The 42,007-nt window shown below is 47.4% G+C and carries 36 protein-coding genes and 1 tRNA gene (1 of these 37 running past the window's edge); 5 read left to right on the forward strand and 32 right to left on the reverse strand.

The annotated features are described in order from the left end of the window. From C5O23_RS05285 to C5O23_RS05350, 14 genes are all read right to left on the reverse strand, one after another. Positions 1–1,143, reverse strand: the 5' portion of a protein-coding gene (locus C5O23_RS05285) for a pectinesterase (RefSeq protein WP_107031907.1). It extends 1,356 nt beyond the left edge of the window; only the first 1,143 of its 2,499 coding nucleotides appear in the window; the start codon lies at positions 1,141–1,143; the stop codon falls past the left edge of the window. Between the two features lie 163 nt (positions 1,144–1,306). Beyond that, complete coding sequence (locus C5O23_RS05290; protein ID WP_107031908.1) at positions 1,307–2,509, reverse strand: saccharopine dehydrogenase family protein; 1,203 nt, start codon at positions 2,507–2,509, stop codon at positions 1,307–1,309. A gap of 52 nt (positions 2,510–2,561) precedes the next feature. Beyond that, complete coding sequence (locus C5O23_RS05295; protein ID WP_107031909.1) at positions 2,562–3,305, reverse strand: Bax inhibitor-1/YccA family protein; 744 nt, start codon at positions 3,303–3,305, stop codon at positions 2,562–2,564. Positions 3,306–3,355: 50 nt separating this feature from the next. After that, the gene (argS, locus tag C5O23_RS05300) at positions 3,356–5,143 is read right to left on the reverse strand and encodes an arginine--tRNA ligase (protein ID WP_107031910.1); all 1,788 of its coding nucleotides are present in this window, start codon (positions 5,141–5,143) and stop codon (positions 3,356–3,358) included. 121 nt (positions 5,144–5,264) lie between these two features. Continuing rightward, a complete protein-coding gene (locus C5O23_RS14430; protein WP_170068192.1) occupies positions 5,265–6,554 on the reverse strand; it encodes an NAD(P)/FAD-dependent oxidoreductase in 1,290 nt (429 codons plus the stop codon). Positions 6,555–6,646: 92 nt separating this feature from the next. Further along, a complete protein-coding gene (locus C5O23_RS05310) occupies positions 6,647–7,306 on the reverse strand; it encodes a cell division ATP-binding protein FtsE (protein WP_107031911.1) in 660 nt (219 codons plus the stop codon). 18 nt (positions 7,307–7,324) lie between these two features. Continuing rightward, complete coding sequence (recQ, locus tag C5O23_RS05315; RefSeq protein WP_107031912.1) at positions 7,325–9,499, reverse strand: DNA helicase RecQ; 2,175 nt, start codon at positions 9,497–9,499, stop codon at positions 7,325–7,327. A gap of 138 nt (positions 9,500–9,637) precedes the next feature. Next, on the reverse strand, positions 9,638–10,912 hold the full coding sequence (gene clpX, locus C5O23_RS05320) for an ATP-dependent Clp protease ATP-binding subunit ClpX (protein ID WP_107031913.1): 1,275 nt from the start codon (positions 10,910–10,912) through the stop codon (positions 9,638–9,640). 22 nt (positions 10,913–10,934) lie between these two features. Beyond that, positions 10,935–11,621: an ATP-dependent Clp endopeptidase proteolytic subunit ClpP gene (clpP, locus tag C5O23_RS05325; protein ID WP_107031914.1), complete on the reverse strand. Its 687-nt coding sequence runs from the start codon at positions 11,619–11,621 to the stop codon at positions 10,935–10,937. 111 nt (positions 11,622–11,732) lie between these two features. After that, entirely contained in the window at positions 11,733–13,070 is a 1,338-nt protein-coding gene (locus C5O23_RS05330; protein ID WP_107031915.1) for a CotH kinase family protein, read from the reverse strand. Positions 13,071–13,316: 246 nt separating this feature from the next. After that, a complete protein-coding gene (locus tag C5O23_RS05335) occupies positions 13,317–13,850 on the reverse strand; it encodes an RNA methyltransferase (RefSeq protein ID WP_107031916.1) in 534 nt (177 codons plus the stop codon). A 240-nt stretch (positions 13,851–14,090) separates the two neighbouring features. Then, positions 14,091–14,351 (reverse strand): 50S ribosomal protein L27, encoded by a 261-nt coding sequence (rpmA, locus tag C5O23_RS05340; protein ID WP_107031917.1) that lies wholly within the window; start codon positions 14,349–14,351, stop codon positions 14,091–14,093. Positions 14,352–14,373: 22 nt separating this feature from the next. After that, on the reverse strand, positions 14,374–14,694 hold the full coding sequence (gene rplU / locus C5O23_RS05345; RefSeq protein ID WP_107031918.1) for a 50S ribosomal protein L21: 321 nt from the start codon (positions 14,692–14,694) through the stop codon (positions 14,374–14,376). Positions 14,695–15,036: 342 nt separating this feature from the next. Further along, on the reverse strand, positions 15,037–16,437 hold the full coding sequence (locus tag C5O23_RS05350) for an FN3 associated domain-containing protein (RefSeq protein ID WP_107031919.1): 1,401 nt from the start codon (positions 16,435–16,437) through the stop codon (positions 15,037–15,039). A 390-nt stretch (positions 16,438–16,827) separates the two neighbouring features. On the opposite strand from C5O23_RS05350, the gene C5O23_RS05355 reads away from it, so the two are divergent. The 4 genes from C5O23_RS05355 to C5O23_RS05370 all read left to right on the forward strand — a co-directional run bounded on the left by C5O23_RS05355 (position 16,828) and on the right by C5O23_RS05370 (position 21,137). Beyond that, complete coding sequence (locus tag C5O23_RS05355) at positions 16,828–17,820, forward strand: GSCFA domain-containing protein (RefSeq protein WP_107031920.1); 993 nt, start codon at positions 16,828–16,830, stop codon at positions 17,818–17,820. Further along, positions 17,820–20,297, forward strand: a complete 2,478-nt coding sequence (locus C5O23_RS05360) for a bifunctional UDP-N-acetylmuramoyl-tripeptide:D-alanyl-D-alanine ligase/alanine racemase (protein ID WP_107031921.1) — start codon at positions 17,820–17,822, stop codon at positions 20,295–20,297. Before C5O23_RS05355 ends, C5O23_RS05360 begins: the two co-directional genes overlap by 1 nt. Before the next feature lie 77 nt (positions 20,298–20,374). Next, on the forward strand, positions 20,375–20,950 hold the full coding sequence (locus C5O23_RS05365) for a zeta toxin family protein (RefSeq protein WP_107031922.1): 576 nt from the start codon (positions 20,375–20,377) through the stop codon (positions 20,948–20,950). Next, positions 20,928–21,137 (forward strand): hypothetical protein, encoded by a 210-nt coding sequence (locus tag C5O23_RS05370; RefSeq protein ID WP_107031923.1) that lies wholly within the window; start codon positions 20,928–20,930, stop codon positions 21,135–21,137. Before C5O23_RS05365 ends, C5O23_RS05370 begins: the two co-directional genes overlap by 23 nt. A gap of 180 nt (positions 21,138–21,317) precedes the next feature. Here the strand turns inward: C5O23_RS05370 and C5O23_RS05375 are convergent, their stop codons facing one another. Next, on the reverse strand, positions 21,318–21,731 hold the full coding sequence (locus C5O23_RS05375) for a MerR family transcriptional regulator (RefSeq protein ID WP_107031924.1): 414 nt from the start codon (positions 21,729–21,731) through the stop codon (positions 21,318–21,320). Between the two features lie 482 nt (positions 21,732–22,213). Between C5O23_RS05375 and C5O23_RS05380 the strand changes: the two genes are divergently transcribed. Further along, positions 22,214–22,738, forward strand: a complete 525-nt coding sequence (locus tag C5O23_RS05380) for a hypothetical protein (RefSeq protein WP_107031925.1) — start codon at positions 22,214–22,216, stop codon at positions 22,736–22,738. Positions 22,739–22,815: 77 nt separating this feature from the next. On the opposite strand, the gene C5O23_RS05385 is transcribed toward C5O23_RS05380, so the two are convergent. From C5O23_RS05385 to C5O23_RS05475, 17 genes are all read right to left on the reverse strand, one after another. Beyond that, positions 22,816–23,454, reverse strand: a complete 639-nt coding sequence (locus tag C5O23_RS05385; protein ID WP_107031926.1) for an energy transducer TonB family protein — start codon at positions 23,452–23,454, stop codon at positions 22,816–22,818. Between the two features lie 105 nt (positions 23,455–23,559). Continuing rightward, positions 23,560–24,147 (reverse strand): Crp/Fnr family transcriptional regulator, encoded by a 588-nt coding sequence (locus C5O23_RS05390; protein ID WP_107031927.1) that lies wholly within the window; start codon positions 24,145–24,147, stop codon positions 23,560–23,562. Between the two features lie 228 nt (positions 24,148–24,375). Beyond that, positions 24,376–24,621 carry a hypothetical protein gene (locus C5O23_RS05395; protein WP_153062492.1) on the reverse strand — a complete coding sequence of 82 codons (246 nt, stop codon included), beginning with the start codon at positions 24,619–24,621 and terminating at the stop codon, positions 24,376–24,378. Between the two features lie 238 nt (positions 24,622–24,859). Then, positions 24,860–24,950: transfer RNA gene (locus C5O23_RS05400), tRNA-Ser, on the reverse strand. Between the two features lie 569 nt (positions 24,951–25,519). After that, the gene (locus C5O23_RS05405) at positions 25,520–26,116 is read right to left on the reverse strand and encodes a DUF6549 family protein (protein WP_107031929.1); all 597 of its coding nucleotides are present in this window, start codon (positions 26,114–26,116) and stop codon (positions 25,520–25,522) included. Then, on the reverse strand, positions 26,113–26,763 hold the full coding sequence (locus C5O23_RS05410) for an N-acetylmuramoyl-L-alanine amidase (protein ID WP_107031930.1): 651 nt from the start codon (positions 26,761–26,763) through the stop codon (positions 26,113–26,115). Before C5O23_RS05410 ends, C5O23_RS05405 begins: the two co-directional genes overlap by 4 nt. Continuing rightward, positions 26,763–27,359 (reverse strand): hypothetical protein, encoded by a 597-nt coding sequence (locus tag C5O23_RS05415; protein ID WP_107031931.1) that lies wholly within the window; start codon positions 27,357–27,359, stop codon positions 26,763–26,765. The genes C5O23_RS05410 and C5O23_RS05415 overlap by 1 nt, the downstream gene beginning before the upstream one ends. Further along, complete coding sequence (locus tag C5O23_RS05420; RefSeq protein ID WP_240597687.1) at positions 27,356–27,742, reverse strand: hypothetical protein; 387 nt, start codon at positions 27,740–27,742, stop codon at positions 27,356–27,358. The genes C5O23_RS05415 and C5O23_RS05420 overlap by 4 nt, the downstream gene beginning before the upstream one ends. Then, on the reverse strand, positions 27,739–28,167 hold the full coding sequence (locus tag C5O23_RS05425; RefSeq protein WP_107031933.1) for a hypothetical protein: 429 nt from the start codon (positions 28,165–28,167) through the stop codon (positions 27,739–27,741). Before C5O23_RS05425 ends, C5O23_RS05420 begins: the two co-directional genes overlap by 4 nt. After that, entirely contained in the window at positions 28,130–29,287 is a 1,158-nt protein-coding gene (locus C5O23_RS05430; RefSeq protein ID WP_107031934.1) for a reverse transcriptase/maturase family protein, read from the reverse strand. The genes C5O23_RS05425 and C5O23_RS05430 overlap by 38 nt, the downstream gene beginning before the upstream one ends. A gap of 331 nt (positions 29,288–29,618) precedes the next feature. Beyond that, positions 29,619–30,980: a hypothetical protein gene (locus C5O23_RS05440; protein WP_107031936.1), complete on the reverse strand. Its 1,362-nt coding sequence runs from the start codon at positions 30,978–30,980 to the stop codon at positions 29,619–29,621. Positions 30,981–31,378: 398 nt separating this feature from the next. Then, complete coding sequence (locus tag C5O23_RS05450; RefSeq protein ID WP_107031937.1) at positions 31,379–31,615, reverse strand: hypothetical protein; 237 nt, start codon at positions 31,613–31,615, stop codon at positions 31,379–31,381. After that, on the reverse strand, positions 31,612–32,082 hold the full coding sequence (locus C5O23_RS05455) for a hypothetical protein (protein ID WP_107031938.1): 471 nt from the start codon (positions 32,080–32,082) through the stop codon (positions 31,612–31,614). The genes C5O23_RS05450 and C5O23_RS05455 overlap by 4 nt, the downstream gene beginning before the upstream one ends. Before the next feature lie 4 nt (positions 32,083–32,086). Beyond that, the gene (locus C5O23_RS05460; protein WP_107031939.1) at positions 32,087–37,480 is read right to left on the reverse strand and encodes a LamG domain-containing protein; all 5,394 of its coding nucleotides are present in this window, start codon (positions 37,478–37,480) and stop codon (positions 32,087–32,089) included. Then, entirely contained in the window at positions 37,462–38,652 is a 1,191-nt protein-coding gene (locus C5O23_RS05465; RefSeq protein ID WP_240597689.1) for a LamG domain-containing protein, read from the reverse strand. The genes C5O23_RS05460 and C5O23_RS05465 overlap by 19 nt, the downstream gene beginning before the upstream one ends. 1 nt (position 38,653) lies before the next feature. Next, on the reverse strand, positions 38,654–39,160 hold the full coding sequence (locus C5O23_RS05470; RefSeq protein ID WP_107031940.1) for a hypothetical protein: 507 nt from the start codon (positions 39,158–39,160) through the stop codon (positions 38,654–38,656). 4 nt (positions 39,161–39,164) lie between these two features. Continuing rightward, complete coding sequence (locus tag C5O23_RS05475; protein ID WP_107031941.1) at positions 39,165–41,870, reverse strand: coiled-coil domain-containing protein; 2,706 nt, start codon at positions 41,868–41,870, stop codon at positions 39,165–39,167. Between the last annotated feature and the right edge of the window lie 137 nt (positions 41,871–42,007).

A 42,007-nucleotide genomic window follows, 5' to 3' on the forward strand; every position in this document is an offset into this window, starting at 1 on the left:
TTCTGACTGGCCGAGAGGGTCCCAGCCGTCGGTGCCGCCGAGCAGATTCAGAATGTTGTAGACGGTTTTTCCGCCTGATGAGATTTTGTAGGCGCGTAGGAGCGGAGTGTCACTGATGTCAGCGCTGAGTTCTGGACGTCTGGCGTCAATTGTGATTGCTGTGCCGTTGAGTGTGATGCCGCTCTGATAGCAGCGGACGGGTGAGCTGTCACGTGTCCACTGAATGTTTACGGGCGAGTCTGAAGTCCAGCGGGTGTCGATCATTGACACCATGCCGGGTACTTTGGTGAGATATTGTGAGCCACGGACTTTGGTGTGGATGTCGCAGTTGAGAAATATGGCACCTGTGGAAGCGGTGGAGTAGAAAGGTTTGCCGCTGAAAAATGTGAAACGGCAGTCGAGGTAGACAGCTGAGCCTGAGAGGGCATCGTCGGTGCACTCGAAGTAACAGTCTTTGTAGAGTGAGCGCCGTGCTCCGGATAGAGGGCAGAGATTGAGGCGGCTGATGAAGCGGCAGTTGCGCGCAAAGAGCCGGTCGGTGTTCTCGCATATTCCGACCTGGGCCTGGACGATGGCATCGCGGCGTTTCGGCCGGTTAAGCGAAGGATTGCGCGGGTAGATGAGATCAACGTTGCAGTAGTTGCCGAAAGTTATGTTTTCGGCTGTCAGACAGAGGCCTTTGAAGTGGAGCATGGTGTAGTTGCCGAGAGCGCCCTGGGTCTGGCCGCGGTTGACAGCGAAGACAATGTCGGCCGGGTCTTCTGAGAGTCCTATGAGTGAAAGTGTGTCACAACTGATTTCTGCGGCATAAGGAATGGCTCCGGAGTTTTTGGGATTGCGTCTGACGGCAGGGTCATCGGGGTCATCAAGCCAGTAAACTCCCGGTGTCACAAGCAGCGTTGCGTTGCCGGATGAGTTTTTGCTGATGGCTTTAAGAGCTTTGAGTGCATCGGTAAAAATGTAGGGCGATGAAGTTGCGCCGGTTTCGGCTGTCAGCAGAAAAGTGCCGGGGCCTAAACGGAAGGCGTGTCGGTCTGCGGTGACTGTCTGTGTGGCGGGGTCGAGAGTATATCCGTCATTGGGGCGGCCATGAATTGACGGAGCGGTTACGATGGTGCCTGCGAGCAGCAGATGTTTAAGCATGGCGGATTGGATTTTCGGTAGTGATGGAGTGGCGATTGTGTCATCTCATGACGACGCTGCGGGAGAGGACTATGAAATTGTAAACCCCGGACAGGGTGATAAACGTTGGTTTTTCGCCGGTGTCCGGGGTTTATGATGCAGGTTCAGGTCTTGACAGGCTTGATTATTCGTTTACTTCAAGGTTGAGGTTGAATTCCTCGTTCCAGGGAAGACCGTCTTTGGCAAGTTCTGCGAGGAATGGATCGGGATCGAACTCTTCAACGTTGTTGACACCCGGTTTTACCCATTTCCCTGTGAGGAACATCATTGCGCCGACCATTGCGGGAACGCCGGTTGTGTAGCTGACAGCCTGCATGCCGGTTTCCTTGTAAGCGGCTTCGTGAGAGCAGTTGTTCCAGATGTAATAGGTGAGATGCTTGCCTTCCTTGTCAAGACCTTCGATGCGGCAGCCGATCGAGGTTTCGCCGTGGTAGTTCTCGCCGAGATCCTGTGGGTTGGGGAGGACGGCTTTGAGGAACTGCAGGGGCACGATCTTCTGTCCGTTGTAGTCTACTTCGTCGATGCGGGCCATGCCGATGTTCTGAATCACACGGAGGTGTGTGAGATATTCCTGACCGAATGTCATCCAGAAGCGCGCACGCTTGATTGAGGGATAGTTCTTGACGAGCGATTCGAGCTCTTCGTGGTAGAGAAGATAGCTTTCGCGCTCTCCGATGTTGGGATAGGTGAGTGTCTTGTGGATTTCAAGCGGGCCGGTGGTCACCCATTTGCCGTCCTGATAGTAGCGGCCGTTCTGAGTGATCTCACGGATGTTGATTTCGGGGTTGAAGTTTGTGGCGAAAGCTTTGCCGTGATCACCGCCGTTGCAGTCGACAATGTCGAGATACTGCATGTCAGAGAAGTAGTGTTTTGCGGCGTAGGCTGTGAATACGCCGGACACACCTGGATCGAATCCGCAGCCGAGGATTGCGGTGAGGCCGGCTTCTTCGAAGCGCTGTTTGTAGGCCCACTGCCATGAGTATTCGAAATGGGCCACGTCCTTGGGTTCATAGTTTGCGGTGTCAAGGTAGTTGACTTTGCAGATGAGACAGGCATCCATGATGGTGAGATCCTGATAGGGAAGGGCCACGTTGATGACGAGTTCGGGTTTGTGGCGGTTGAAAAGCTCAACGAGCTGGGGCACGCTGTCGGCATCGACAACGTCTGAGCTGATGTTGGGCTTTCCGATGGCCTCTACAATGGCGTCACACTTGCTGCGGGTGCGGGAAGCGATGACTATTTCTGTGAAAACTTCGGGGTGCTGGGCACACTTGTGAGCCACGACGGTTCCGACACCGCCGGCTCCGATGATTACGACTTTTGCCATTATTGTATATTAAGGTATATGATTTCAGTGATAAGAGTCTGTTTACACGCTATCAGTCGCGCTGGCTTCCGAAGAAGCGGAGCAGATAGAGGAAGAGGTTGATGAAGTCGAGATAGAGACTCAGCGCGCCGATGGTGGCGAGATGGCTGATATAGGCCGGAGGCGTTGTGAGAGCCATACGCTTGATTTTCTGAGTGTCCCATGCAGTGAGACCGATGAAGATCAGGACGCCTGCGATGGAGATTATCCAGTCAAGCTGGGTGCTTCTGGTGAAAATATTGACCAAAGAAGCGATGATCAGACCCATAAGTGCGTACATCAGGAAGTTGCCCCAGCTTGTGAGATCTTTGGTGGTAAAATAGCCATAGACACTCATGGCTCCGAAGGTTCCGGCGCAGATGAAGAATGTCTTGGCGATTGATGTCATGGTATAGACCAAGAAGATCGGGGCAAGAGCCAGGCCGTTGATCGCGGCAAAGACATAGAAAAGCAGGTTGGCCGTTGCTGACGAGATGCGGGTCAGACGGGTCGAGAGATATATCACGATGCCTACTTCTGCGATCAGAAGGCCCCAGAAGAAGATGCGGTGGCCAGACATAAAGCTGAGATAGGCGGATGAGGTAGCGCAGAAAAGAGAGACGAACGCAGTCACAAGCAGTCCGAGGAACATTTTGAAATAGACGCGCTTCATTACTGACGAAGTTGTCTGGACGGCCTGCTGCTGAGAGTTGTGGTAGCTGTTGTAATTGTCGCCTCCGCCGAAGTAGGGGGGAGGTGTCTGCTGGTTGTAATTCATATCAGTTAATAGGAGTTGGTTATCGTTTTTATTTATAAAACAAATTTGACTTACATACGTTCAGGTACGTTGATGCCAAGGAGGTTCATGCCTGACTTGATGACGCGGGCGGTCTGGCGGCTGAGTTCAAGACGCAGCGAGCGCACAGCGCTGTCTGTTTCCTTGAGGATGGAGCAGTCGTGATAGAACTGGTTGTAGCTCTTGACAAGGTCATAGACATAGTTGGCGATCAGTGCCGGGCTGTAGGTCTGGCCTGCGGCCTGGACTGTGGCGGGGAAGTCGGCGAGGGCCTGGATAAGGGCTATTTCTTTTTCGCCGGGTACTACTGCCGAGTAGTCGCTGATGACCATGCCTTCGTCAGCGGCTTTGCGGAGCACGGAGCAGATGCGCGCGTAAGTGTATTGGATGAACGGACCTGTGTTGCCGTTGAAGTCAATTGATTCTTTGGGGTTGAAGGTCATGTTTTTGCGCGGGTCTACCTTGAGAAGGAAGTATTTCAGTGCTCCGAGTCCTACGGTTTCCGAAATGCTGTCGATCTCTTCCGGGCTGAGGCCGTCGAGTTTGCCGAGCTCGGCTGATACGGTGCGGGCGGTGGAGACCATGTCGTCCATGAGGTCATCGGCATCGACTACAGTGCCTTCGCGTGATTTCATCTTGCCTTCAGGCAGTTCGACCATGCCGTAAGAGAAGTGTACGAGGTCTTTGCCCCACTTGAAGCCGAGGCGGTCAAGAAGGATTGAGAGCACCTGGAAGTGATAGTTCTGCTCGTTGCCTACGACATAGATCATCTTGTCAATGGGATAGTCGCGGTAACGCAGTTTGGCGGTGCCGATGTCCTGGGTCATGTAGACAGAAGTGCCGTCACTGCGGAGAAGCAGTTTGTGGTCGAGTCCTTCACCGGTAAGGTCGGCCCATACAGAGCCGTCTTCCTTGCGGTACATTTTACCTGCTTCGAGGCCTTCGAGAACTTTCTCCTTGCCTTCGAGGTATGTTTCGCTCTCATAATAGATTTTGTCGAAGTTGACACCCATGCGCTTGTAGGTCTCATCGAATCCGGCGTAGACCCAGGAGTTCATCATTTCCCAAAGCGAACGGATTTCAGGATCTTTGTTTTCCCATTTCACGAGCATTTCGCGGGCTTCTTTCATGAGCGGAGATGCTGCTTCGGCTTCTTCTTTGCTCATGCCTTTCTCTTCAAGTTCCTTGAGCTCGGCTTTGTAGTGCTTGTCAAAGAGTACATAGAAGTCACCTATAAGATGGTCGCCTTTCTTGCCGGTGGATTCCGGAGTGGCACCTTCGCCCCACTTTTTCCATGCGAGCATGGATTTGCAGATGTGGATGCCGCGGTCATTGACAATGTTGGTCTTTATGACGCGGTTGCCGCAGGCTTTCAGGATTTCGGCAAGGCTGAATCCAAGCAGGTTGTTGCGTACGTGGCCAAGATGGAGAGGCTTGTTTGTGTTTGGCGATGAGTACTCTACCATTACAAGAGGCGAGCTTTCATCAGCAGCTGTAAGTCCGAAGTCAGTGGTGCCGGCTATGTGTCCGAGCACTGAATTCCAGAACTGCGGTGCAACGGTTATGTTAAGGAAGCCTTTGACCACGTTGAACTTCTCGACCGCAGGTTCGTTGGCCTGAAGCCATTCGCCGATTTCCATACCTACCGCTTCAGGCGATTTGCGGGCGGCTTTCACCCAGGGGAAAACGACAACGGTGATATTGCCCTCGAATTCTTTTCGGGTGGCTTGAGGCACGATGTTTTCGGCGGGAGTTTCAACGCCATACAGATTTTTGACCGCGTTGCTGACGGCCAAAGCTATGATACTATCGATCGACATTTTTATTGTGATAATTTTGTCGGTTTTGAATTGATAATTTTTAACAAGTCGCGAGTGCGTGTCTGCGATGAGACCGAACACTCTCTGAATATACAAAATTACAATAAAAATACGATATATCCTAACCTTTGTCCCACATACGGCCACGTTTAGGGTATTTTGAACCTGCAAGAAGCAGTCGGAGGGCTGTGTTGTAGCTGAAATAAGCCCAGAACCAGCTGACGAGCACGCTGATTTTGTTGCGCATCCCCATGAGTGAGATGAGGTGGATGAACATCCATGCAAGCCAGGCGATGAAGCCGTCGAGATGGAGTCTGCGCATGTCGACAACCGCACGGTTTCGGCCGATGGTGGCCATTGATCCTTTGTCGTTGTAAGAAAATTCCCGGTTCCATTTTCCGGAGTTGAGGCTGCGGGCGAGGAAGCGGCCTTGCTGTATGGCCACCTGGGCAAGCTGCGGGAGTCCTGCGGGATATTCTTCGGTGGTCATGAGGTTGACATCGCCGATGGCGAATATATCATCAAGGCCGGTCACACGGCAGAAACGGTCGGTGGGAAAGCGGCCGCCGCGTCCCTGCCGGAAATCCGTGCCTTCGAATTCGAGCGGACGCCCGGTGACTCCTGCAGTCCAGATGACCATTTCGGAGTATAGGGTCGATCCATCGTCAAAGGTGAGCAGGTTGTCGGCATAGCTTTTCATCTGTCGGCCTAAGTGGATATCCACCAGTAACGATTTCAGATCTTTGAGTGCTGTTTCTGACGACTCGGCGCTCATGGAGGCCAGAAGTTTGTCGCGCCCTTCATACAGGCTGACGGTCATGTCTCCCGGCGGAATGTCGGGGTAGTCGCGTCGGAGTATGTAGCGTTTAAGTTCTCCGATGGCTCCAGCCATCTCTACTCCGGCAGGCCCGCCTCCTATGACAACGAATGTCAGCATGCGCCGGCGTTTTTCGCGGTCAGGTTCTATCGAAGCGCGTTCGCAGCGGTAGAGGATCTCATTGCGTATGCGGATTGCCTGGTCGTTGGATTTCAGTGTGTAGACCTCGTCTTTAAGGGCGTCATTGCCGAAGAAGTTGTTTGTGGTGCCGAATGCAATGACAAGCTTGTCATATGGGATTGATCCGTGGTCAGTGATGACGCAATGCCGGCTGACGTCTACGCTTCGGGCACTTTCCATGTGAAATTTCACTCTTCCGGATGCTTTTTTGACGAGTTCGCGTCTGAAAGGGAAGCTGATGCTCGACGGGTCAATTTCAGACGAGGCCACCTGATAGAAAAGCGGCGGGAAGGAGTGATAGTTGTGGCGGTCGACAAGGGTGATGTCAAATTTGTCTTTGTCGATGTGTTTTGCAAAATTCAGCCCGGCAAAACCTCCGCCGAGCACTACTATGCGGGTCTTTGATGAATTCATTCAGGCAAAAAATATAACAGTGTAACATGAACGTTGACACTGTTATAACATTTTTGCGGGTTTTAAGTTTTGAATCGGAGAGAGGTGCCCTACTATGAGATGGTGTGGTTCTCGCACTTGATGACTCGTCCGGGGAACTGATCGACGAAACTGAGATTGTGTGTGGCCATTATCACGGTAGTTCCCTGACGGGCTATATCGTGAAGACGGTTGACAATGGCTTCGCCGGTGGCCGGGTCGAGATTGCCTGTAGGTTCATCCGCGAGAATTATGCGCGGATGGTTGAGGAGGGCGCGGGCTATGACTATGCGCTGCTGCTCGCCTCCTGACAGCTCATGAGGATTCTTATAACTCTTGTTGAGCATCCCGACACCTCTCAGCACCTCTTCAATGCGGGCTTCGATATCAGATTTGTCTTTCCAGCCGGTGGCCTCAAGCACAAATTTAAGATTGGCATAGGCGCTGCGGTCGGTCAGCAACTGGAAGTCCTGAAAGACGATGCCTATCTGACGGCGCAGAAAGGGAATGTCGCGACGGCGTATGGTGTTCAGGTCGTAATCAAGAACACGGGCTTCGCCTCCGGCTATTGGAATGTCGGCATAGAGAGATTTCAGCAGGCTGGATTTGCCGCTGCCCACTTTGCCTATCAGATAGACGAATTCACCTTCGCCCACTGACAGATTGACGTGGCGGAGCGCGATAAGATCCTGGCGGTGGAGTTCTACGTCGCGATAGTCGATGACCTTATTCATTGTTTGCGGTATTGAAAATCAGTTGCCCATTTCAGAGAGGAATTTGATGCGCATGAGGCGGATCTCGTCTTCTGTATAGTCTTCACCGAATTCTTTGTAGGCTTCGTTGAGGTCATCTGTCTGGCATTCCTTAAAGAAGTCAAACAGTTCTTCCTGCGAATCCTCGTCCATTATATCATTTATATAATAGGAGATATTGATTTTTGTGCCTGAGTAGACTATTACTTCAATTCTGTCAAGCAGTTCGTTGAATTCAAGGCCTTTGGCTCTGGCTATTTCAGGCAGAGGTATTTTGCGGTCGATTGACTGGATGATGAAGAGTTTGGTCGAGTTGCGGCTCGGAACGCTACGTACACGCAGGTCTTCCGGACGTTCGATCTCATTGTCTTCGACATGACGCTTGATTACCTTCACGAAGTCGGCGCCATAGCGTTTTGCTTTACCTGCGCCTACGCCGGGAATGTTCTGAAGTTCTTCGAGTGAAATCGGGTAGGTGGTGGCCATTGCTTCGAGCGATGGATCCTGGAAAATCACATATGGGGGCAGTCCGAGTTGCTTGGCAATTTTCTTGCGCAGGTCTTTCAAGATGCTGTAAAGTTCGTCATCGGCGGCAAATGACGCTCCGCTTTTGATCATTTCCGGTTCGGCGTCTTCGCTGAAATCAGAGTCTTCGATCACTTTGAATGATTCGGGTTTCGAAAGGAATTTTTTGCCTTTCGGGGTGATGCGGAGAAGTCCGTAGTTCTCTATGTCGCGGTCGAGATATCCGGCCAGGATTGCCTGACGGATCACGGCGCTAATAAGTTTTTCATCAGCTCCCTGCTCGCAGCCGAACACGTCGAGCTGGTCGTGCTGATATGATGTGACATCAGCAGTAGTGTGGCCGAGGAGCACATCGGTGACATGATCGGCTTTGAATTTTTCTTTCAGTGCTATTACGGTTTCGAGCACAGCACATAAATCGTCTTTAGCTTCCACTTTTTTCTTTGGATTAATGCAATTGTCGCAGTTCTGGCAGTTGTCGACCGTGAACTCCTCTCCGAAATAGAAGAGCAGTGAGCGACGACGGCAACTGCTTGCCTCAGCGTAGCTCTGGGTTTCCAGCAGGAGCTGGCGGCCGATTTCCTGTTCGGCCAATGGCTTGCCCTGCATGAATTTTTCCATCTTCTGCAGGTCTTTGGCGGCATAGAAGGTTATGCACTGGCCTTCTCCTCCGTCACGGCCGGCGCGGCCGGTTTCCTGATAGTAGCCTTCGAGCGACTTGGGCATGTCATAATGAATAACAAATCTCACATCTGGCTTGTCAATACCCATTCCGAATGCGATCGTGGCAACTATGACATCGACTTTTTCCATCAGAAACGCGTCCTGATTGGTGCTTCGGGTCGCACCGTCCATTCCGGCGTGATAGGGGAGTGCCTTGATGTCGTTCACTGCGAGCATCTCGGCGAGTTCCTCAACCTTCTTGCGGCTCAGGCAATAGATGATGCCTGATTTGCCGGGGTTGTTTTTGATGAATTTTATAATGTCTTTGTCAATGTTGTTGGTCTTTGGCCTGACCTCATAATAGAGGTTCGATCGGTTGAACGACGATTTGAACACTTTGGCATTCTGCATTCCGAGGTTTTTCTGGATGTCATGCTGAACCTTTGGGGTTGCGGTGGCAGTCAGTGCGATCATCGGGCGGACGTTGATCTCGTTGATGATCGGGCGGATGCGGCGATATTCCGGGCGGAAGTCGTGACCCCATTCGGAAATGCAGTGTGCCTCGTCGACTGCGTAGAATGAAATCGGCACAGTCTTCAGAAATTCGATGTTCTCTTCTTTGGTCAGCGACTCCGGTGCCACATAGAGCAGTTTTGTGCGTCCGGCAGTAATGTCGGATTTCACAAGGTCAATCGCTGCGCGGTTGAGCGAGGAGTTTAGGAAGTGGGCCACAGTGTCGGCCGAACTGAAATTGCGCATTGCATCAACCTGATTTTTCATCAGGGCTATCAGTGGAGAGATCACTATGGCTGTGCCTTCCATCATAAGGGCCGGCAGCTGGTAGCAGAGCGATTTGCCTCCTCCGGTAGGCATGAGGACGAAAACGTCGTTGCCTTCAAGGAGACTTGTCATTATGGCTTCCTGGTTGCCTTTGAATGTGTCAAATCCGAAATGCTCTTTAAGTGCTTCGTGAAGTCGTTGATTCATGGGATTCCGTTCAGGTTGGGGAGGAGTGAGTATGAAATGTGAGAGAACTGAGGGGAGAACTTCCCGGCTGTGCCGGGAAGCCGGGAAGAGATGATAAAGTTTATGATTGGTGGAGACCGGTGTATCCGATACGTCCTTTTAGCCGATGTAGGCTTTTTGGATTTTCTCTTCGGCGAAGGCGCGGTCGATAACCAGTTCTTTAATGTCGGTAGAGGGGGTTTCATACATCGGATCGATCATGATTGTCTCTACGATTGTGCGCAGACCACGTGCGCCAAGCTTGTATTCGATTGCCTTGTCGACAATGAATTCAAGTGTCTCAGGTGCGAAGATGAGTTTGACTCCGTCCATGGCAAACAGTTTTTCATACTGCTTGGTGATGGCGTTTTTAGGCTCTGTGAGTACTCTGAGAAGTGCTTCGCGGTCAAGCGGATCGAGATGGACAAGTACCGGCAGACGTCCGATGATTTCGGGGATCAGACCGAATGACTTGAGGTCCTGGGGGGCTATGTATTGCAGATAATTGTCAGAGTTGATTTTCGAGCGTGTCGATCCTCCGGTGAAGCCTACCACATGGGTGTTCAGGCGGTGGGCTATTTTTCGTTCGATACCGTCAAATGCTCCTCCGCAGATGAATAGGATGTTTTTAGTATCGACGGCAATCATCTTTTGCTCAGGGTGTTTGCGGCCTCCGTTCGGCGGTACATTGACTACGGAGCCTTCAAGTAGTTTGAGGAGGCCTTGCTGTACACCTTCGCCAGACACGTCGCGAGTGATTGACGGGTTGTCGCCTTTGCGGGCGATTTTGTCGATCTCGTCAATGAAAACTATGCCTCGTTCTGCTTTTGCCACATCATAATCGGCGGCTTGCAGCAGTCTGACGAGCAGGCTTTCGATGTCTTCTCCGACGTAGCCGGCTTCGGTCAGCACCGTGGCGTCGACAATGGCGAATGGTACGTCAAGCTGTCGGGCTATGGTCTTGGCAAGCAAGGTTTTGCCTGTGCCTGTGGGTCCGACCATGATGATGTTGCTTTTCTCGATGTCTACATCGTCTTTGTCCTGCGCAAGACGCTTGTAATGATTGTAGACGGCTACCGAGAGATATTTCTTGGCGTCGTCCTGCCCGATGACATATTGATCGAGAAATGCGCGTATTTCAGCCGGAGTCGGAAGTTCTTTTGTCTCCGGCTCAATGGCGGCTTTGGATTTTTTCCCTTTCGCTTTGTCGGGCCGGATAGAAGGATTCTCTTCGTAATAATCTTTCAGGAGGCCCTCAATCTGGTCAACGCATTCGCTGCATATATAGGTGTCGCCAAACGGACTCGGCACGAGAATGTTGGTGTAGGATGGTTCCTTGCCGCAAAAAGAGCATTTGACTCCGTTATCAGAGGTGTTGTTGTTTTTTTTTGCCATTCTGTGTCTATAGCGGGGTGGTTTATTTGTGGTCGGGGAGGAGGACGCGGTCTATCATGCCATATTCTTTGGCTTCGTCGGCAGTCATCCAGTAGTCGCGGTCGGCGTCAGCTTCGATGCGTTCGAGCGGCATTCCGGAGTGGTCGGCGATGATCTTGTAGAGTTCGGCTTTGTATTTGAGGATTTCGCGGGCGGTGATTTCGATGTCTGATGCCTGGCCCTGGACACCTCCGAGGGGCTGATGGATCATGACGCGCGAATGCGGAAGGGCCATGCGCTTGCCTTGAGCTCCTGCAACAAGAAGTACAGCCGCCATTGATGCTGCCATGCCGATGCAGATTGTGGAGACATCGCTCTTGATGTGTTGCATGGTGTCATAAAGGCCAAGTCCTGCGATCACTGATCCGCCTGGTGAGTTAAGGTAGATTGAGATGTCTTTTCCGGGGTCTACTGAGTCAAGGTAAAGAAGCTGTCCCTGGACTACTGTGGCTGTATAGTCGTTTACGTCAGTGCTGAGGAATATGATGCGATCCATCATCAGACGTGAGAACACATCCATTTGTGCCACATTGAGCTGGCGTTCTTCAATGATGGTCGGAGAGATATAGGAGGAGGTGATTTGAGAAGCTGCCGAGGCGGCATATTGATCGAGCGCGAGCCCATTCATGCCGAGATGGTGCACTGCAAAATTTCTAAAATCCTTATTCATAGTTGTGTAACTTGTTTCGAATAGTTTGTTAATGTAAAGTTACGAAAAAATCTGTTTTCTGCAAAATTATTGCTTCGATTTCATTTGTTTTGTCTTTTGTCTGTCTTGGGTTTATTGGCGGCCCAGAATTATTTTCAGGGTTTTTGATCCCTGACGGGCTATGTATATTCCCGGCTCGAAGCCTGTCGCTGATCCGATTGATTCCGGTTCTGCTAATAAACGTCCTTGAATGTCATATAGTTTGAATGGCTTTGACGGATCAAGGGCTTTAGGCTGTTGGTCGAAGTCAATGTCTGCTATCGCGCTCTGAGTTGCTATGGATTCAATTTCGATTTTGTCGGCATTGGGCATGTTGATGGTGAGGGTTTTGCCTTTATAGCTGCCCGTGGTGTGTGTGGTGCCTTTGGTTATGGTGACTTTCCAGCCGTCCACTGTCGTTTCGCTGTCCTGGTGGTTTCCTTCTATCCGGAGCTGGCGCCCAGCAAAGAATTTTCCGTCAAAATCGCGGTTATTGAGCGTGATCCCGTTGATTGTCAGTTTGATGTCGTCGGTGCGCCCGGCGTCGATGGTCAGGGTGCGAGGGGTTCCAAGCCGAAAGTATTCGCTTAGGTGTGTGTAGAAGAATGGTGTGCGAGCGGCGATCCATGAGCGCATTTTCTGTACTTCCTGTGAGTGGTTGGGCCACCATTCGTTGAAGAGCTTGCGATGATTGGCATATTCAGTCTTGATCATGGAGTACATTTTGTCGAGCTCCTTTACGGTGCCACGGTAGTTCATGAAATCGCCCATGTACACAGCGCAGCGGTCTATGAACATGTCATGAAACTCCGGGGTTTCCATCAGGGTGCGGAACAGGCGGGTGTGTTCCGGTTTGTTTGCCCATGCGCGGTCGGGGTCGAAATTATTGTCATATAGCCAGTTGAAGGTTTTATAGTTGTATGGAGCATCGTATAGGCCGAGGCCGAAATCGGTGTCTTTGGCGATCCATCTCCAGCGGCCTCCTTCGGAACGCGGGCGCCAGTTGACTATATTGTTGCCGGGGAAGTCTTTGTTGTCATAGAAGAGGTTCATTATCATTAGATTTGCGAATTCGCCGCAGTCCATCAGAGTGTTGAATTCGTCAAATGTGTGGCCGTCTTCATTGAAGAATTTTTTTAAGTTGTTGAAGTTGTCCCATGTCCCTTCTTTGAGTTCGCCCCAGTTTTCGAACATGTCTATGTCTTCTTCGCCGTTGTAAAAGGTGTAGATGTGGTCTTCATTGGTGCGGGAGCGGATGTTGAGCATGTCTTTATATTCTCCGTTTATGAAAAAGGCTGTCGGGAGCCAGGGTTGCCAGTCGAGATCGCAGTTTGTCCCCATTACGCGCTGGATCAGAGCGTCGCGGAAATAGGTGTAGTCGAAGTCGTTGCCGGAGTTGCGCATTTCGATTGATTTCTTTTGTAGGGTCATTTTTGTTGCAGATGCTATAGTCGTGAAGGTCTATGGCTGATTGTCCTGAGTTGTATAGTTCTACCCAGGAGTCAGGAAATTCGTTGAGGTCATCCATGATGCAGTCAATGTTTGATTGCATCAGTTCGTTGATTTACAACTGGGCGTTGGCTTCGGTTGTGGAGAGGAGCAGTAGAGCGATTGGAAGAGAGCGAGAGAATTTCATTTAAGTTGATGAGAGTGTTGATGATTGAGGTTGCAGATGAATCAAAGGGTGTTGAGATGTGAGAAGAAGTGCCATATGGCGATTCCTCCTGATACTGACACGTTGAGCGAGTGTTTGGTGCCGCGCTGTGGTATTTCAAGGCATATATCGCACTGGTTTACCACGGCTTGGTCTACGCCTTCAACTTCGTGGCCAAGAATGAGGGCGTATCTGCGTCCTTTCTGGGGCGTAAATTCCTGAAGTTCGATGCTTCCTTTGACTTGTTCGAGGCAGCAAAGGGTATAGCCTTCACGTTGTAGGTGTGTGATGCAGTCTTCTGTTGTATGGAAATATCGCCAGTTTACAGAGTTTTCGGCTCCAAGTGCGGTTTTATGAATTTCGGGAGATGGCGGGCAGGCGCTGATGCCGCAGAGCATGAGTGTTTCCACTGCGAAGGCATCGCATGTGCGGAATATTGAACCGATGTTATTCAGGCTTCTTACGTTGTCCAGGACCACCGTGAGCGTCATCTTGGGCTGACGGCGAAAATGTTCGAGGTCTACTCGGTTGAGGTCGCGGATGCTTTTCTTTTCCATTTGTGCTGGTTTGGTGGGGTGGTTATATGCGCGGAATTGTCTACGCATTTGAAGCAAAGTTAAATAAATTTCTGAAATTTTACGCTATGAGCATCCTTAAAATCGAGATGTGAGGCAAAGGAGGCGCCGCTCTGTTGTTGGTTTATTTGTCGAACCGACTTCAAAATAGAGCCGGGCTGCAGATTCCAATCTGCAGCCCGGCTGTCTTTTCAGTGTTTAATCAGTCCTTGACTGAGGCTATTATGCTTCAGCCGGCTGGACGTTGATGAATTTGCGGCCTTCCTTGCCTTCAGTGAAGACAACTACACCGTCGATCAGAGCGAAAAGAGTGTGGTCCTTGCCCATACCTACGTTGAGGCCGGGGTGGTGAACTGTGCCACGCTGACGCTTGATGATGTTGCCGGCTTTGCAATGCTGACCACCGAAAATCTTTACTCCGAGTCGTTTGCTTTCTGACTCACGGCCGTTCTTAGAACTACCAACACCTTTTTTATGTGCCATTTCTTTTAGAGATTTTAGTGGGTTAAGCTACAACTTCTTTAATTAACACTTTGGTGAAGCACTGACGGTGACCGTTTTTGCGGCGATAGCCTTTGCGGCGTTTCTTCTTGAAAACGATGACCTTTTCACCTTTTACGAGCGGGGTGAGAACCTCGCATACAACCTTTGCGCCGTCCACTATGGGAGCGCCAACTTTAACTGAGTCTTCGGACTGAGCGAGGAGAACACGGTCGAATTCAACCTTGTCGCCTTCTTTGACTGCTTCGCCGAGATAATGAACATACAGGAACTTTTCAGGCTCTGCCTTGAACTGCTGTCCCTGGATTTCTACGATAGCGTACATCTGTTATTAATTGGTTTACAGGTTATTCCGGCGGGCGAGGATGCTGGAGTTGTCTTTTGCATCGCTGCTTAATCGAGCCCGCTACGGCTAAATCGGCCACAAAGTTACGAAAAATAATCTGAAAATGATAATTTTGTTGAAAATATTTTTTAGGATTTATGTTAAAAAGCTTCAAAAAACTTCATATATAGTTTGGCCCAATAAGCAAATGTGATTCGGAGCCCTATGTGGGTGAAATCGGAATGTGTGGCGATGAAAATACAAGAAAGTGAAAGGCGCAGCAGGGAGTCCGATGGTTCCGATACTGCGCCTTTGACAATTGCTGTCAGAGTAGAGAGGAGATCAGCGAATAATTATCTTTTCGGTTTTCCCATTGTGTTTGCGGATGTAAAATCCGGGAGCAAGAGGGGCGTGAACTTGGAGCCCCTGCATGTTGAAATATTCCGGCTTCTTTTGAGTGTTGTCAGCTTCAGTAAGAGTAATGGATGTGGGGATACCTGGAATATTGACAGTTGCTACTGAACTTGGCGAGTGACCGGCTTTCACTGCTATGTAGCGTATTGAAAGCGGGGAGCCTTTGTAGATCAACGGACGTATGTCGAGATCGTAGGTTTTGCCTTTGTGCTCTTCTTCTTCACTGTTGTTGTCTGTGAGTGCCGAAATTTCGCTTTTGGGAATAATCGGATTCTGCCCATCAAGAGTATAGTATATTTTTACATCGGCGTCTTTAGGCTCAAAATCAATATATGTGCCGACGGAATATCCTTCTGCTGCCGGAGGGGTGAAGTGGTTGTATTCTGCTGAAGTGGGGGGTATCTGGGTTTCTTTGACTTCTACTTTTATGGCGTCGGTAAAGCGTTCGTTGGCGCCATGATCGCGTATGAGCCAGAGGTATTTCTTGTTGCCGGTATAATTTATTTCAAGATCGCCGGAATTGTAGTTTTTGAGGATGACTGTCTCCGGGTCATAATATATATCGTCATTGAATAGTGTTTCTTCATCGCTGAAAACATACATCAGATGGCCTTTGCTGTAATCGTTGCTCTCGTCAAAAGTTTTTACGTGTATTTTAATGTTGTAGGTGCTATCGGTCTTTTTGATTTCCATTACCTTGAGGTCGTAGATCTCTTTGCGGTACAGCTGCATTCGGTGCAGACCGTCTGTTTCCGGTGCATATGTGTTGAGTATATACTCTCCGCTTTCTTCTTTGAACCATAGGCCGTAACAATTGGCTTTGGCTCCTTCTAAATAGAAGGACGTCGCGCATGTGTGAGATTCCGGGTCAATATCGACAGTGGTATAGTAATGGTAACGGCGTGGCTTTATGGCAAGCGGGCCGGTTTTTATGCCATCAGTGTAATAATATGTCAGATAATCGTTTGAAAATAATGGTCTGAATGTCCATGGGTAATCAACATGTAGTTCCGGAGAACCGCAGTCGCATGTTTTCTGAAGTTCGGTATAAAAAATAGAGTATTCTCCAACAGAATGTTTGTCCGGCAGGCTGATGATTCCGTTGCCGCTGCGTGTGATTGCGGTGGTTTTTATACCGCTTGGACTATTCATTTCGTTTGCGGCTGCAATGTTAAGATCTTCGGCTACCAAGAGATAGACACATCGGTCAATAATCATGTCGTTGTTCGTTACAAGTCGATAAGTGCTCTCAGCCTGCATGGGCTGAAAAGTAAGAAAGGAGACGCCGAAAGTAGCAGCGATAGCCTTGATTAAGGAGAAATGTTTCATGATTAATTTATGAAAGGTCTGCGTAGATTAGAGTGAAAAATTGATGATCAACTATTCTACTGACGCATAATAAGGTGGATTGCTCAAAACTACATATATTTTGAGAAATGGCCAAGCCGTGAGTTTATATTTAATTAAAATTAACATAAATATTGCGTATTTGTGGCTAAAGTATAATTTGCAAGAAGATTACCGGTTGCTTTCATAGTCGCTTATGGCATTTAATTTGTGAGGGGTGTTAAATGAAAGGATCAGATTATTGATTTTTTTTAACCTGGTTCTTGAAGATTATTAGTAATTTTGTCAACCGCATCAATTCTTCAGATAGGGCTATCGGTAACTTCTGCAATAAATTTTGCAGTGTGTTTGGTAGCAAAAAAGAAAAGATAAATGGAATTTCGAACAGTCATACGTCCGCTCTGCCGTCAAGGCCTTGTGGAACATGGTAGCCCCATGCTCTTGCTTGGCTCTTGTTTCACGGATAATATAGGCAAATGCCTCAGAGATGACCTTTTTGATGTCGAGGTTAATCCTTTCGGTCCGGTATATAATCCGATGTCTGTCTTGAGATCATTGGAAATTCTGAGAGACTGTCAGCCAATCAGAGAAGAGGAACTTATTGAAGTGGAGGGGCTATACCGCAGCTTTTTGTTTCACTCCCGATATTCAGCTGTTGACAGCGCGCAGGCTGCAGATATGATGGCAGCTTCGGTGCTGTCCGGCCATGAAACTTTGAAATGCGCTTCGGTTGTATTTCTGACTTTGGGTACTACCAGGGTATTCAGGCATCTCGCATCAGATCGGATTGTGGCCAATTGTCACAAACAGCCTGCAAAGGAATTCGAATCTAGGTGTCTCGGATTTGATGAAACGGTTGCGGTTCTTGCTGAGTGCATTGAGCTGATCCGCGGATTTAACCCCTCGGCAAGAATCGTTTTTACAATTAGTCCTCTGCGCTATCTCGAATCAGGCGCTCATGGAAATCAACTGATCAAGTCGACTTTGCTTCTGGCCGTGGATGAAGTGGTGAAAGTTTTTGGCGAAGATGTGGCAAGTTATTTCCCTGCCTATGAGATAATGATGGACGATTTGCGTGATTACAGGTTCTATGCGGAGGATATGAAGCATCCATCGTCACAGGCAGTCGAATATATATATGAAATTTTTCGCGCATCATACTTCTCTCCTGAAACTGAAAAGGTCGCGGCTGAAGCCCGCGCTCTGACCCGTCGGCTTTCCCATCGCATTGTGGCTTCCTCTACTGAGGCTGGAGCTAATGAGATCGCGGCAAGACAGAGGGCCATTCGTGCAATTACTGAACGTTATCCAAAACTCACCGACGCTATCAGGCGTTATAATGACAAGAATACATTATTTAAATAATGGACTATTCAATCTCTGAAATAGCAAAAATAATAGGGTCAGATTCATTATTGCCTGCCCCTGATTCCAAGATATCACGACTGTTGACAGACAGCCGTTCGCTGACATATCCGTCAGACACATTGTTTTTTGCCCTTGAAACATCTTCTGGTGACGGACACCGCTATGTCAAGTCGCTCTATGACCGCGGAGTGCGTAGTTTTGTGGTTTCAGGCTCATTTTCATGCTCGGATGATCTTCAGGATGCTAATATCCTTTATGTTGAGTCTCCGTTAGCTGCGTTGCAGACTCTGGCCGCGAATCATCGCCGGCGTTACAATGTGCCTCTGATTGCCATTACAGGCAGTCGAGGAAAAACCACTGTGAAAGAATGGCTCAACCAATTGCTTCAGGCCGATATTGAAATCGTAAGAAGCCCACGCAGCTACAACTCGCAGATAGGTGTGCCTTTGTCGGTCTGGCAGCTTGACAAAGACTCCGCTATGGGGATATTTGAAGCCGGAATCTCGCAACCGGGTGAAATGGCGAAGCTTAAGGAGATACTTAAACCTGAAATCGGCATCTTCACCAATATCGGTCCGGCTCACAGTGCCGGTTTTGAGTCGATAGAGCAGAAGTGTCGGGAGAAGGCTCTGCTTCTTGACGGATGCAGGTGTGTCATCTATAATGCGGATGATCCTTTGATTTCAGGCTGTGTGAAAGCTGTACCTGAAATGATAGGGTGGTCACGGACTGATCCTGAGGCTCCGCTGTATATCTGCGATGTTGTCAGAGGAAATGGCCGGACCGAATTTCGCTATATATATAAAGGTGGTCAGAGCGCCGTGCTGGAAATTCCGTTTGAGGGAGAGCATGAACTTGAGAATGCGATTCATTGTCTTGCTGTGATGCTTCTGCTTGGCATAAATCAGGAAACTATACGCCGGCGGATGGAATCACTTACGCTCGTTGGCACACGCCTTGAAGTCATCGAGGGTGTCAATGGCTGTCTGCTTGTCCATGACAACTACACCAGCGATTTCAATTCTCTTGCTCCGGCGCTTGATTTCATGAAACGGAGAATTACTCCAGATTGTAAGGCTATGGTGATTGTCAGTGATCTGATGCACGACGCCGATACCGATCTGGAGGACCTTTACCGCCGTATGGCCGAGTTGCTGGCTATTGCAGGTGTGAGCCGGGTGATCGGGATCGGCCCTGAGCTGATGGCCCACAAGGGTTGCTTCGGCCCGGAGTCTGAATTTTTTGCCTCTACAGAAGAGTTTCTACATAAAAAATCTACGTCTGATTTCCGAGGGGAGTTGATTTTGATAAAGGGAGCCCCTGAATTTGGATTCGGACGCATCTGCGAACTTCTTGAAGCCCGGCAGCATGAAACGGTGCTGGAAATCAATCTTGATGCCGTGGTATCGAATTTCAATGCCTTCCGCTCGCGTATCAAGCCTACCACAGCTATCGCCTGCATGATCAAGGCGTCGGGATACGGCGCTGGCCCACATGAACTTGCGCGCACCTTGCAGGCTCAGGGGGCATCATATCTTGCCGTGGCCGTCCATGACGAAGGTGCAGACCTGCGTCGTGCAGGAATCACAATGCCTATTCTGGTATTGAATCCGACGGTTGAGAATTTCCATGCCTTGTTTGCCGATCGTCTGGAGCCTGAGATATACAGCTTTGACTTCCTGCGTGCATTGATCCGCGAAGCCGGCCGCTATGGCATTACGGACTATCCGGTCCATATCAAGATTGATTCCGGCATGCACCGTCTCGGATTCCTTAAAGAGGATCTCTCTGAACTGATCGAGCTGCTCAGGAGCCAGGATAGAGTAGTTCCACGCTCGATATTCTCGCATCTCTGTGCCGCGGATGATCCGATGGAGGATGACTATACGCAGCAGCAGTTCGATTATTTTGATGAATGTTGCCGGATGCTCCTTTCGGCATTCCCTGAACGGAAAATACTGCGGCATATTCTGAACTCTACAGGCATCACACGTTTCCCTGATCATCAGCTTGATATGGTGCGTCTCGGAATCGGGCTCTATGGAGTCAAGACTATGCATGACGGTTCGCAGGATGATCTGCGTCCGGTCTCTTCACTCAACACTGTGATTATCTCACTGAAAAACTGGCCTGAAGGAACCACAATCGGCTACAACCGCCGTGGAACGTTAAAGCGGCAGTCGGTGATTGCCACCATTCCGGTAGGTTATGCCGATGGCATTAACCGTCACCTCGGCTATGGCAATACATCGGTGATGGTCAATGGAGTCAAATGTCCCACAATCGGGAGCATCTGCATGGACGCCTGTATGATTGATGTCACGGATGTGGCTGATGTCAAAGTCGGAGACCGTGTGGAGATATTCGGCGAAAATATTCCGGTCGACGATCTTGCCGAAGTCCTCGGCACAATACCCTATGAAGTCCTGACCTCCGTGTCGCAGCGTGTCAAGCGCGTCTACTACAGAGAGTGAAAAAGCACCTCGGCAAACGGAAGTCATCTATATATAAAACACACGAATCACACCCTCTTAAACCAAAACAACTAATTATGAAATCGCCAAGTTTGTACATCATCGCCGGTTGCAATGGGGCTGGGAAGACCACAGCTTCATTCACCCTTTTGCCTGACGTCCTTGACTGTCAACAATTTGTAAATGCCGATGAGATTGCCAAAGGCCTTTCTCCTTTCCATCCGGAAAGTGTGAGCATGGAGGCCGGACGTATCATGCTCGGCCGAATAGAAGAGTTGTTGCATAAAGGAATCACCTTTGCGATAGAGACCACGCTGGCCACACGCAGTTACCATGCCCTGGTCTCCAAAGCCCATAAACTGGGCTACTTTGTCCATCTGCTTTACATCTGGCTGTCATCACCGCAGCTGGCAATCAAACGTGTTGCCCAGCGAGTCAGTGAAGGAGGCCATAATATACCCACCGATGTTATCGTGCGCCGCTATCATCATGGCATAGACAATCTGTTCAACCTGTTTATGCCTATCGTCGACAGTTGGACCATTATAGATAACACTCGCTGTCGCCCGCGTGTAGTGGCGAATGACACACTGACTTTAGCCCCGGAAATATATGAACGAATCAAAAACGATGGAAAGACGCAGGAAGACTGACAATAACATATCCGAAAAATTAGCCCGCGGAATGGAAGTTGCGGTCGAAAAGTGTCTTTTAGACAAGGTGGTCAAAGGGCAGACCGTTGTCTACGCTCACGATGACGGCACGGTCTACACAATGTCGGCCAAAGATGCGCTTGACCATTTCCTTGCAGAAGCCGTAAAAGAAATTTCGAGAAATTAGATGGCCATTCAGGCTATCGCCCTATCGCCAGAACAAACAGAGCCTCTGCCGGATTATTTTTTGATCCGGCAGAGGCTGTTGTTGTGATTGCAGAACCCTGCATCTTTAAAATGAATGCAAGTCGGAAAATGAAACATAGGTTGAGGCCGTAAGCTGACGGTTCTGGCCGGATGTATATCATCAATTAATGGAGTGGTCTGCTTTGATCCACTTTTCGATGGCCTTGATTCTTGCTTCGGCATGGAGATTGCCATTAATCATTTTGGCAACTTCGCTCAAAAGGTTCAGCGCGTCATCGGCCGACTTACACACATAGTCGTTCCGGGGCGGACACTTGCGGTAGACCTCCAGCTCCTTCCTGGCGTATTCAAGCGAATAACCCTTGTCGCGGAGCAAATGTTTTATGAGTTTGCACACCTCGACATTCTCCGGTGAGTATCGGCGCTGACCCGACGGAGTCCTGTGCGGCTCCAGCTGATCGAACGTATCTTCCCAGAAGCGCAAAGTGCTTGCCGGAATGTTCAGCATCGCAACAACCTCGCGGATGCGGTAGTAGGTTTTTGTTGCCGATATCTCGGCCGATTTTGTTATCATGAAATAAAACAGATAAAATTTCGATGTGCAGTCTTAAAGTCGCAACAGACCGTCATCGAGGATGCAAAATATCTTCATGTGTTCACTCCGTTGCGACGAGAAATGGTTTCACGACTCAAGGATAGGGAATTCAATCTAATTATCCAAATTTTCTTGCAATAAAACTTTAGTTTTTATGTCTTTGCACTCTAACAGAGCCGAGAGCCACTTAACCCACACGGGATAGGTGGCTCTTGATTTTTATTACTAAGTATATAGAGAAGATCTTTTATTCATACCACATAAAAGGCGCGACACGAAAACCCTTGGCGCTGTTAAGGACATCGATTACGACTATGAGGGCCCTCTTTTGTAAAGAGTTCGGCGCGGCATACTTCGATAGCGTTGGGATAACTCATAGTACAAAGTTAAGGCGCTCATAATTAGTTGGAAAAGACGTGGAATTTGACTAACTTTGCAACATAAAATTATAGAAATAGAATATGAAACATCTCCTTACTGTCATAGCATTGCTTGTTATAATGGGAAGCTGCAAAAAAACAAACTCCAATCAAGATGTTTGCAATATGGGGTATTATTGCGCAAACGATACTGATATGGTTGAAGTAGTTGAAGTAGAGCCTGAACTAATACCTGTTCCTCTTGATACGGCAGTATTAAAAGGCTCTTGGAAACTTGTGCAGTATCACTCTCCATATTTCAATATGCAACCAACAGATAGATTTGATTATGTAATCAATTTTTCAGGCAATTCTATCGAAATGCAGTTTGTTGCCAATGAATTGTTATCTGAATATAGATTACAGGGCGATTCTCTCCGTCTTGGAAATGGGTTGATGACGCAATCCCGTGGAGGTGATGCACCTTTGGAGAAGGCAATCTACGAATTATTGATGAATAGAAATCTTACTATCCAATGTACCAAGTCCCCAGAATTATATATATGTTTAATGGCGAAGGACGAAATAAATGGCAATACCTTCGCTGATTTTCGGGAAATTAAATAGTCGCTATTCGTCGTCCTCCATGTCGAGCAGATTGCGGTGGGCGTTCTCGATAGCGTGAGTCTTTTTAGGCGTTCCATTCATTTGTTTTCACCGCCTCTAATAAATATCACTCCCGGCTCTTTGAAAGTGATTGGAAGATAATAGGTGAAGCTTTTCTTTAAGTGGAGAATATAGTATTTTACGCGGAAATTGGGCAACGCATTCACAAGTCTTAACGCCTCTTGATTGACGGCCTCGTTCTTGCTCGGTTGGCGAAAAATCGACGGATTGCTGATTGAGCCGTCAGGATGAACGGTAAATTTCACCAATACTCGTTCGCTACCCTTGAATCCTTCAGGAATACGGATGTTTTCGTCAAGCCATTCTTTGAGTTTTCCGTTGCCTCCGGGAAACTCGCAGCGAGTGTCAAGGTTTACCAAGACTTTTTGCGCTTCCGTTTTTATTTGTGAAAGAGTTTCGGGCGATACGGTCAGAAACATAGCGCGATTTCCATACTCGTCGTTTTTTACCTCCACCTTTTGAATGGCGTCAGCTTCTACCAGACCGGGGTGTGCCCCCGGAATCCATTCATCATTGAAATAGAAAAATTCGGTTTTGTCGTTCCGAGTAAGAGGGAATTGAATTTCGCGTACAACGGTATCGTTCACACAGTAATTCTGTGCTAACGCAATGCACGTCTGAACGAGAATCAAGGAAATTACAAATAATTTCTTCATATAACACAATGTTTTTATTAAAATGCAGTGGATGGTGTGAACGCTATCCGACCGCAAAGTTAATAAGGGCAAATGGATTTGGTCTTAACAAATGTATAGACCGCCTTATTTTTTGATGTTCGTGCTTGAAGTTTTTGCCAATTCTCGTCTGATACGGCTTAAATGGTTGGGAGTAATCAACAGGAAAGAAGATAAATCTTTCAATGTAACAGTCTCGACAATTTGGGGATATTGTTCACACAATTCCACATAACGCTGACGTGGCGACTTGCGGTAGAGATTGAGCAACCGCATGAATACCACATTGAACAGTGCCTTATATTCATCAAGCAGAGAAGGGGAAAGATAATCCTTAAAATTTTTTAACGGCACACGCATTATATCGCAATCAGCGCCGGCGATAATTGAGAATTGAGAGGATTCTCCGCGTAAAGACGAATGAAAATCTGTAATGAGTTGACCAGGGAAAGCGAAATTAACTACTGCCTCATCTCCCGAATCTTTGAGGGTTGTAATTTTGAAATAGCCCGAAACTACAAGGGCGGCATAGCGTGCGGTTGAACCTTGCTGTACAAAACATTCTCCTTTCTGATAATGGCATAGCGTTCCATTCTCACGGCAAAAATCAATGGCTACCGTAAGATCTAATAAATCAATATATGAATTTATTGCTGTCCGGTAAAACTTTGACATGATAGGAAATGGACTATTTTTATCTCATACAGCATGAAACAGACTCGTATAGATGTCTTTTAAGGGCTTTTTGATGCTTAATGCTACCAATTTCACATCGCCTCAAATGACAAGCCCTTTTTCGTAAAACAGGTGTAACTTATTATATTTGTAGAGAATATATGATTTTGTCTTTTTTTACCGGACAGCAATAATATGAATTAAACTGTGCCATAAGGAATTACAAAGTTAGGTAAAAATTTTAATTTCCTTGGGATCTTGTGTCGCATTCATATCTTTCAGCAGGTCTAATTTAATAGACTCAATTTTGCCTTGCCATATGAAAACAAGGGATGCTAATTGCCGATTCTTTTGGCCCGGAGACCCAGAAAGGATGTCTGTAAGTTCTTCTTCGCTTATGCGGAAGCCCAGAGCAAGTTCCGCCTTCTTGCGATTGTTGGTGATTCGGAACATGAGTGTGTTGTTCTTAGACATTTTGACGTAAAATTTATAGGTAAACATGTGGTTAAAATAACAGTAATAATGTTGAATAATGTTGCTAAATTTGTTTCGTCTCATATGTTCTTGGGTGAAACATAGCTGAAACATTTTGCTCCAAAATTACCCTGAATGTCCCCCGATTTAGCAAGGATGACAACAATTGGCTTGCCGATAAACGCAAAAATAAACCCTGAAAAATCAGCAAATACGCTATTGATTTTCAGGGTTTTATTGGCGGAGTGAGCGAGATTCGAACTCGCGATACGCTTTTGACGTATACACGCTTTCCAGGCGTGCCTCTTCAGCCACTCGAGCATCACTCCTCTGAGTTAGTTCTATTTCTTTTGCGGCCTCTGCGATATGCAGTGGCGTGGGCTTTGACGGGTGCAAAGATAGACAGAATTTTCGTATTTTGCAAATTTTTTTGAATCTCCTTTAAATACCGGATTTTGAATACAGGCACTCGCATACGTATAGTTTGATCCAAATGTGGAAGGTAAGGATATTGGCAAAAAATAAACCGCCTGACTATAGAGATTTGCAGGCGGTTTGTTGTACCTCGGAGGGGAATCGAACCCCTATCTGAAAATTAGGAAACTTCCATCCTAACCTTGATTTTCAACCAGATATGAGGTGTTTTCAAAATTCTGTAGAATTATTGTAGAATAATTGCATTTTTGCCTCCCTTTTGGGAGAGATCCCAACCACTATAGAGAGGCTGGGATCCCTAAATGCAACACCGATCAAAAGCAGATCGGTTCCGCAAAATTAGTAAATAAAATCCAAATACCAAAATTCACCATGTAAAATCTATCTTACCAACGAAAAAGCCGTGCGACACCTCACGGCAAACACGGCTCCAATTATTCTAAGAAAGCATTTATTATGAGAATTACTTTTTCTTTTTCAGCTCTATGTATTCGGTACAGATGATCTTTGTGTGTGGGTTGCTGGAGGAGATCTCCTGGCGGATAGCTTTAGTTCCCCATTTGATAAACCAGAATTTGTGAGGTACACGGTGGATAAACTGGTATAAGGTATCAACGGAGGAAACATTGAGATCCAGGCTGTCTTTATGTAACGTGCCCTCAACTTGTACCCAGGGATCCCTCCACTCTATCCTTTTGAGAGAATCCAGGATGCCATCTTTATACACAATGCTATCCCTTACTATGGTCTGGATCTCTACCTTTGTCTGGGTTTCGGTCTTGCTGGCTGCTTGCAGTCGTTTGACTTGCAACCCCAGATCCTTTGCTCTCTGGCAAATATCCTGGTAGTTTTTCTCCAGCTCACACTTTTTCAGCTCCAGCATTTGAACGGAGGCAGCGGAGCGATCCGCTATATCCATATATGTAACTACCTCCTCCATTAGAGCATCATTGTTACCCTGGAGGCGATCGTTTTCTTTTGAGAGATTCCGATTCGTGCCCCATAAGGATAGGACTATAAGGCATAGCCCTCCGATTATCGTATATACCCATCCTTTCATTTCGCTCCAGGTTTAAGATAGTTTATTATGCCCTCAACATGGAGCTGGGTGATCGCCCCCTTGCCCTCATCAGAGAGGAGAAACGCCACATCAGCTTTGTTGTCTTGAAAGAGCGATTCTGTAAGAACCGCTGGGCACTTGGTTTTCATCAGAATGTAGAAACGAGCCTCAAAGTCGGGATCTCCATCAGAGTAATCCGTTCTGATCGGCTTTTGGTTGGCACCATACGCACCTTTGGTTTTGAGCACTGGGAAAATCTCCTTATAATCTGTTAGAGCAACCTCCGCAGCATCATAGAGAGCAGTTGCCAGCAGATCCGCTTTTGTCTGCCCAGGGCTGGTGTAGGCACACCATCCGCCAGCAGCCATCCAGGAGCCATTGCCAGCAGCGTTGCAGTGTATCGAAACCACGATAACATTGTTTGCTCCCAGCTTGCCACACCATTCATTTACTCTCCTGGCACGTTCAGCCAGGCTCACATCTGTAAGTTCGGGCACCAGCTTTTCAGCATCATACCCCTTTGCTTTGAGGGCATCCACAACCCTACCAGCTATCTCACGAGCATAGGCATACTCACGGAGCGACTGATCGGGGGAGCACTTGCCTGGGGTGTTGTTTCCGTGCCCATTGTCAATTAAAATTTTCATCACTGATTCATTTTATGGTAAAAATCCAGTTTTATTCTCTCATATACAGCAGCCACATTGGTATATGCTCTGCTGTTGTTAATGTTTTCGGCATAGACCTCCAGCTCTACAACCTCTGCAACCCACGTTACCCACTCTGGAGAGGTGTAGCTGGTTAAGCGTTTGCCTCTGTAGGTGTAGTAGTCGAAACGGCTGTTACGATCCTCATGTAGGTTAAGGATCAGAGTGTGGATCTTATTGCGTGTGGCATCACGATCGACTATGTGGTTTTCCTCCCTAACTTTCTTAATGATCCTACAGACCTTTTCCACAGCGTAATCAAAGTACACCCCAGAGGTGTTTTTGATCCGCAACTGTGTTTCTGGTCGCAACCCCTCCGATATGTCGGTTAGTTGCTCATTCTGTTTCCTGGTTTCATCCAGGAGGTTTGTCATTATAGTTTTGTTGTCGGAGATCATTCCGTTGATCGTGGCTTTGAACCATTTGAAACACGCAACCATTAGCCCAGCCGATAAGATCAGAAAGAATGCAGCCGTTATAGCCATCATTCCAAACTCGCTGATACCTCTGGCGATAGTGGTTACATCCTCTGTCATCGTGATTTGCGGTTTTTGGTGCGTTTGTAGAATCCGAAATTCGCCTCATCCTCCTCTGTGATTGTTGTTTTCGGAGAGAAAAGACGGAATCCATACATATTTCCATAGCTCACAACCTTGATAACCGCTCTCATCGGATATTTGCGGTTGGGAACCAGGAAAGCATCACGGAGTTTCTTACTGTCGGTATAGAAAGCAGATCGGTTGATCCCCTCTCCGTATGCCACCAGTAAACGAGTGCCATTCTCTGTTTGTCGCTCAATACACCCAGTGAACACCGTAACCTGGTTGATCACGGCATCTATTGAGGTGTATTCGCAATCAAAGAGATCGCTGGAGGAGATATTATCCTCCTCCATGAAATCCTCTACATCCTCCATCATAACTCCATCGGGATATTAAGGGTGGAACAATCGGCATCAACCATGTTGCGGATAGCCACACGATCACGGAGGAAATTTTCATATCCTACCTTTGCATCGGGAGCCAGGATCCCCAGCTCTGCACTCTGGTATTCGTTCACCAGCTTGCTTTCACGATCCGAGGGGTATTTTGCCTGGAGCAGTGTGCCGAAAATGTGATCGGCAGTCCTGGGGTATTCCACACGCACGGAATCATACTGATACATAGTGCCAGTAGCCTTTTCTTTGTCAGTTGTGATCTCCACGCCCCCCATCTCGCTTTCCACCACCAGAACCTCCTGGATATTGTGGTTGTAGAGAAAGGTTTGCTGACCGTTGTTGAGATCTTCGATTACCGCTGGCTTTTCCTTAGCCAGCAGCTTGGTAGTCAATACATCGTTTGCCATTTTTTATGCAGTTGTTAAAAATGAATTTACTATGTTCCTCCGAGCATCTGATTATCCAGCCATATTCAGATGGAAAGAGGTGTTTGAACGCTGTTTCATCTTTGATCTCATATTGACGGCTCACCTTGTGGAACTTTGTGTAGAACCTTTTGAGAATACCTTTGCGGAGCAGTATTCCATAATGGTTGGTTTTGAAACCCACATAGTCAATACTCCGATCATCGACTGGGAATATCTGCCAGTTGGCTTTGATCTCTACTTTCAATTCAGCACCCAAATATAGCCCTATCATGTCAAGCACATAATGGAGTGCATCCTTATCAGAGCAGAGAAACACCATATCATCCATGTATCTGAAAAAGTAGTATTTGCATCCAAACTTTTTCTCAACAATTTTAACCAGCGTTTCCTTAACCCAGTGATCGAAATATGCCAGGTATAGGTTAGCCAGATATTGACTGGTGAAATTGCCGATAGGCAGACCTTTTTCTTTACCGTTACTATCAATGATCTTATCCAACAGTCGCAATAGCTGTTCATCTGCAATCCTCAATCTGATTATAGCTTTTAGAGCAGCATGATCTATGTTGTCATAGAATTTGCGTATGTCAATTTTCAAGCAATACCGAGTGCCAGATCTATCCAGAATCAGAGCTTCGTGCATATCCTCCAAACACTTGTGAACGCCACGCCCTTTGATACAAGCATAGGTGTTACCAATGAATTGAGATTGCCAGAAACGTCCCAGCACGTTTATAATGCAGTGGTGTATTATTCTGTCTGGAAAGAATGGAGCAATCATAAGCTCCCTCTCTTTGGGATCATAGATCTTTCGGATCTTATACTTCCCAGGTATGTACGTTTCATCAGCCAGCATTTCATAGAGAGATTGCAGATTTTCCACAATGCTCTCATTGAAATTATTGATCTCCGATCTATCACCTTTGCCTTTCTGGGCGGTGTATTGAGAATGCACCAGATTTGCGCTGGAGTAGATAAGGTGATACACATTTTTGAGTTTCTTTGAGGGGCAATCAAAGATCTTTCCAGTATCCCCGATATAGATCCCACAATCCTCAAAATCGTTGTATGAGGCGTAATAGGTAGTTGCTATTGCCATGTGCCGTTGGTCTAAAACAGAGCTTTCAATTTCTTACTTGCACTGATCTAACTTATATTATTTTACCAACTACCAGCAATGCTGATAGCCTCTGTGAGGTAGGGTTGTGGCGGTTAACAGTATCTTTATAAAATTGAAACCACGGTAAAAGCGGAACCCAATGTTCGCATTCGCATTCGAGGAGCGATTATTCGTATTCAGATAACCGAAACCCGCATTCGCACCATTATTCGCACCAGCAGCGAGCAGGGCACCCCTAACCGCCACAACCTTTTTATAGATTTTTCAAAGAACTATTTTCGTTGCTCCGTGCTCCGAGTTTTGCAGTCCGTCAAAAACGGCACAAGCGGAACCCAAAGTGCGCATTCGCAAGCGAGGAGCGATTATTCGTACTCAGATAACCGAAACCCGCATTCGCACCAGTATTCGCACCAGCAGCGAGGAGGACACCAAACCAGCCTCTGCCTAGGGTTGCATTATTATAGGTAGTCCAGAAATAATCACAGAAACCAGTAGTTAAACCAGCTCCAGTGGTATCATCTGGGAATGAGTAACCCTTTGAGGAGAATGAGTTGGTGTTGATATAGCCAGATCTCATCGGGAGGTTTGCGATCGGGCTATAGCCATCGGGAGCGGTTGCTGCTGAATCGGAGTGGGAGGTGAACTTTGTGGGATCCTCACAGAGGTAAGCCACAATGGTATCCTCCTTATTCCACACCAGAATATCATCAGCCAGGAGCCAGAGATATTCAAAAGGAGCCTCCAGACCACGATAGGATGTAACTTGCACAACCTTATCGCCACCAGTCCAGCCCTTGATAGTGTATGAAACCTTGCCTGTGTTGTTACCGAGAATTGCAGTGACGCCGTTAGGCACAAACGGCTTGTAACCGCCCCAGGTATTCCACTCCGTTCCATTCACAGCACAACCAGATCCCAAACCGCCCTGGTGGAAACCATCAGCAGTGAGAGTGGCATTGAATGTAGCCTGGCTGTGTAGCGAGGCATATTCTATTCTCTGTAGCCATGCGATCTGGTTGTAAGGGCGATATGCTCCGATATGAGTGCCATTCTTACAGAGGGGGTGTACATTTGCTTTGTTGATAGATGTACGAGCCATGCCCAGCATTGAGCTGGCAGTGCCATCCCTACCAGAATCACCATTGCCAGATCCGCCACGGTAACGAGCAGCGTTTGGGGATAGTTTCACAAAACCGTTTTCATCCCTGGCGATCTCATCACCATTCCAGAGGAGGAAACATCCAGAGATAGCGGTGTTGGTGTCAAGATCCACAGTACCATACCAGGGGGAGATTGCTTTGCGCTCCATCTTTACGAAACCTGGCAGCGGATATTCAGAAATGGCATAGATCCACTTGGTGCCCTGGATCTCAACCTTAACATAGTAGCTGGGGATTTCCAGCATCACGTTTCCATCGGTGCTATCAATGATAGCGTTTGCACCAGAATCTTTCCTTCGGGAATCGTTCTGATGGAGATAGTATTTCACAGAGCCATCCGCATTTTCAACGAATCGCTTTAACTTTGACTGGATCGGCAAAGTCCTATGCATATCCATGTTGCCAACCCTTTTGAGGTTGCTATCTTTACTGGTAAAATCGCCCTCCACGCCATACCACATATCATAGGGGTATTGGGGTTTGGTGTTTCCAGATCCGAGTATTAAACTCATATTTGTATCGGTTTATTTGGTTGTTTCTCCAGCTCCCCAATAGATCTCATAATCATCCAGAGAAATAGCATTTGGGGAGATACTTGCTATCGCTCCAGGAGTTCAATCCCCTAACGGCACTGGGAACGCTCCACTCTGCTGATCGCAAATGAGTTTACAATCCAGCAGAATGTTGGTTTCCATGATTGCCTTTTTGGGTCGGACAAACACGGAAAACGGAACTCCTCCCAAGTTGAAACCCTTTGAGAGGTCGGTAATTTGCCCCTTTGAGAGGATCCGTAGGCTATACATTGTTTTATCCATTTATTTACTTGGTTAATTCCGACTGCAAAGATAACAAAAATATGTGTTTCTTGAACACATATTATGGCAAAAACTTGCCTATGTGAAATAGTTTATTATACAGCACCTCCTTTCCATATAAGAAACAGTATAAATGCCTGGATAATCTGACCCACCAGACCGCCCAACAGCGTTGCCAGGAGATCCAGCCAATCCCAGGCTCCACCATGAGCACGATCCTTAAACTCCATGCCAGCTGCCAGCCCAGCGACAAAGAGAATTGTGAACACCAGGGCACACGGAATCGCATACCCAAAATGTTTCATACGATTGCTTTCAGTTATCCAGCTCATATATTCATCATGTTTTCCTGGATCGTTTCCAGGGCGTTGATCTTATCTCTTATCTCTTGTCTGGAGGTGTGCAATTCCACCACATCATAGGGCATAGGAGCACCGATCAACAGAGCCTCATGGCACTTGATCACCTTGTAATCGGAATCTGTGAGCTGGGCTTTCAGATCCGCAATCTTTACTCTCATAGCCTGGAAATCGGGCATAACCTCATAATGATATGAAATCCGATCTCCAGCATCATAAGGAATGGCACTTACCATGTAACCATCCTCCGCCTGGCGGATCTTTTCATCATCAATCCGATCCAGGGGTTTCCACCCTGGAGGCAGATCCTTGATCTGATCCTCCACGGTGATAACCTTTGTTTCCAGCTCCCCAGTTTCGGGGTTCTTATTCTGGAATGTGATAGGCTCCAGGGCTTTCACTCTTAGATAGCCATTCTCAATAAATCCGTATTCAATCATATTGTTAGAATTTCCAGCGACTTACCAGCCACGTTTCTGTTTTGGTTGTGGTGTTTCCAGAGGTGATATAGCCGATCGTGAAAACAAACATTCCTCCTTGACCACAGCCAAAATCGTAATACTCATTTTCAGAATCATCATCATAGATATGATGCCCAGTCCTGGGGCGTACCCTCATAGTGCCTTTACACCACTGTTTAACGAATACCACTTGCCCCTCTTTAGGGCTGGCTGGCAGATAGACAATAGAGGTATCAGAGGTATAGCCTATGATCATTGTATCAGAGGCATTGAGATACACAGTCTGCTTTGTTCCAGAGATAGCCTTTCTGCCCAGTGTCAGACCTCCAGCATAGAGATCATAAAAGAATCCTCCGTATGCTGGTGCAGTCCCAGAGTTGGAGGCTCTACCATAGACACCAGCGATAATGGTATCATCAGAATTGACCGCCCAAGTGTTTTTGGCTACGTTGGCAAAGCCCAGACCGACAATAGCCCCTCGGTGCGTATATCCAGTGGATGCTGGCATAGCATTGGTTCCAGCCAGGTTTGCAAAGATGCCATTGGGGGTTAGGTATGCCACACCAGTTGAATATGAGGGAGCGTTTTTGGCTTTCACCTCCAGCAAGCCCTCATTTGCATTCAGCTTTATGATCGTGCCAAAGTTATTCATTGAATAGCCACCGCCATCATTGGCACTCTCTATGAGGATTTGAGCCATTGACGCATCCAGGGTGATCTTATTTGAGCCAGAGAGGGTTGATACAATCTTACCTCCAGACATAAACCAATCACCGATATTTGCGCCCTCTGCCAAGAGTAGGTTTGTGGCGATCGTTTCAAACTGTGCCCCAAACGTATTCCATTTGGAGGTGCTTGTGGGAGCGACATTAGAAAACTCTCCAGCATCAACCCTGGCTATGTAGTATATATTGTTATACTTTACAGCATCCAGGCGTTGTGAATTGCCATAGTAGGTTTTATTGCTGCTGTAGGCTCCACGGAAAACAAGCACTGGGCTATCTCCCTTTGATCCTTTATCTCCCTTATCGCCTTTATCTCCCTTATCACCCTTATCGCCAGAAACACAGATTGCAGCCGTTGTGGTGGATGTGCCGTTGGTATAGGTGATAACCGATCGTGTCCAGATGTATCTGCCACTCTGCCAGGTGGGGCGTACCGTGCTCCAGGATCCATTAAGCAGAGAGGTTGCAGAGGTGGATAGGTAGTATTCCTCAACGATTGATTTAACGCCTATACCAGTGCCACCAGTTCCTCCAGTGATACAAGCAGCTTTGGTGTAGGTGGATGTATCATCCGAATACATAATCTTAGTTCTGCTCCAGATATACCACCCATCTTTCCAGGCTGGTGCGTCAGTCTGCCAGCCAGTAGTGGGAGCCACGCTATTTGATTGGCTCTGGGCATACTCAACATCAGCACTCACAACACTGTTTCCTGGTTTGCCATCCTTGCCATCGTAGGGGTTTACTCGGATCGGCACACTCCAATTCTGTATGAGCTTATCCACGTTGCCATTCATCACAGCAACAATATCCGACACTGGGAGAGCACCCATGAGCAAACGGATCTCATCAAAATAGAGCTTGGACCCAAACATATTATCATCATAGATACACCATCCCACAACTTGCTCATTCACACTGCCAGCATGGAGGAAAACGCCATTCTTATAGATGGTAACAGATCTGTCATTGAAACGGAATGCCAGGTGGATCCAGGTGTTAGGCTCCATAGGGATCTGATTCTCGGTATAATCTCGCCCATTGAAACCATTGAGCAACCAGGTTAATTCCTTGCGATCTGTCTTGATCCAGAAACATAGAGTGAATGTTTGACCGAAAGGCAGATCATAGGGGATCCTTGCATCAGCTCCCTCTGAAAGATCCATTGCATACCTGGATCCATCTTTGATAACATCAGCATCACCATTCAGCCTGGCATTATAGCCATTGCCAGAGGTATCAGCACACAATCCGAAAGCATCACCCTCATTCACTGGAATATGAAACTTTGTCCGATCCACCAGACCAGATTTTTTAGCCATAGTACACCAGACATATTCCATAGCCTCAACAGAGGGCATGGTTTTACTCCAGCCAGTAGGGTTTAGCTCGGTGGGATCCAGAGTAGGAGGCTCCAGGGTTGATCCGTTCTTTGCATAGCGATACTCATAGTATTCTCCAGCAGCAGCATCAGCTCCACCGATACCAGCACCGCCCCTTATGAGGCTCCAGGTGTAATCCTGGGGATTGCTACTATCAAACTCCTCAAAGTCGGTGTATTGTCCGATATAACTGCCAGGATCCTCTCCGTTGTTTGCAGTGAACGACAATCCGCTATCGTTTGAATACTTGATATGCAGATAGGTTGTGCGCCCGTCCTCTCCAGGTTCACCAGGTGTACCACGCTCTCCCTTTGTGTCGCTCCACTTGTAATCCGTTGGGTTGTCGTTATCGGTGGGGTTCTGATCCACCAGTGTACCCATCCACCGCCCAGGTGTTTCACCATTGCCAGCCGTGAATGTTTTACCCCCATCATCGGAGTATTTCAAATGGAGATAGCTACTCTTGCCATCTTCACCCTTGATCTGTCCGACATTCTGCCAGTTGATACCATCCCAGATATAGAGATTATCGCCTATGATATAGGCATCTCCCTGGGTGTTCCCTGTCATAGGCAGTTTGGAAACGCTGTCAGTTGATCCCTTGATCGTAATACTGGTACCATCAGCACCTCTCACTCGAATAGGCTCTCCCCAGGTGCCAGATTCAATGTTCTTGGCAGACTTGATCGACATCCAGATAACAGCATCGGTGGATGTTGTGTGCCATCCGTCAGATATGCCATTTCCAGTTGGTTTCTTTGGCTTTGTCTGGCTGTCATGGTAGGTGTAGTAGATAGAGTTTCCTTGCTCTCCTGGAGCACCCTTAGCCACAACACTCCAGAAAGCGGAATTTGTGGGAGCGTTACCCCTGGAGGGTTCGTTATTGATATAGCGATAGGTACAAGTTTCTCCGTTCACAGTGTAAAGCACCTCATCACCTTTGTAGTAGATATAGTCGGGGTTGTAGGTGCCACGGAAAACGCCCAGCTCGGAGGTATCGCCACTGCCAGATACAACACTCACATTTCGGAGTGTGATTCTGTTTCTTGCAGTCACATTCCAGTCAATACTGCTGGCTGCATCACCGATCCTAAAGCGGTTGCCATCCAGATCCAGATAGCACTCTCCATCACTGGTAACGATCCTACCAGTGGTAATGGTATTGCCGTTGATTCTGGTAAAGCCGTATGTGGTTACGAAATCACGGAAATTATCTCCTTCTCGGAGCGGAGATAGAATACCTACCTGGAAATAGTAGTTGTTGGGATCATCCTCTGGCTCAAAGCGGAGCTGTTTCTGTGTTAGATACCAGACACCCTCGGAGCTTTTCTTTGAGCACTTGGCAAACAGATAATATCCGCCAGGGCTACCCAGAGTAAACTCACTGGCTCCCATATTCCAGTGCATGATCTCATCATCATTGATCGTAAGGTGCGAAAGCAGACCAGCGGAGGCATCAAAGCGGTTAGGCAGACCGCCCACATTAGCCTGGAGGATCACATCTGTAAGCACAAACTGCTGGCTCTTGGATCCTACAGTGAGCATATTGGTATCAATGGAGTTGGGGCGTATGTTATCCACATCAAAGAAACCATCGGTATCATATACCATGTTTCTTAGATCCTCGGTTGTACGCCATCCCCTCCTGGCTTTGTTGAGATCTCGGAGGCGGTTGTTTACAATAACTTGCTCATGGTTCGCCACATCTACCACCGTCTGGGCGATAATGGATATGGCTGTTGTATCGGAGAGCGTTAGGGAGTAATCTTGCTCCAGGAGTAGGTTTCTAACTACTTTCTGGATCCTTATGCTCTTTTCAATACCAAAACGCTCATCCTTAATAGGCACATAATCACCCACATTGAAAACGGAGGTATCTGCATCATCTGGAGTGTTATCGATGAGATACTGCCTATCCAGGGTTAGCTTATATTGCGCCCTGGCTTGTTTCATATTATCAAAATCCTCCTTGCCAGCATACCATAGATCCTCCTCTGCATCATCTTCATAGGATTTAGGCAGATTGATCTCTGTGATCGTGTACTTATCGCCAGCACGAAAGCGGTAAGCCTCTGTATCAACGGTGGGGATCGTTAGCCCTCGGTTGTCTGTGTAGGGTTTGAGCGTGAATGTTTTGCTGGAGTGATCGTAAGCTGAAAGCTCAAACTGTTGCCCAGCCAGCAATCCAGAGATGAAATTGATCTTTGCAGCCACATCATTGATCAGCCACTTGGTGCCATTGGCATCTTTCTCCGTAAGGTCAAAATCCATCGTATCATCTACGAATGAATTTATATCGCCCTCCACCAGAGCTGTGATCTCTCCAGTTCGCCTGGGATAGATGTTATCATACTGGGCTGTATCTTCATCACTCCCCAGGGCATCACGGAGATCTCCATCCTCTATGAAACGATCGTTATCATTGTGAATGCCGATCATTTCACTCTCTGGCTCAATAACGGTACCATCCGCCAGGGTATGTTTGTTTTTGTTCAAACGCCTGGGGAAAGGGAGTTGTAATCTTTCAGAGTAGTTGCGATAATCAGCACGGATATTGGTAGTGCCACCTTCTACCCAGAGCCTTGTTTTGATTGATTTATCATCAACCTTTTCCTCTTTGAGGTTGTATAGACCGTTACCCTTACCCCACTCAAAGAAAGCGTTTCCACCAGGAGGCACGATCTTAGCCCCAAACTTTCCTATATGGATAGTTCGGACACCCTCCGCCTGGGAGATCTTAAACTCCAGCTTGAAATTGCTATCGCCACAGAGCGACTGGAGCACCTGGAGGCAGTTCTGTTTTGAAAACTGAATGGTAATCGGATCCGTATCTGGGCAATTATCCTCATCGAATTTCCATAAGCCAGGATAATCTCTGTTAAGATTATAGATAATCACCTTAACAAAATCCTTGATAGAGTATGTGAGATCAAAGGTTGATCGTGTTGATTTGCCATTGGCATCACAATCACGATACTGGGTTTTCATAAGCTCATACATAACGCCATAGAAAACAGCATCATGCTTATAGTAATCCTCTGAGATCTCATCTCGGTTTACAGTGGTGCGAATGGTGTATTCATTTCCACCGATCACGATCTTATCACCCTTTCCAAAGGTGATACACTTGGAGGACACGATTGAGAGTTGCACATTATCATCGCCCATAAGAGCGGATGTTAATGTGGCACTCTTAACCGTACAAAAAGGCTCCCTGGAGAAAAGAGGGATCCTTTCTCCAGTTCGCTTGATTATTTCAAAATCTCCCATACTACAATAGCGTTAGTCGAAAATTCCTCAATATCCTCAATCACGCCAGAGATAATAATATCATACTCCCCTGGCTCCTCATAGGTGTGCTCAACCGTTTTCTGGTTGCCAGCCACATTGTAGGTGTGGGATCCATCACCCCAGTAGATGTTGAGATACTTGGTAGATGTTACCGTGATTGAGGCTACTGTGTTTGCAGTTGTTCCAATGTGCCTCAACACACGTTTCACTGGCTCATCCTCAACCAGCGTGATCTGGAACGTGCCCACCATCAGTTCATCATTGTAATGCCCCCAGGTTTTCTCCACGCTTACACCATCATGCAACTCCACCTCATAAACCAGGGGTTTAGTTTTGAGGTGTGGCACACACTTGAAACGGTGGTTTCCTGGAGCATCAAACAGCGAGAAGAAACGCTGTACCCACTCCACAAAGGCGGTTCTGCTGGAGGCATAGATAAAGCAATCCAGCACGATTGTACGCTCTTTGAATCTGGGGCGTTTCTTATCCCTTACTATGCCGTGGTAGTTATCCCATTCGGCTGTGAGGGTTTCTTTACGAGCCAGGCGATCCACCAGCCCCTTAGATGCTGACACCTCCACGCCATACTCCTTGAAATTGAATCCGTCAAGAAAATACTCAACATCATCATTTGCGCCCTGGATCATCAGCACCTCTTTCTCTTTGAGGGCACGGTTATAGAGTTGCACATCATCTATGATCACATTAGTTTCAATGAGATCATCATCGCACAATGCAAAGCCGTTGGGTGTGCCAGAGATCGTTCCGACAAACACAACCTCCTTGTTGCGATACACAGTGAAACTATTGCCAGACTTAACGAAAGCCAGAAACTCTCTGCGATTGGGAGCCACGGAGATCCACCGCTCAATAAACTTTTCTACACCAGGTGAATTTAACACCCAGCCGATCCTATTGTGAGGAGTTTTGATATTGATTGTGAGGGTGAAATCTGTGTTGAAAGGGATTGCCTTAGCCGTGATCGCCTCTCCCACTCCTTTTATGGAGAGAGCCTTGCCAGCATCGGCATCCTTAATGAGTTTGGCATCTCCAGAGAGATCAGCATCGGCTCTGCTCTGGGAATAGTCGTATGCCTTTGATCCGTCTGGATCATGGAAAGGCAAATGCAGAATGAGAGATTTATCTATCATATCAATAGGTGGTTTTATTATGTTTTTTAATCTCGATCCCAGAGCCGATAACCTCAACTCTGGCATTCCCATATATATTCACTATTACCTGGGCATCACTACCAGCCACGGCAATTACCAGGTTAGAATTATCAAAGGCATCCACTGTTACAATGGCATTATCGGACACATTCACGGCTCCCTGGGTATTGTGTCTTGCATAGATCCTGGAAACGGTGTAGCCATCATACTCCAGGATCGCTTTGCAGTAACCATTGAGCACCACATCTGGGGTGTTGTGTTCCGACACCTCATCATCCACGAACACACCATAAGGCTCACATGATCCCTTGAAATGATCTCGCAAAAAATCCAGTGTGGGATAGTCCTCGGAGATACAGAAATCAATCCCATCAATGTAGAGTTTTGCCAGTTCCTCCACGGAGAGATCTGGCTGGAGTTTCATCCTCCACATTCGGCATAGCCCTTTGGCTGTGCCATCCTCTTTGAGTTGGTTTATCAGATTCATAGCTTTATGATATGCCCTGCGAAAGCAGAGGGTTATTGTTCTCTAATTGCTTTAATGTGGTGTGGATCTCATCCAGCTTTTCAGCCGTTGCCCTGGTGTTGGCAGCGATCTGGGATTGATACTCCAGAGCGGAGCGACCGATCATTATCATCTCGCTCTGGTTGATCACTATGGCATTTGCTCTACCAGCCAGCACATCTGCTGCTTGTTCACTCATGCCCTTGATCGCTCCAGTGAGAGGATCATCCTCTTTTTCGGCTACAGCATCCATATCCTTGATCCAATCGCCAATGCCCTCCAGGGCTGCGTTGAATGTATCGCCAGCAGCATTCACCATAGCCTCAAACTTTGACTTTTCCCAGGGATCCAGAGTGCCATCCTCCATAGCTCCACCCAGGAATTGTATAGCCTCATCTATGGCTTTTGCCAGGAATTGCCTTTTCAGAGCCTCCACAACGGCATTTTTAAGCACCTCCTTAGTCTTTTGCCCCAGAGCCTCTGCTGCATCCTCTCCCTGGCAGTAAGCCTCAACCAGGGCATCAGCAAACTCATCTATGGCAGATTTTGTGTCGGTGCCAGCCAGAGTTTCCATCATGCTCCTTTCCATATCCTCCAACTGGGTATCAATATCCTTGATAGCCTCCTCCCATTCAGCAATCTTATCCTTGTCGGTTTTCTTTTTATTCTTTTCCGCCTGGATCTGCTGCTGAATGAGCACTTGTTGCTCTTTGAGGTTCTGTTTCTGGAGTTCATAGAGCTGGAACATATCTCCTTTGGCATTCTCTTTCTCCAGGGCATATTTCAACTCCTTGATCTGTTTAGTCAGTCTGGCATACTCAACGAAATTCCAGCTCTGCCTTGCAACAACGGCTTGCTGCTCCAGGGCTGCAATCTGATCACGGATAGCATTGAGCCTCTTTTCGTGAGCATCTTTCTCCTCTGCTGAAAACACCCAGTAGGTCTGATCCGCTGCGTGTTGTAGGCGATCAAAGGAGTTGGAAAGGGCATCAATGTTTCTCTGGATATTCTGGATCCTTTTCTCCAGCTTATCATCATTGTTGAATAGCCCAGCAATCCAACTGATAGCCTGGAGTGCGATTGAGATAGCCGTAAGGATAATGGATCCTTTCTCTGCTGATTTGATAGCAGCAGACATAGCAATACCAGCCTGGGTAACACCCATGACCATATCCATTGTAGCCTTGCCAGAATCACCCAGGAGATCATCCAGCACACTACAATTAGCTATCGCATCTTTGATAAAGTCGAAACACGCTTCTGTTGCTTTTGAGAGGTTTTTCCAGTCGGTTTTGATCTGCTTTGAGGTCTTTTTGGATCCATCTTTCTGTTTCTTGAATACATCTGTGAGGGAGTTGCCCAAAGCCTTAAAAGGGTTTACATCCAGGATCTTGCTCTTTGCCTCTTCCAGCTTATCCAAAACGGCTTTCAGATCGGCTGGATTGAGTTTCAGATCAGCAGTATTGAGCTTATCCTGGATCTCCCTTACCAACTTATCAATCTGATCCACGGTAAGAGCATCCAGATCCGTAAACAGATTTTTCCAACTCTCACTCTGCATAAGGAAAGCCGAATTGAGAGCTGATAAAGCCTCACTCTCTGCGAGGTTGATCTGTTTAATCCGTTCCTCATCATTGAGGCGTTGAGCCTCCGCCCTCAATAAAGCATACTCATTTTGGATAGAGGCTTTCTGTTCCTCAAAGGTTCGGAATTGAGTGAGCACACGATCCTCAATCTCTTGCTGGTTTTTCTCATCCTCTTGGGAGAGGAAAAGATTGGCAGCAGCAATATCATCCTCCGATACCAAGCCAGAGGATCCGTTTGCCAGTCGTTCTTTTGCATTGGCAATAGCTTCCAGTTTTTCAGCCAGGGTTTGTGCCTGGTTGATAGTCCTGGTTACACTATCCTTAAATAGATCCATAGCTGATTTTGCTCCAGAGATCTCTTTAACTTGGAGATCCAGGGTAAAGAGTTGCTGTTGCTCACCATCAGTTAGAGTTTGCCCAGAGGCTTGTTTATCTTTGAGTGCCTTGATCTGTTTATCTAGATACTCCTTATAAGATGCACCACTGGTAAGCAGTGTGGCAAATTGTTTATCCGCCACATCCTTGCCCATATTTTCAACCCATCTCCAGTAGAGTTGGTATTGTTTTTTCTTTTCAGCGATCTCTGCAATTAGGAGGGCTTGCTGATCCTTTTGATAGCTCTGGTTTTCCAAGTTTCGCATTTCAGTAAAGCCATCTTTCTCATCCTGGGATAAACCACCTTTCCCAGCTTTCTTTCTGGCAGCTACCAGTTCTTTCTCCTCCTTGTCAATACGCTGGAGCTGATCTTTGTGCTGGAGATCCAGAGCAGCTTTCCTTTTCTCATATCCCTCCTCCATGATAGAGATCCTTGCCTCCTCCAGGCGTTTTGCAGCCTCCAGTTGTTTCTGGAGGAGTGTTTCAGCGTTCTTGGCTGCCTCATTAGCAGATCGACCGCCAGATCCTTTACTCCCTTTACCAGTGGCTGTAGAAAGTTTCTTTTCCAGAGTTGTTATTTGCTTATCATAATCTTTCCAGGTTTTACTCCCAATTTCAACCTCTGCCCTAAGAGCTTTAAGGCTTTTTATTTCAGAAGCAATCCCAGTTTCGGTGTTAAGATTATTCTGCTTTGTCTGAATCTCTGAATTTACAGCATTGAGTAATGCCAAAGCGGTATCAAACGAACTATATTAAAAACCAAATAAAATGAGGCAAAAATTACATCCACCTTAGATTATTTGAGAATGGTCTTGCCGCAGTCCGCTCTTGGGGGCGGTTTAGGCCGCCCCCGCCGCTCGGGCATCCC

The sequence above is a fragment of the Duncaniella muris genome (genome assembly GCF_003024805.1).
Classification (GTDB): Bacteria; Bacteroidota; Bacteroidia; order Bacteroidales; family Muribaculaceae; genus Duncaniella; species Duncaniella muris.

Excerpts from the sequence above, each read along its gene's own strand:
- C5O23_RS05295 (WP_107031909.1), bottom strand. The coding sequence starts at position 3,305 with ATGAATTACAACCAGCAGACACCTCCCCCCTACTTCGGCGGAGGCGAC.
- C5O23_RS05375 (WP_107031924.1), bottom strand. The coding sequence starts at position 21,731 with ATGATAACAAAATCGGCCGAGATATCGGCAACAAAAACCTACTACCGC.
- C5O23_RS05450 (WP_107031937.1), bottom strand. The coding sequence starts at position 31,615 with ATGAGCTGGATAACTGAAAGCAATCGTATGAAACATTTTGGGTATGCG.
- C5O23_RS05385 (WP_107031926.1), bottom strand. The coding sequence starts at position 23,454 with ATGAAGAAATTATTTGTAATTTCCTTGATTCTCGTTCAGACGTGCATT.
- argS (WP_107031910.1), bottom strand. The coding sequence starts at position 5,143 with ATGTCGATCGATAGTATCATAGCTTTGGCCGTCAGCAACGCGGTCAAA.
- C5O23_RS05465 (WP_240597689.1), bottom strand. The coding sequence starts at position 38,652 with ATGATAGATAAATCTCTCATTCTGCATTTGCCTTTCCATGATCCAGAC.
- clpX (WP_107031913.1), bottom strand. The coding sequence starts at position 10,912 with ATGGCAAAAAAAAACAACAACACCTCTGATAACGGAGTCAAATGCTCT.
- rplU (WP_107031918.1), bottom strand. The coding sequence starts at position 14,694 with ATGTACGCTATCGTAGAAATCCAGGGACAGCAGTTCAAGGCAGAGCCT.
- C5O23_RS05360 (WP_107031921.1), top strand. The coding sequence starts at position 17,820 with ATGGACTATTCAATCTCTGAAATAGCAAAAATAATAGGGTCAGATTCA.
- C5O23_RS05395 (WP_153062492.1), bottom strand. The coding sequence starts at position 24,621 with ATGTCTAAGAACAACACACTCATGTTCCGAATCACCAACAATCGCAAG.
- C5O23_RS05380 (WP_107031925.1), top strand. The coding sequence starts at position 22,214 with ATGAAACATCTCCTTACTGTCATAGCATTGCTTGTTATAATGGGAAGC.
- C5O23_RS05470 (WP_107031940.1), bottom strand. The coding sequence starts at position 39,160 with ATGAATCTGATAAACCAACTCAAAGAGGATGGCACAGCCAAAGGGCTA.
- C5O23_RS05420 (WP_240597687.1), bottom strand. The coding sequence starts at position 27,742 with ATGATGGAGGATGTAGAGGATTTCATGGAGGAGGATAATATCTCCTCC.
- C5O23_RS05410 (WP_107031930.1), bottom strand. The coding sequence starts at position 26,763 with ATGAAAATTTTAATTGACAATGGGCACGGAAACAACACCCCAGGCAAG.
- C5O23_RS05405 (WP_107031929.1), bottom strand. The coding sequence starts at position 26,116 with ATGAAAGGATGGGTATATACGATAATCGGAGGGCTATGCCTTATAGTC.
- C5O23_RS05415 (WP_107031931.1), bottom strand. The coding sequence starts at position 27,359 with ATGACAGAGGATGTAACCACTATCGCCAGAGGTATCAGCGAGTTTGGA.
- C5O23_RS05440 (WP_107031936.1), bottom strand. The coding sequence starts at position 30,980 with ATGAGTTTAATACTCGGATCTGGAAACACCAAACCCCAATACCCCTAT.
- C5O23_RS05430 (WP_107031934.1), bottom strand. The coding sequence starts at position 29,287 with ATGGCAATAGCAACTACCTATTACGCCTCATACAACGATTTTGAGGAT.
- C5O23_RS05425 (WP_107031933.1), bottom strand. The coding sequence starts at position 28,167 with ATGGCAAACGATGTATTGACTACCAAGCTGCTGGCTAAGGAAAAGCCA.
- C5O23_RS05455 (WP_107031938.1), bottom strand. The coding sequence starts at position 32,082 with ATGATTGAATACGGATTTATTGAGAATGGCTATCTAAGAGTGAAAGCC.
- C5O23_RS05390 (WP_107031927.1), bottom strand. The coding sequence starts at position 24,147 with ATGTCAAAGTTTTACCGGACAGCAATAAATTCATATATTGATTTATTA.
- C5O23_RS05460 (WP_107031939.1), bottom strand. The coding sequence starts at position 37,480 with ATGGGAGATTTTGAAATAATCAAGCGAACTGGAGAAAGGATCCCTCTT.
- C5O23_RS05335 (WP_107031916.1), bottom strand. The coding sequence starts at position 13,850 with ATGGAAAAGAAAAGCATCCGCGACCTCAACCGAGTAGACCTCGAACAT.
- clpP (WP_107031914.1), bottom strand. The coding sequence starts at position 11,621 with ATGAATAAGGATTTTAGAAATTTTGCAGTGCACCATCTCGGCATGAAT.
- C5O23_RS14430 (WP_170068192.1), bottom strand. The coding sequence starts at position 6,554 with ATGAATTCATCAAAGACCCGCATAGTAGTGCTCGGCGGAGGTTTTGCC.
- C5O23_RS05310 (WP_107031911.1), bottom strand. The coding sequence starts at position 7,306 with ATGAATAAGGTCATCGACTATCGCGACGTAGAACTCCACCGCCAGGAT.
- rpmA (WP_107031917.1), bottom strand. The coding sequence starts at position 14,351 with ATGGCACATAAAAAAGGTGTTGGTAGTTCTAAGAACGGCCGTGAGTCA.
- C5O23_RS05290 (WP_107031908.1), bottom strand. The coding sequence starts at position 2,509 with ATGGCAAAAGTCGTAATCATCGGAGCCGGCGGTGTCGGAACCGTCGTG.
- recQ (WP_107031912.1), bottom strand. The coding sequence starts at position 9,499 with ATGAATCAACGACTTCACGAAGCACTTAAAGAGCATTTCGGATTTGAC.
- C5O23_RS05365 (WP_107031922.1), top strand. The coding sequence starts at position 20,375 with ATGAAATCGCCAAGTTTGTACATCATCGCCGGTTGCAATGGGGCTGGG.
- C5O23_RS05350 (WP_107031919.1), bottom strand. The coding sequence starts at position 16,437 with ATGAAACATTTCTCCTTAATCAAGGCTATCGCTGCTACTTTCGGCGTC.
- C5O23_RS05370 (WP_107031923.1), top strand. The coding sequence starts at position 20,928 with ATGGAAAGACGCAGGAAGACTGACAATAACATATCCGAAAAATTAGCC.
- C5O23_RS05330 (WP_107031915.1), bottom strand. The coding sequence starts at position 13,070 with ATGACCCTACAAAAGAAATCAATCGAAATGCGCAACTCCGGCAACGAC.
- C5O23_RS05355 (WP_107031920.1), top strand. The coding sequence starts at position 16,828 with ATGGAATTTCGAACAGTCATACGTCCGCTCTGCCGTCAAGGCCTTGTG.